Origin of the sequence: Corynebacterium sp. (assembly GCF_030532325.1) — a bacterium.
Classification (GTDB): domain Bacteria; phylum Actinomycetota; class Actinomycetes; order Mycobacteriales; family Mycobacteriaceae; genus Corynebacterium.
In genome coordinates this window covers 14,710-67,882 of record NZ_JAUNLS010000014.1, presented here as the reverse complement: position 1 = coordinate 67,882, position 53,173 = coordinate 14,710, and the positions used below count along the sequence as shown (strand labels likewise).

The following is a 53,173-nucleotide window of genomic DNA, read 5'->3' as shown; positions in this document are numbered from 1 at the left end:
CTAATGCTGCTGCCCCGTTTGGTGGTGTCAAGCAGTCTGGTATGGGCCGCGAGGGTGGCGCCGAGGGTATTGAGGAATACACGTCCTTGCAGTACTTCGGTATCCGAGACCCTTACGCCAACGCATAAATCACCAACGCCTCAACCGCGTTTTAAACCCCGAGGGCCCCGCCACCACCGGCGGGCCCTCCCCTTTTCTTTCACACCACTGCCCTGCACGCCACTGCCCTGCCCTAGTGTTTCTGCTTGGTGCGCGCCGCAGCAGGCTGCGGCAGGCGCGGAGAGAGATGCCTTCAGGGCCTGAATCGAACGTTTCCGTTTTCAGCCCACCACCATTAAGGGCGTCTTCCACCGCCGGGCGGGCTGCCGCAGCAAAGCCCGCAGGACGAGCATGTCGGCAACGGTAAACAGTGCCCCGAAAACCCAAAGAACAGGCCCACTATTTACCGCTGGCGACATCGCAGCCCGGCCAACGGCAAGCCGGAGCGCGCCCACGCCCTGGCACGAAGAACTAACTAAAGTGCGGACCATCCACCGCATGGGTTGGTCGCTGAGAACCGGGACATCTGGGTCTTCCTCGCAGTAGCGACCTATTCTCCGAGATGAGCCTGAAATACAGGGGCTTCTCGCCTGTCGCTGTAACCCCACAACCCGAACTCCACTGTGAGGTCCTCATGCCACCCATGAGTCGAGGGGCGGCACCACAAAATTGATCGGTAGTCCCACTCCGTGATCTCATAGTGCTCTTCGCCGAAGTCAAGGATAAGGGCCGCGATTGTCTCATTGTTGACCTGGCTGAAATCCCGCAAGCCTGCCTGGGTGAGCACCGGCTCAGGAACGTCAAGATCACGTGCGGTCATGGAGGGAACGCCGTAGTCGCATTGGACCGCAAAGCGTTTCAACTCGGGTCCGTAGATATCGCGGAGGTCAATGTCTTGTTTCTCCGCGCCCTTATCTTCGTAGTTTTCGGCGAGTGTGCGAAATAAGTCGCGTTCCATGGCTTTGCCGGCGGACGCCTGTGAATGCCCTGACTCGAGGCCTAGGGAGGCGCAGCTTGTGCACGCGAGAACTGAAGCGATGAAAAGAGTGCAGGTGGCGAGTTTCATTGGCGCAATGTGCGAATTAATCAAGTGTCTTTAGAACTCCCCTTCCTGCCCAATCGTGACAGACGGCTGAAGCTAATGGTTCACGAAGGTCCTTTAAGGGATTAAGTTTGAGTGAACTTCCAATTTTGCGTCCTTGGGCGTTGTTGAAGAGATCCATTTCCATCTCTTCCTCGTATTTTTCTTTCAGTGAGTCTTCGTACCTTTCGGCGCTGTACTTCTCATGATTATCTCCAATGATCTTGGCAGCTTTTTCATCAATCCGAAGAGTCATGAGTGCACTCCAGTAGCAGTGCCGGAAAGCGTCGGGTTCATCTCTACCGCCATTCTTGCCGTAAATGGCTATTGTTTGAAGTACAGCGTCATCTGCAGCTATTTTCCCATCTTGGCACTTATCAACATTCAGCAAGATCACGCATGCCGCCTTCTCGCGTAAAAAGTGAAGATTGTCCGATTGGTCATAGAAAAAGCGGTCCTGAGTACGTAACTCTAAGTTTTTTGCAATTGACAATTGCTCTTCAATGGGTAGCGAATCAAATTCTTCAAATGTCAATTCCCCATTGATGAGCGCATCAGTTTCATCATTTTGGGAGATCGCCTCTGAAGTGGTCACGTCAGAGAGGTGGAGCGGGTCAAAGCTTGGACGAGCTGGTGAATAGTCAATATCAGCCTCTGGAACCGGGGCTATCTGGGGAAGGGGCTGAGATGCCGAAGCTGGAAGGGGGGCTAAAGCAATCAAACCGCTGGCTAAGAGCGGGAGAGCGAGTAGGGAACGCATACTTGATTTGTAACACGAAAGGAAACTAATGGCAACAAGAAGTTTCTAAATGTAGCGACTGCGTCTTTTGGGCTTTTAGGCAGCCTCCGGAGAAACCCCTGTGTCTAGTTAGTCAAAGTCCGGTATTTCTAATTCCAAGCCTGACCAGACGAAAGGTAACCATGCTGGCCCGTTGGAGAAAACCGCCAACTGTGAATGACTCCTCTTTACATGGCGATGCTCAACCGTGTCCAGAAGGTTTAAAGCTATCGAAAGATCTTGCACTTAAGTCAATTGAGATATTTACGAACTCGTCGAAGAGCTCTGTATCGGGTGCAACTAGACGGACTGTGCCGAGCGGGAGAGTATTCCCGTAGGGGATTGATACCTCCGTCGAGTGAATGGCCAAGTTCTCCGGCTTGGGCACGCTTGTAAGCACCTTTACGTGAGTCGTAGGGGGCGATAAGTCGTTTGCTAAAGATTGTCCGTGGTCAACCCCCATAACCTTCGCGTTTACGGCCTGCAAGGCTTGCGTATTGCCGACGCCTCCATCATGCCCCTCGTTCCCACCGGTAACACGAATGCGCCGTCGGTCATGATCGGCGAGAAGGCTGCGGCGTTCATCCTGGAGCAAGATGACTCAAAGTGAGATCTAGCGCACTCCCAGTCAAAGCGTGAGCACAAACAAACAAGACTTACAGTGTGCGGTGCGCCACAATAACTCCTCACGCACCGGCGCAGGCTGAATCTCTTTCTCGTCCCGATTCCTGTATTTCTTACATTCCTTATATTCCATACATTCTCTGTCTGTGCCGGGCCGACATACACAGCAAGGAGGAGTGGTCATGGTGTCCCAACTTTCATCGCGCACCGAACCCTCAACGGCACAGAACGTACAGCCTGGGCACCAGGCTTCCACCAACCACGAGGCTGGCCTGGGCGCCGGGCGCCTCGGCACCGCATCGCTGGTCTTCATGATCATCGCGGCCTCCGCCCCGCTGACCGTGCTGGCCGGCGGCGTGCCCACCAACTTCGCGGTCTCTGGGCTGCTCGGCGTGCCGTGGGGCTACCTGGTCCTCGGCCTCATCCTGGTGTTCTTCGCCGTGGGCTATGGCATCATGAGCTCCCAGATCCAGAACTCCGGCGCCTTCTACGCCTACGTCTCGGAGGGGCTGGGCAACCGCCAGGGCATCGCGGCAGCGATCCTCGCGCTGGTCTCCTACAACATGATGCAGGTAGGCCTCTACGGCATCTTCGGCTTCTCCCTGGCCAACCTCATCAACGGCTGGTGTGGCACGCACATCGCCTGGTGGGTGGCCGCGCTGGGCGGCTGGCTGCTCGTGGCCGTCATGGGCGTGCGCAACGTGGACTTCTCCGCCAAGGTGCTCGGCATCCTCGTGGCCTTGGAGTTCATCGTCGTGGCGGCGGTCTCCGTGCTCTCCCTGGGTGTTGCCCCGGAGGGGATTACCGCGGAGACCCTCAAGCCGGATCAGTTCTTCACCGGCGGCATCGGCGTGGTCCTGGCCTTCGGCATCGCGGCCTTCATGGGCTTCGAGTCTGGAGCCATCTACTCCGAGGAGGCCCGTGATCCGGAGCGTACCGTGCCCAAGGCCACCTACATCTCCGTGGGTGTCATCGCGCTCTTCTACGCCTTCTCTGCGTGGGCCTTCGCGCAGGGCGTGGGGCCCTCGACCATCCTTGCCCAATCACAGGAACTGGGCCCTGACCTGGTCTTCGTGTGGCTGGGCGGGTACTCCTCGGTGGCGGCGAACATTGCCAACTGCCTGTTCATCACCTCGCTGCTGGCCGCGCTCGTGGCCTTCCACAACGCCGCGGCCCGCTACTTCTTCTCCCTGGGGCGCTCGCGGGTGCTGCCGCGGGTGTTCGCGGGGGCGTCGTCAAGCGGGGCTCCGGTGGCCGGCTCGGTAGCGCAGACGGTGATCGCGCTCGTCGTGGTGGTGGGCTTTGCCGTGGCCGGCCGCGGCAGTGAGATGGGCGAGCTCTTCCCCGTGCTCACGCTGTTTACCTGGCTGACCAACGCCGCCGCATTCGGGCTGGTCTTCCTGCTCGCGGTGGTGAGCATCGCCATCATGGTGTGGCTCAACCGCACCGCACGGCAGCGCGGCATCTTCGTGCGCTTCATTGCCCCGATTGTGGCCGCCATCGGCCTGGCCGCCGTCTTTGTGCTGGTCATGGTGAATTTCCCGCTCATGATTGGGGATACCGGCCCCGATGCCCTCGTGTGGGTCATGCCCGGCATCATCATCGCCTCCGGCGTGCTGGGCCTGGCCTGGGCCGAGTGGCTCAAGCGCCGCCGCCCGGAGATCTACACCAGCCTTCATTCCAACCTCGACCAAATCTAGAAACGTAAAGGACATCACAATGAGCAACAAGCACGTCATCATCGTTGGCGCTGGTTTCGCGGGCCTGACCGCCGCGCGCGAGCTGCAGACCGTGGGTATCGACTACCACATCGTCGAGGCCCGTGACCGTATCGGCGGCCGCGCCTGGACCGATGACCGCTTGGGCCGCCCGCTGGAGCTGGGCGCCACCTGGGTGCACTGGCATCAGCCGCACATCTGGGCCGAAATCACCCGCTACCGTCAGGACATCGTGGCCTCCCCCATTGTTGATACCGCCTACTGGTACGCCGGGGACGAGCTTAAGTCCGGCACCGAGGCGGAGATGGACGCCAAGCTGGCCCGCCCCATGGCCAAGATTTTTGAGAACTCCCGCGAGTTCTTCCCGGAGCCGCACAAGCCACTGCTGCTTCTCGACGAATCCTACGGCGCACCGGAGGAGCTCAAGGAGGCCTTCCTGGCTGCCGACGAAGCCGGCGTGCTCGACATCCTGGAGGAGGGCGACTTCACCCAGGAGGAAAAGGACCTGTGCAACGCCTACTGGTCCGCCGGCTACATCGGCTACCCGGAGAACGGTTCTTCCCTCATGGTCAAGCAGTGGGCGGCGCTGTGTGATCACCGCCTGAGCTTGGTGGATGAGCAGACCCTGCGCTTCAAGCTGGTCAACGGCATGCGCGGCATCTACAACAACATTGCCAGGGACCTGACCGGGGAGATCCGCCTCAACACCGTGGTGACCAAGATCGAACACCACGATGACTCCGCCACCATCACCTACTCCGACGGTTCCACGGAGACTGCCGACGCCGTCATCGTCACCGTCCCCGTCGGCGCCCTGGCCAACATCGAGTTCTCCCCCGCCCTGCCGGTGGGCTCCCAGTCCACCATTGAGAAGAAGTGGAATTCCACCGGCTTCAAGGCCTGGATCAAGATCAAGGGCCACCACAACATCTTTGGCTACGCCCCGCAGCCGGCCACCGTCTCGGTGCTGCGCTCGGAGTACTTCGAGGACGATGACACCACCATCTGCGTGGCCTTCGGCTCTGATCATGACAAGTTCGATCTCACCTCCATCGAGGACGCCCAGAAGGTCATTGATCAGTGGCGCCCCGATCTTGAGGTGGTCGGCGTGACCGGGCACGACTGGGTGGCTGATGACTACTCCGGCCAGGCCTGGGCCACGCTGCGCCGCGGGCAGTTCACGCAGGGCTGGCACTTCTTCCGCGAGTCCAATTCCTCCCTGCACTTTGCCGGCGCGGACTGGGCCAACGGCTGGCGCGGCGTGGTGGTGGACGGCGCCATCGAGACGGGAATTTCCACGGCCCGGGAGGTCATCGAGAAGCTGCGTGCTTAAGCTCACCCCGCTGAGGGTGTAAGTTTGTCACAGAGCGTTCCATGATGTGACACACCACACCCGCGGAGTTTTTTGCAGAACCTTTCTTATACAGCCAGATTTTCCCTTGTCTTCGCCGCCGCGCTGGTCTCCGGGCTGGGCGATGGCCTCATCCCCATCGCCTTCGCCCTGCAGGCCCACCGGGTGGATCCCTCGGGACGAGGCCTGACCACCGTGCTCATCGCGCTGTGGGCGGGCCGCTTTTTCAGCTCCCTGGTGGTGCGCAGGATGCCCCCGCCGAATCGCCCGGTGACGTGGATGCTGGCCAGCGACGTGGTGCGCGTGGCGGCGCAGTGGGGCCTAGTGGCCTGGGTGGTGGCCCGCGGTGATTCCATTGCCGCCTTTGCGGTTTCTAGCTGCGTGTATGGCTGTGCTTCCGCGTTCTTCACGCCGGCGCGCTTTGGCTTGCTCGCCGCTCTGTTTAGTGACGCACAGCGCACCCGCGTCAACGGCACGCTGTCCATGCTTGGCGATGTCCTCTTCATCGCCGGGCCCCTCATCGGCACCGCGGCCGTGCTCACCCTGGGCTTTCGCAGTGTCCTGCTCATTGACGGCGCCACCTTCCTCGTGGCCATGCTGTGCGTTGTGCCCTTTGTGTCCGTGCGTGCCACACCGCCGGTAGTGGAGGTGGAATCCGAGGGCGTCCCAGATAAGCCCGCGCAGCCCACAGGTGCCCTGCCGCGTTGGGTGAATGTGGGTTTGGGGACCTGGCTAGTAGCCGCGGTGGTCAACGGCTTCTTGGGTAGCGCTGGGCCAACGTGGATCATGAATTCCTTTGATGAGAAGACGTGGGGATTTATGGCCACCGCCTTGGCGGCAGGCTCGCTGGTGGGTTCTGCCGCTACGGTGCTCAAGGCCCTCGACAGGGTGCGCTTCAGCACGCTACAAGCGCTCATGCTGGTGCTGCTCGCAGGCCAGCTGCTGGCCTTGGCCTTCTCCCCTATCTTCGCCCTTATTGCGCTGTGCGGTGCGGCAGCGTCCCTGTTCATGACGGCCTCAGGCATTGCGTGGGACTCTTTGGGCCAGTCCCTGGGCAGCGCGGACCTTGTGCACCAGTTCGCGACGAAGGACCAGTTGGTCTTTACTGCCGGCACCCCGCTGGGCATGATCCTCTTTGCGCTGCTATCTGAGCATCCTGCGCTGGCCGCCACGGTGGTGGCGCTGGCGTTGGGTGCCGCGGCGGTGGCCTCGGGGCTTCCGGTGGCGCGTTCCCCGCGAGCAGCCGATATCGCACACCGTTAATGCATAACGTTTATGGCATATTAACGACGATCGTGACGATGAGCGCCTAGGGTTCCTGGACGTGAGCGCGGAACGCACTGGGGGTTTGCCCGTACTCGGCCTTAAACACGCGGGAGAAGTGAGAGGGATCGTGCAGCCCATAGCGCGTGGCGATGTGACTGACGGATTCCTTGGCGTGGCGCGGATCAGCCAGCTCGCTGCGGATGCGGTCCAGGCGCCGAGTGCGGATGTAGGTGCCCACGGATAGCCCCTGCTCCGCAAAACGGGAGTGCAGGTGGCGCACGGAGACAAAGAGTGCCTGGGCAATCATCTTTGGTGAGAGCTCCGGATCCCCCAGGTTCTTCTCAATGAAGGCCGTGGCCTGGTTGAACAGCAGGTTCGCGGAGGTGGCGTCTGTTTCCATCTCCGAGGAGAGCACGGAGACCAGCATGTTGAGCGCGGAGCGCACCAGGGCTCTGGCGTGCGGGCCCTCCAGCACGTCGAGGTTGTTGGCCAGCTGCTCAAAGAGCGGAACAGCCACCCTGCCCAGGCCGTGTGAGCTGGACACGGGGCTGGCCGTGAGCTGCTTAATCTGCGCGGGGCTCAAGTTCACAAAATTCTGGGGGAAATGCACGATGAGCGTGTGCTGCTCCACCGGGTAGTACAGGGTGTAGGGCCGCTGCGTCACGTAGAGCGCCAGATCGCCGGGGTGCAGCTCGCAGGTGCGCCCGTCCTGGCTCATGGTTGAGGTGCCGGAGAGCTGGAGGCTGAGTTTACAAAAGGGGGCGTCGTCAGGCGAAATGTCGCGCCGGCGCACCGTGTGCGGGCAGGTGTGCATATCGAAGAGCGAGACCTCCCCTACCTGCGTGGATTCCAAGCTGGCGTGAAAGTTGCCCGGATCCTCGGTATCGACCTCGAGCTTGCCAAAGGCGTCTGAGGAGGCAGCGCGCCAGGCGGCGATATCGAAATGGGTGAGGGGAGACTTGGGCATGCAAGCATCATAGCCTGAGAGCAAGCGCACATTTTGACAATTTCCGTGCGCTGATAGTCAAGACTAAAAATGTGTCGCGAGTAACAATGGTGCGCAATGAATGTTGAAGCTCACGCGCTCAATGCGCGCAGTGGGCACGCCACCAAGGAGAACACATGACTCAGTTTGCTTCCTACGCCGACCTTCTGGCCGCCATCACCGCTGAGCAGGGTCAGGAAGTGCGTAACCCGGCCACCGAGGAGGTCCTCGGCACCGCGCCGCAGAACACCGTCGAGGATCTCAACGCCGCCGTGGAGAGCGCCCGTGCGGCCCAGAAGAAGTTCGCTGCGCTGAGCGACGCCGAACGCTGCGAGCTCCTCAACAAGGCCGCCGACGCCGTCGAGGCCCACGCCGAGGCCCTCGTGGAGCTGCTCTCCCGCGAGCAGGGCAAGCCGCTCAACGGCCCCAACGCCCGCTTCGAGGTGGAGGCCTGCTCCGGCTGGCTGCGCGCCACCGCCTCCTTCGAGCACCCCAACTACACTGCCGTCGACGCCGATATCACCGCTACCGTCAACTACCGCCCGCTTGGCGTGGTTGGTGCGATTGGCCCGTGGAACTGGCCGATGATGATCACCATCTGGCAGATCGCCCCGGCCCTGCGCATGGGCAACGCCATCGTGGTCAAGCCCTCCGAGTACACCCCGCTGTCCGTCCTGGGCCTGGTCAAGGTGCTCAACACGGTGCTCCCGGAGGGCCTGCTGCAGATCGTCACCGGTGACGGCTCCCTGGGTGCGGCCATCACGGCTCACGAGGACATCGACAAGATCATGTTCACCGGCTCCACCCCCACCGGCAAAAAGATCGCCGAGGCCTCCGCTGAGACCCTCAAGCGCGTCACCCTCGAGCTCGGCGGCAACGATGCGGGCATCGTGCTTGACGACGCCTCCCCTGCCGACATCGCCGGCGACCTCTTCTGGGGTGCCTTCATCAACACCGGCCAGACCTGCGCCGCGATGAAGCGCCTCTACGTCCCCGAGTCCCTCTACGAGGATGTCTGCAACGCGCTGGTCGAGGTGGCCAAGGCCTCCCCGATGGGCGTGGGCCTGGATGAAAACAACGTGCTTGGCCCTCTGCAGAACAAGCAGCAGTTCGACATCGTTGACCGCCTGGTCAAGGCAGCCAAGGACTCCGGCGCTCGCGTGCTGCTGGGCGGCGAGCCTGACTACGACGCCCCGGGCTACTTCTTCCCGGCCACCCTGGTGGCCGACATCGACCCGGATAACCCGCTGGTGGTGGAGGAGCAGTTCGGTCCGGCCCTGCCGATTATCAAGTACACCGACCTTGACTGGGCCATCGAGGAGGCCAACAAGCTCAACGTGGGCCTGGGCTCCTCCGTGTGGTCTTCCAACCGCGAGCGCGCACTCGAGGTGGCTGCCCGCCTGGAGGCCGGCACCACCTGGATTAACCAGCACGGCGCCGTGGACCCGCGCGTGCCCTTCGGCGGCATCAAGTCCTCCGGCTACGGCGTGGAGTTCGGCGTGGAGGGTCTCAAGGGCCTGGCGTACCCGCACATCATCAACGGCTAAGCCCCTCGCCACCCAGCGTCCGCGGTTCGCTTTGAGTGTCCGCGGTACGTTTTTGCGGGCAAGCCTGGAAAACCGCCCAGTTTTCGGGCCTTTCCCGTCAAAACGTACCGCGAGGTGTCGTGCGTTTGGCGCGGGCGGGCGTTATTCGGCCGGGAAGAGCTCCTTGGGCTCCGTGCCGGTGGCAATGGCCGCGGCCAGCAGCATGCGGGACTGCCCCGCGCGCAGGTTCCCGGAGCTGATGATGCCCTTCTCCCCCAGCGTGGCGCCGCCGCCGGCCCCGCCGTAGACCCCGGAGACGGGACCGGCGTCCACGCGGGTGCTCAGCACGACGGGCACGGTGCGGGCGGCGGAGATGGCGGCATCGGCAAGCGAGGTGCCGATGTTGCCCGCGCCCATGCCTTCAATGACGATGCCCTGCGCGCCGGAGTCGAGGCTGCTCTCGATGAGATCGCCGGGCGCGCCGGGGTAGGCTGCGATGATGTCCACGCGCACCTTCTCAAGGGGCGAGTAGTCCAGGGCCGCCGGGCGGGTGAACTCCGCGGGATTGTTGGTGGCAAAGCCATCAGCCTGCTCCGTGTGGGCCTTGTAGGCGCCGCGGGCGCGCAGCACCGAGCCACTGAAGGCAATGAACGCGCCTTTGCCGGCGTTGGCTGGGTCGGCCACCGTGTCGATGGCCAGAGCGAGGTTCTCGGGGCCGTCGGGGTCTTCGTCGTCGAAGGGGCGCATCGCGCCGGTGAGTACCACGGGCTTCGTACCGTCGATGAAGGTGTCGATGGCGATGGCGGACTCCTCCATCGAGTCCGTGCCGTGGGTGACAATAACCCCGGTGACCTCGGGGCGTGCGAGTGCCTCGGTGACGTTGCGCAGGATGGTGTCGGTGTCTTTCAGCGTCATTGCGGAGGAATCCAGCTGCGCGATGTCCTTGACCTCAAGGGTGAGCTTGTCCTTGTCAAAGTGCTCGTAGACGGGCTGGACCAGCTCATCGCCACGCACGGTGGGCACCACGGCCCCGGAGGAATCGTGGGTGCTGGCAATCGTGCCGCCCGTGGAGAGAACAACAATGTGCCCCTTAACGGCGGAGCGGTCCGTGCCGCGGGCGGCGGTGGTGGAGGCGGCTGCCTGGGAAGTGGCCGGTGAGTCCGCCTGGTTCTGCGGCGCGCAGGCCGCCAACGTGGCCGCGCCCGCGGTGAGCACGGCGCCGCCCAAGAAGCCGCGGCGGTTGAAGGAGGAGCCCAGGGTGGAGCTCAAAGACGAGAAAGCCATAGTGAGCCTTTCTGCGAGATACGGTGACTGGCGCATGCACGCGCCCTTAGTCACCATCAAACAGATAAGGCAAAGGCTATGGGTGAAAGAAGAAAAAGCTCACACCGCAATTGGGGGTGGCAGGCCGGCTAGCGCGTGCGCGCCACGCGGGCGGCCAGCTTATCGTGATGCACGGGGGCCAGGCAGCCCACCTCCACCACGTGGCGGGCCAGCTCCATGTCCCCCATCTTGGCGCGGAAGGCCATGCCCATGGTGACATCGTGCTCCGGGCGGCCCACCAGCTCAATCGTGTCACCGGGGCTGATCCTTCCCGGGGTGATGATGCGCAGGTAGGCGCCACAATCCCCGCGCTGCGTGAAGGTCTTGACCCAGCCCTTCTCCCCCAGCCACGCCGCGAAGGTGGCGCAGGGCTCGCGCGGGATGGAGACCTCCAACACGGCCTCGCCCACGTGCAGCCGCTGGTTGATGAGCAGCTTTGTGAGATCCACTCCCTGCGTGGTGAGGTTCTCCCCGAAGGCGCCGTTGCGCAGCTCGCGGCCGAGCTCGCCCTGCCAGTAGTCCAGCTCCTCGCGCGGGTAGGCGTAGACGGCCTTCTCCGCGCCGCCGTGGTGCTTGTGATCACCGATGGCATCGCCCACCACGCCCGAGCCGTCCCCGTAGTGGGGCCCGGGCACGGCCAGCTCGATGAACTCGCGCGGCTGCTTGTCGATGCCCGTGTACTCATAGCGCTGGCTCGGGTCCGGGCGGGATACGGCGACGTTGGTGGAGATGACCTTCATGCTCATCGATTCTTACACGATTAGCGCTCCCGGAACAGGGTTTCCGCGGTGACGAGATCGTAGAAGAAGAGGCGCGGGGCGAGCGGCATGACGTCGGCAAGCATGGGCATATCCTCCTTGAGCAGGGGCGTTTCCATGATGAGATCGTTGGCCGCCGCGCGCGAGGCCAGCGCGAAGGCGTAGGAAATATAGGGCAGCCAGGCAGCCACGTGAAGCTCGTCGGCGGTGTTGCCGCTGGCAAAAGCACCCAGCGCGATGAGCGTGTGGTTGACGGACATGTCCACCCCGGCGTTTTGCACCAGGGAGGCCAGCGCGGTGGCGTCCTTGCGTAGCTTCTCCACGGTGCCCAGGGCGTCGAGTGGCCCGTTGTTGGCAAAGCACTCGCGCAGGGCCACGATGCGGGCGTTCTCGCTCATGAGATCCTCCACCGCCGGAGTGGGGCTTTGCATGGTGGCAGCCGCCAGCAGCATGGGCCGGGTGAGGTGATCCGCGCCGGTGGAGGCCGTGGTGGCCAGCTCCTGGTTGGGGCTGGCTGTGGGGTTGAGCAGCAGCTGCGGGTAGGACTCGGCGCTGGCGGCGATGCCCTCGGCCTCTCCGCCGCCGAGCGGGGTGTGGAAGAGGCGGGTGCGCGCCAGCGAGCGGGCCTGCTGGTTCACGCTGACGCCGGAGGAACCCAGGGCGTCGAGGGCGGTCTCCGGGTGGCGGCGCAGCTGATCGATGACGCTGTCAAACATCGCCTGCAGCTTTGGGTTCGGGCTGCGTTGGGAGAGGACGTGCAGGGCGCGGAAGGCCTTCCACAGCTCCAGGGCGCTCCACTCCGGGGAGGCCAGGGCGGGCTGGGCATCGGCGGGGCTGACTACGATGGACGCACTCGAGGGGCGCGCCGGGGCGGCGAGGTTGGAGGAGGCCTGGTGCTCGCGGGCGTCGACAAGCAGTGGACCCTCCTCGCGCAGCTCCTCAGGGAAAGCAAAGCCGCCCTCGATGGGCTCAAGGGGGGTCGCCTCCATGGTGGGGTGATCCAAGGGCCAGGCCCATCCCAGCAGGTCAACCGGTTCCTCGAGGTTCTGTTCGATATCGATGGACTTACCCAGGATCTGGCCGCGGCCGGCCAGCGGGGACTTGCGCACGGTGGCCAGCGCCGCGTAGATGAGGCTGGTGGAGGCGGAGGCCTCGTACTCCATGACGCGGCGCTCGAGGTTGCGGGACTCGTGCGCGGAGCGCTCCTCGGGGCTAAGGCCTGCGAGGTAGTCCTCGTAGGTCATCGTGGACCACATGAGGAAGAGCTCGGAAGTGGGCTGCTTGCGCACCGCGCCGACTAAGGCCGCGTTGGGCACCGAGAGTGTGCGCAGGGCCTGAGTGGTACGTGAGGTGCGGGCGAGCTCCTTGATCTTCTGGCGGCCGTCGATGGTAACGAACTTGGCCAGCGGCAGCGGGCGCGGGGAGTGCACGCTGAACATGCCGTCCTGGTCCAGCTGGCCGGCCAGGATGGTGGGCTTGTCGGAGTGCAGCGTGGGCTCCAGCCCGATGAGCTTGACGCGGCTGTAGAGGGCCTCGGGCATGACGTCGAACTCCAGCTCGTAGCCGGCGTCGCTGGCCACAACCTCGCGGCGGGAGGTTTCGGATTCCCCGAAGGTGCGCATGCCCTTCTCCAGGGCGATGGGCTTCTTCGGCGGCGAGGCCAGGGTGTAGCTGAAGGGCGAGTGCTTGCCCAGGGCGTCGATGAAGCGGAAGTCGGTGCCGCGCGGACCCTCGTTGTTGAAGCGCATGTGGAGGCCTTCGGCGAGGGAGATGAAGCGGACGTCGACAAGCTCGCCCTCGTGCAGCAGCGAGACCTTGTAGCGGCCCACCCAGGGATCCTCGTAGAGATCGCTGGGGAAGGGCTCGGCGATGCCCTGGCCAAAGGTCTGCTCAGAAATCTCCTCCTGCTCGCCGCCGAGCGGTGCGTAGGTGAGATCGAGGCGCCACTCCCCTTCCGCCATGAGCGTGACCTGCGGCGAGTGCGTGAAAATCGGCTCGCCGTCGAGGCCGCGGGCGTTGGGGAGGGTTCCCACCTCGAAGTTCCACTCGAAATCGCTGTGCTTTACGACGTCCACCGGCTCCGTCTGCGGCACCTACACGCGCTCGGGCAGCGGGCCAAGCTCCCAGCCGGCCCAGATGCCTAAGGTCTCGGCGCTCTCGAGAGTGCCCTGCGGGGCGATGAGCGTGGTGCGGTCATAGACGATGAACGGGGTGTTCTCGGTGATGCCGGTGAAGGTGACGGGGCCGATGAGCTCGGTGTCGCCATCGCGGAGTGTGACCTCAATACGCGTGAAGGGGCCGGGGATGCCCACGTGCAGCGGCTCGGCGGGATCGAATTCCCGGATGCTGTGGGGACGGTCGATGAAGTGGGACTTGACCAGCCAGCGGGGCTCCTCGAGCTCCTCGTAGGACTCGGGGTAGACGGCAGGCAGGTATAGCGACAGGATGTTGGTCTCGCGGCTCAAGGCCAGGCGTGGGCCTTGCTCGCAGTATTCAGTGACTATCAACGGGGTGGTAGGTAATGAATAAATCTCCGCACTCATTTGCCTCATCTTAGAACACCGGGCAAGTCGGGTGCCATGTCGCGGGTTTGCGCTGGTGGCCGTGCGGTGTGGTGTTCTGGTGGGCTGCTGGTCTTGCGTGCCGGTTGGTGTCGGGGTGCGACTGCGTGAGGCGCTGTGACTGCGTGGGGATGCGGGTTGCGTCCACAGGGTAGTTCATAAGGAAAAGCGAATTGCAACCATCCTACGAAAGTTGTGGTTAAAAACAACGATGCCGCCTAGCCCATTGTGGACTAAGCGGCACCGTTGGGTGACACATATTCTCTTCCCTCAGGTCAGGGGGCTCCCCAACTGCTTAGTTAGCAGCGGCGTCGGCTGCAGCCTCGGCAGCGTCGGTGGCGTCGGTGCCGTGGACGGCGTCACCAATTGCACCGATGATGCCCGGCAGGGACTCGACGACGGTACCGATGAAATCGAAGATATCAGTCAGCATTTGAGTTTCTCCTTGAGTAGGTGTGGGTTTCTTTCTTCGCCCCGTTTCGGCGAACAACTACAGATTAAGTGGATAAAGCGGGTGTGAAAAGGGGTACCCCCGGCCTAAAGAAACTGTCATTTACTCGTTTCTGCAGGAAGTGACCGCCGTAAACCGCGATAAAGAATTTTGCCGTGTACTTTCGTGCACACCCACTCCCCTGGGCATTTAGCGGCGCCTGGGAACGTGAAAAGCCCCGCCATACATGGCGGGGCGGGTTCACAAGCGGGAGGAAAGTCTTTGGTTATGCCTGCTGGGTTCGCTGCTTAGGCAGCGGCGTCGGCGGCAGCCTCAGCGCCCTCCTTGGCGCTGGAGCCGGCATCGCCGCTGGCGGAGGACAGCTCGCCGATGGAGTCGATGAGGCCCGGCAGGTTGTGGATGAGGGCGGACAGAAGGTCGAGGACGCTGGACATTGTTTTCTCCTTTGGGGTTGGGGTACCTTGTCTTTCGCTTTCTTGAAGCGAACAAACATAGGTTAAAGCGTGCAAAGCGTCTAAATAAAGACCTCCCCCCGCCTATTAAATGGCGGCAATTATGCGTTGTCGCCGGAAGTGGGCCTGAAATTCACGGCCAAAGAATTTATCCGTGTACTTTCGTGCACACCCGGCTGGCCTGGAAAATGGCCCTAAGAGTTGCTCGCAGAGGACCCGAACAATAGCCTCAACGACAATGTTGCGTGGGAATCCCCCTAACATCCAACGCAGTCATAGCCGTGGCAAAGCAGATTTGGAAGTATCGCCAAAAAATTGCTGCCGCTCTTTCCGTCATTGGCATTAGTGCGGCGCATTTGGCTCCCTTCCTGAATGCACCGGAGCCTAAGTAGAAAGCGATGGATAGATTGCTCAAACCAGACAAGGCCTATGTCATGAGCGCTGTAGTAGGACTGGTCGTCTCCCTTGTTCTTGGGGGCGAAGTTGCGCTTAATGCGGAGGCGGCAGAGTTGCACTTTGCTTCATACTGGGGGCTCGTGCCCATCGGATTGTTGACCTCCTTAGTACACGTGTGGGTGACCAAGAGGAAGGCTGTGCGCTCTGAATCCCGATCGTGTTCGCGGGATGAACCGGTGCACAGCCTCGAAGAGAGCGGCGTGGCAAGTGTCGTGACAGCGGTCGCGGTTGTGGCTGCCGTGTTGGTGGTTCCGGCGCTGGTGTTCGGATCGTTGTCGCAGACAGCGAGCCTGGTCGGCTGTGTTGTCTTGGCAGCGATGCCGCTGGCCAGTGCCACGCTGGTGCGGGCGTGATGTGCCCATTGAACAGTGCTGATTCGCCTGGGCGTTCCACGAGGTGAGAGGGCGGGGCGTGGGGCGTCGCCAAGCGTGGCACCTACTACACTGTCTAAGCATGACTAACCCGAGCGACACCACCGCACACCGCTACACGCCGGAGCTTGCCGCGCAGATTGAGAAGCACTGGCAGCAGTACTGGAAGGAGCACGGCACCTTCCACGCCCCGAACCCGGTCGGCCCGCTAGCCAAGGCCGACGGCGGCGAGCTTCCCGCGGAGAAGCTCAACGTCCAGGACATGTTCCCCTACCCCTCCGGCACGGGCCTGCACGTGGGCCACCCGCTCGGCTACATCGCCACTGATACTTATGCCCGCTACAACCGCATGCTGGGCAAGAACGTCCTGCACACCCTGGGCTATGACGCCTTCGGCCTGCCCGCCGAGCAGTACGCCATCCAGACCGGCACCCACCCGCGCACCACGACGATGAATAACATCGCCAACATGCGCCGCCAGCTCAGCCTGCTGGGCCTGGGCCACGATGACCGCCGCTCCGTGGAGACTACTGACCCGAACTTCTTCAAGTGGACCCAGTGGATCTTCCTGAAGATCTACAACTCCTGGTTCGACGAGGAGCAGCAGAAGGCCCGCCCCATCGAGGAGCTCATCGCCGAGCTGGAGGCCGGCACCCGCCGCACCAAGGACGGCGCGACCTACGCCGAGCTGAGCGAGGAAGACAAGGCCAAGGCCATCGACGAATTCCGCCTGGTCTATCTGTCTAACTCCACCGTCAACTGGTGCCCCGGCCTGGGCACCGTGCTGGCCAACGAGGAAGTCACCGCCGAGGGCAAGTCCGAGCGCGGCAACTACCCGGTCTTCCGCAAGAACCTCTCCCAGTGGATGATGCGCATCACCGCCTACTCCGACCGCCTGCTCGATGACCTCGAGCTGCTGGACTGGCCGGAGAAGGTCAAGTCGATGCAGCGCAATTGGATTGGCCGCTCCCGCGGTGCGGAGGTCACCTTCCGCGCCGAGGGCCACGACATCCGCGTGTTCACCACCCGCCCGGACACCCTCTTCGGCGCCGAGTACGTGGTGCTCGCCCCCGAGCACGAGCTTGTCGATGCCCTCCTCTCCCCCGTCCCCTACGACAGCGACGTGGACGAGCGCTGGACCTTCGGCCACGATGACCCGAAGGAGGCCGTGGAGGCCTACCGCGCCTCGATTGCCGCCAAGAGCGACCTGGAGCGCCAGGAGAACAAAGAGAAGACCGGCGTCTTCCTGGGCACCTACGCCACCAACCCGGTCAACGGCAAGCAGGTGCCGATCTTCATCGCCGACTACGTCCTTACCGGCTACGGCACCGGCGCCATCATGGCCGTGCCGGCTCACGACGGCCGCGACTACGAGTTTGCCCAGGTCTTTGGCCTGCCCATCACGGAGGTTGTTTCCGGCGGCAACGTGGAGGAGGAAGCCTGGACCGAGGACGGCGCCCTGGTGAACTCCGCCAATGACAAGGGCCTGGACCTCAACGGCCTGAACAAGGCCGAGGCCATCGCCCGCGCCATCGAGTGGCTGGTGGACAACGGTGCCGGCGAGGAAAAGATCCAGTACAAGCTGCGCGATTGGCTCTTTGCCCGCCAGCGCTACTGGGGCGAGCCCTTCCCCATCGTCTACGACGAGTCCGGCCAGGCCCACGCCCTGCCGGAGTCCATGCTGCCCATCGAGCTGCCGGAGGTGGAGGACTACAAGCCGGTCTCCTTTGACCCGAATGATTCCGAGTCCTCCCCGCAGCCGCCGCTGGCCAAGGCCCGCGAGTGGGTTGAGGTGGAGCTGGATCTGGGTGACGGCCCCAAGACCTACTACCGCGACACCAACGTCATGCCGCAGTGGGCGGGTTCTTCCTGGTACCAGCTGCGCTACATCGATCCCACCAACGATGAAATCTTCTGCGACCTGGAGAACGAGCGCTACTGGACGGGCCCGCGCCCTGAGGAGCACGGCCCCAACGATCCGGGCGGCGTGGATCTCTACGTCGGCGGCGTGGAGCACGCCGTGCTGCACCTGCTCTACGCTCGCTTCTGGCACAAGGTGCTCTTTGACCTGGGCTTTGTTAGCTCCAAGGAGCCCTACCGCCGCCTCTACAACCAGGGTTACATCCAGGCCTATGCCTACACCGATTCCCGCGGCGTCTACGTCCCGGCTGCCGAGGTGGAGGAAAAGGACGGCACGTTCTTCTACAACGGCGAGGAAGTCCACCAGGAGTACGGCAAGATGGGCAAGTCCCTGAAGAATGCCGTGGCCCCGGATGAGATGTGTGCGACCTACGGCGCGGACACCCTGCGCGTGTATGAGATGGCCATGGGTCCGCTGGACACCTCCCGCCCGTGGGCAACCAAGGACGTCGTGGGCTCCCAGCGCTTCCTGCAGCGCCTGTGGCGCCTGGCGGTGGATGAGATCACCGGCGAGCTGGCCACCTCCGACGCCGCACTGAGCGAGGATGACCTCAAGCAGCTGCACCGCACCATCGCCGGCGTGCGCGATGACTACGAGCACCTGCGCCTCAATACCGTGGTGGCCAAGCTCATCGAGTACGTCAACTACCTCACCCGCACCTACGGCAACTCCGCTGAGGGCGCACCGCGCGCTGCGGTGGAGCCGGTGGCCCAGCTCATCTCCCCCGTTGCCCCGCACATCGCGGAGGAGCTGTGGAAGCGCTTCGGCCATGAGGAGACCATCACCTACGAGCCCTTCCCCACCTTTGAGGAGAAATACCTCGTCGACGATGAGATCGAGGTGCCCGTGCAGATCAACGGCAAGGTCAAGGGCCGCATCAACGTCCCGGCCGACGCCGATCAGGACACCGTGGTGGCGGCTGCGCTTGCCGACGATCGCATTGCCGAGCTGACTGCGGGCAAGAACATGGTCAAGCAGATCTACGTGCCAGGCCGAATGGTCAACCTCGTGGTGAAATAGTCAGCCTCACCCATCTTTTTGGGTATCGAAATGATAAAAAGTGGCCTTTGCGGTCGAAGGATGCCGTGTTTCACGGTATTCATAGGTCATGAACAATGACGAGCTCTTTGCCGACGCACTGCGCAGGCTAAACATTGCTGAGCGTGCGTTGCATGACGCTCGCGTTCGCTTTGAGGCCTATGCGCGACACGCCTCCGCCCCTTCGATGGCCACGGTTCCGCCGATCAGCCAGCCGGCCGAGCAGGCCCGGCAGGCCGAACAAGTGCAGCCGGCCGAGCAAGCCCGGCCGACTCAGCAAGCGCAGCCAGCCCAGCCGGTGCGCACGCACGCCCCGCAGCCGCCGCTTCCTCCGCTGCGGCCCACCCCGCCGCCGGCCGCGCCGAAGAAGCAGCCGCGTGACGCGGAGAAGACACTCATCGGCTTCGTGGCCGTGGGCGGAAGCATCATCACACTGGTGGGTGTGGCCTTCCTCGTGGGCCTGGCCATTCAGGCCGGGCTGCTGGGCCCGGTGGGCCGCGTGGTGCTGGCCTACCTGGCCGGCGCTGCCTTCTTCGGTGGCGTCCTAGCCTTCCGCGGCAAGGCCCACCCAGCGGGCGCCACTGCGCTCCTGGTCACCTCGCTGTTGACCATGATGACCACGACGCACATCGTGGTGGTCACGCTGGGCTGGTGGCCGCCGCTGCTCGGCGCGCTGCTCCTCACGGCGTTCTACGCCGCCTTTGTCTTCTTCGTGGACAAGCAACCGCGCGGACTCCATAGCACCACTCAGCTGTGGCTGGCCTCGGGCATGCTCTTCTTTGGCCTGTTTTATCCGCTCTTTGCCGAGTCCGGAAGCGCCCCCATCCTGCTCATGCCGCTGGTGGCGGTGGCCTATGACACGTGGCGCAGCAACGAGAACCTCCGCGCGGTCGGCGCGGGCGGGGTCTTCCTCACCGTTCTTGCCTTCCTTGTGTCCGAGGAGCCCATTCTGCCCTCGCTCTTCCAGGTCCTCGTGGCTAGCCTGCTGGCCGTATGCCTGGCAGCCCTGGTGGTGTTCATGCCGGCGGTGCGGGAGCCCCAGCAGGACGGCAACATCGAGGACGTCGCCAAGGATCAGCAGCGCGCCGGGGAGGGCGAGGAGCTCGTCGGCGATATGATGACCGGCTTCGTGGTGCCCATTGTCTTGCTCGTTGCGGCAGCGATGGGCGCCGGCAGCATCCTCGAGTACTGGCTCATCGTGGCGGCCATCGTCATGATTGCCGGGGTGGCCTGGGATGACATCGTGGGCCGCACCGCACTGGCGGCGGCGCCCATCGCCTTTAGCCTCTGCGCCCTGGATGCCTATTGGGGCTGGACGGAGGAGGCACCGAAGGAACCCTTCCGCCTGGCCTCCTGGGTGGGTCTTAACCTACTCTTCTTCATCGCGGCCGTGGCCTTGCTGCCCTACCTGCGCCGCTTCTGGGTGCAGGCGGCCTGGGGCTTCGCGGTTATTATGCTGACTTCCTCGTTGGCCCTGGCCACGCTGCTGGAGCCGATGGGGACGGGGGAGAGCGTTGCCCTAGCGCAGGCGCCCATCCTGGGCTGCGCGCTGGTGGCGGCCTGGCTCCTGCGCTCGCGCATTTACGGCAACGGCGACGGCCGCTGGGTGGGCGTGGCGGTGATCTTTGCGCTCTACCTGAGCATGCTGGCCGTCGTCGGCCTCGTGGCCGGGCTCTTCGGGCGCTACAGCAGCGAGGCCATGCTCATGAGCGCCTACTTCGCCGCCCACGCGCTAGTCTCCGTGGCGTGGATGGTGCTCGCCGCGCGCCTGCTGCTGAGCAGCTACTCGCACGGTACGAAGATCGGCGTGCTGCTGGCCGTGGTGGCCGTGTCCAAGCTGACCTTCTTTGACCTCGCGGCCACCAGCGGCATCTTCCGCGCCCTGGCCTTCCTGGTCAGCGGCATCGTGCTGCTCACCATCGCGGTGCGCCGCACCAGCGGCGCCTCCGGTGGTGAGGCGAGGGACTAGTTCTCCTCGGTCTCCTCGTTGAGTTCCGTGCGCAGACCCCGGATGAGCTCGGCGATGACCCCCTCGTAGCCGGGGGTGATTCCCTCGCGGCCGAACTCGTCCTTGACCACGCCGAGGGCGTAGAGAAGCTGCTGGGTAAAGCGGACGTCGGGAGCCGTGGGGTAGTGGTGAGTGGCTTCGCCGCGCAGCATATCCACCAGGTAGAAGCCCACGGCGGGCACCCCCCAGTCATCGGCGTAGGCGAAGGGGATGGAAATGAGGAGATCATCAACTACGCGCTGCGGGTCCTCGATGGCCAGGACGCCGCGCGAGGTGAGCCAGATCTGGGATCTGGAGAAGTCCACCCAGGAGATGTCCCTGAGGCATTCGCGCAGGGCGAGCAGGGGCTCGATGTAGCTCTCACTCTTGGTGGTCTTGTACCGGTCCAGCGGGAAGGACTCAACAATCGCGCGCACCGCGGCGGGCTTGATGTAGCCCACCTGCGTCAGGGTGGGGTGGTCACCGATGGTCATGAGATAGGTGCGCAGCCGCTCATAGATGCTGTGCACCGAGCTCTCCTCCAGTGGGGGTAGCTCGGTATCCGCGTGCAGCTCCGGGTAGGCCTCCCAAATCTCCGCGCGCATCTCATCAATGTCGGGTACCGCCGGTATCCGCGAGCTTCTCCACGGGCGGGGGCCGTCGAAGAAACCGCCCGCAGGCCCGGAGGGAAAACCGTCCAGGTCGGCGAAGGGATCGAAGAATTCCTCGGGCAGATCTGTCAGGTCCTCGGAGAGATCGGTCAGATCCGTGTCCGCGGGGGAGGGGGAGTCGGAATCCTCCTGCTCCGAAAAACCCGGCATGCTTGGAGGCTTGGTGCCCATCTCCGCCAGGCGCGCGGCGATCGCCGGCGGGTAATGGGTGGTCAGGCGCACGCGCACCTGCTCGAGGGTGTAGTTGGGAAAGGTCTGCATGAGCCGCTTCATGTCCGCTTCCGGTACGGGCAGGCCGGAGAGGAGATTACGCACCTGCTCCAGCGCGGAGCGCATCTCGGAGGCGGAGCCGAGGGCGGGGAGGAGGTCGGGCCCGGTGGCGTCGATAAGCGCGGGCAAACCCATCGGGACGGAGGTCTCCGAGAGCACGCACACCGAGATGAGCCAGCGGGTCTGCGAGGGCTGGTAGGTGAACTCGTTGAAGAAGAGATCGCTGGCGCGCTCATCGATGAGCTCGAGCACGGAGTAGGTCTGATTAGCCACGGTGATTCTGCCCGGGCTGGCCGGCTCCAAACCCAAACTCGCGTGAATGACAATCATCAGCTCGCCCACCGTGGTGTCCGCGGCCACCGCCACGCGGCGCTGGACGTCCAGGTAGGGCTCGGCGAGCATGATGCTGACGATATGCGCGCTATTCATGGTTAGAGGCTATCCCAGAAGCCGGTGGCACACACTGCGACGGTGCGCACATGCACCCGCCCGCTGAGCTCCTCCGGGGCGATGACCGGCCAGCCGGCCACGGTGTTCACCCAGTACTCGCTGACGGTGCCCTCGCGCCGCTGGGCGCTGGTGACCTCGCCGGTGATCTCCACGTGCGGGGTGAGCTCGCTGGGGCGGTAGTTGCGGTAGAAGCGCTCGGTGGTGGGGGCGACGAGACTGCTCTCGGTGCCGGCAGCGTGAGAGGCCCCGGCATCTTCCGCGCTGAGCAGCACGAACGCGGGGGAGACCGTGGCGCGCACCCGCTCGCCGCCGGCGGGGTTCGCGCCGGGGAGGGCAAAGGGGGCGTCGGCAAGCGCGGCGAAGCGCCAGGACTCGCCCTCGAGCACAGCCATGTAGGGCGTGGCGCGGTAGAGGGTGCACTCGACGGAGAGCTCGTGGAAGGAGGGGATGGCGCTCCACCGGCCCTCGGCGCTCAGCGCGGTCACCGCGGCCTGGCCCTCGCGCAGGTAGCGGGCCTCGTCGAAGCCCGGCGTGGGGACCTCGGCCGGCTCGGTGTGTTCAAGGAGATCGGGCAGGTCCAGAAAATCAAAGGCAGAAAGAAGCGCGTCCATGGTCTACCAGTGTAGGGAGGAAGCGGGCCCTAGCGCTGCGCGGCGAGTGCCTCGCCCACCCGCTTGCCGGAGTGGATGCATCCGCCCAGGAAGGTTCCCTCCAGCGCGTTCTTGCCATGCATGCCACCGCCGCCGAATCCGGCGGCCTCGCCGCAGGCGTAGAGCCCGGGCAGCACTGTGCCGTCGGGGTTCAGGCACTGACCGGCGAGGTTGGTCTGGATACCGCCGAGGGTTTTGCGGGTGAGCACCTTCAGGCGCACCGCGATGAGCGGGCCCTTGGAGGGATCGAGCAGCTTGTGCGGGGCGGCGCAGCGCACGAGTTTATCGCCGAGGAAGCCGCGGGCGATGCGGATGTAGTTGACCTGCGCGTCCTTGGAGAAGGGATTGTCCAGCTGGGAATCGCGGTCCTCGATGAGGGCGCGCAGCTGGGCGGCGTCGATGGCGGGCGCGCCCTGCGGGCTGATGCGGTTCATGCTCGCGACCAAGGAGTCCAGGGAGTCCTCCACCACCCAGTCGATGCCGTTGTCCATGAAGGCCTTGACCGCCACGTGGGTGCCGGGGCCCACCTTGCCCAGCAGCTTTGTGAACTCCTTATCGGTGAGATCCGGGTTCTGCTCCGAGCCGGAGAAGATGAATTCCTTATCGGCGATGGCCTGGTTGAGCACGAACCACGAGTAGCCGTGGCCGGTGCGCCCGATGTGGGCGAGCGCGGCCAGGTTGTCGGAACCGGGGAAGAGGTTGGTGGGAAGCCGCTTGCCCTCGGCATCGAGCCACAGGGAGGAGGGCCCGGGGATGATGCGGATGCCGTGCTGCGGCCAGATGCTGTTCCAGTTGCTCATTCCCTCCGGGTAGTGCCACATGCGGTCAGTATTGACCAGGGTGGCGCCGGCGGCGTGGGCGATGTCGATGCCGCGGCCGTCGACATGCGCGGGCACTCCCTGCACCAGTTCCTCGGGGCACTCACCCCAGCGCTCCTGCGGCCACATCTCACGGACCTTCTCCAGGTTGCCGCCGATGCCGCCGGTGGCGATGATCACCGCCGCCCCGCGCAGCTCAAAATGCTTGACGACGTCCCGGTTGCTGGCCACGCCACGCTCAGCGTCGGTGGGGGCGAGCACGCTGCCGCGCACGCCGACGACGCGCTGGCCTTCGGTGATGAGCGAGTCCACGCGGTGGCGGAAGTGGAACTCCACCTCGCCGTGCTGCTCGGCTTTAAGAAGCGGCTCGCGGAAGACGCGCACCACCTCCGGGCCAGTGCCCCAGGTCAGGTGGAAGCGGGGAACGGAGTTGCCGTGCCCGGAGGCGTCTCCGGAGCCGCGCTCGGCCCAGCCGATGGTGGGCAGCACGTTGAGCCCGAGTGACTTCAAGTACGTGCGCTTTTCCTGGGCGGCAAAGCGCACGTACTCGCGGCCCCATCGCTGCGGCCAGTAGTCGTGGGAGGAGGGATCGGTGGGATCGTCGTAGTCGGCGGAGTTGGCCCAGTCCCGCCAGGCCAGCTCCTCGGAGTCCTTGACCCGCATCATCTTCTGCTCGGGCGAGTCCACGTAAAACAACCCGCCGAGGGACCAGAAGGCCTGGCCGCCCAGGTTGGCGCGGTTTTCCTGCTCGAGGAAGATGACGTGCTTGCCGCCCTTGTGCGCCTCGTAGCCCGCAACGAGGCCGGCCAGGCCGGTGCCGACGATGATGATGGGGTCAGTTTTGCTCATGAAAGAAAGAATACGGAAAATCACACCGGCACGCTGCCGCGCTGGGCCTAGAGCGTCCGCCCGTCATGGTGTTGTGCTCGTGCAGCTCGTCATCAACGACGATGTCGAGTACGCCGTCGGGGCGCAGCGGCATGCCGCGGATGCTGTCTCGCGTGCGCTGAAGCGTTAGTTCGATGACGGTGGCGTGGGTGAGGACACGAGCCGAACACCACTGGGCTGGGTTTCCACCGTGGCTAATTGTGGGTCATCGCATTGGCGGCGGGCCCACTCGGGCAGGCGGTGAAAGAGCCAGCCATCATCTAATTGCTCGACGTCAATGGCGCCCGGAAGAGCGAGGCTGGGTTTGTCACTTTAATTAGATTCTTGCCATGTGTGTGCATGCCAGAGAAGCTACCAGCACTGAGCTACCGGGGTATTCCAGAGGTTAGGCGTAGGTGGTGTTGACCTTCTCTGTGTGGATGGGGCCGGCGAGCTGACCGAGGGGAAGAACTTAATCGAGCAGGCTAGCTGATTGGCATTGTCATTGGTATTTCCCCAGGGAGTTGATTTCTGTTGTGGCTGCGACGAAAAACAACTCTGAAACAACTCCGCAACAATTATGTAGCGAGAAAAGAGAAGAGATGCGTGCTCGATGGTGGTATCGGCGCAGCTCACGATAGTTGATCGGAGTTGTTTCAGAGTTGTTTACAGTTGTTTTGAGTTGTGATGGGTCGTGTCGGCTAATGGTCCACTCGGCAGTGTGCACTAAGGCGCAATCCACCGTGTGCGAGGACCGCGCTGCGGGCCATCAGGATCAATAATTGCGCGACCCAAGGTACGGAGGTGGCGGAGGACATTAGTAACTTCGCGACGCTCAAGACCAGTTTCTTCTGCTAGATCAGTGGTTACCAGTTTTTCGCCGGCTCTCAGGCGTTCCTCAATCCACTCCTGGACGCTGATGGTAGCCAGCTCTCCGGCGGCGTCTTTGCCCATGGCCTTTCGGCTGAAATCGCTGAGGACCCATTCGTTTGCATCCCGAACGCGTGTGATGATGTCGAGCTCTTCCAGTTCGTTCATCAGTTCCTCGGATTCAATGTCGGAGGAATGGGTCTTTTCCTTCACTTGGCCAAAAGTGATAAGCGGGGCGTGCCATAGGTGCCACAGCACAATGAGAGTAGTCAGGTTTGAGATTGCATCGTGCCCTTTTGCCTCCTCTAGGTGCTGGAGTGACCGCACAAAATCTGCATCTGGTGTGCCAGCGGACATGACGACTTCCACGTAGGTTTCCTCTGCGGTGACCTGGGGCACCTCACGGCCAGTACGTAGCATGGCTGCCCACATACGGTCGAAGCCTCGGGAGGACTCCTCGGCCAGCCCCAGCATGCGCATACATGCCATTAAGCGCCCGTTGCGCGGTATCGATGGGGTAGTAAGAAGCTTGCTTGCTTTGACCCCATATGGAAGGGATCCGGGTGAAAAGATTTTTAGAGTTCGTGGAGATTGCTCGATGACGATGGGGCGTGTGAGCTGCCAATCACGGTGAATGACAGCGTTAGTAATCGCTTCATCAACAGCTTGACCAGGGAATCGCGGGACGGCGGATTCCTGGCCGTTGTCGAGCTGAATACGCTCGATTTCTTGGCCGCCGCGCTCGGAAACGAGTCGCAGTATCTGGGGGAGAGCTTCAATCAGAGGTGCGGAAATCTCAGTGACCTTTGGGGCCGCACCGATCATCGAACGCCATAAGTGGCGGATACTGACGTGTGGCTGCTCATTCGGCAGTAGCAAGATTTCGCCCGCGCGTTTGAGCCTGCCGCTTTCGTCGAGAAGTCCTAGTTCGCGCAATAGTCCCAATGTGGTTTCAGGTACGTGAGCGTTTTCACCGGACGTATTGCGCTTTACTTGCAAAAGGCGGCGTGCTTCGGCGAGCGAAAGAAGGTCGATGTCTTCTACGCTGCGGGTGGAAAGTGTGTTGGAATAGTCAGGGTTTGCCCTGGCCAAGGCAATCGCCCGTCGGGTCTCTTCGGATACGGGCTCGCACGACGTGCCTACTCTGCGCGAGGCTTGGCCTCTGGTTCGTTGGTAGAAAGTCAATGCCTCCGGGACACGAATTACAATGAGACGAGTGCCATGAAACTCAATCTCAGTGGCCTCGACTCGCAGGTTCGGTTTGGTTCCGTTGAAAATCTTCTTTTCGATAGATTGCGGATCCATCGAAGTCCCGCTAAATCCCTCGGGGCCGCCCACCTTGTCGCTGACGCCGAGGATGATATGCCCCGAACTACTGTCTCCGTTTGCAAGGCACACTGACTCATCGATGAGCTTCTCGATAATGGCCGCTTCGGGATTACCGCCCCGACGCTTTTCATCGGGCAACGCGGCAGGATCCTCTTTGAACTCCAAAACCTCAGATTCGACAGCATCGGCATTTTCGCCCTTCCAAATAGCGTCGAGGGCGTCACATACGTGGGTGGGTAAGAGATCCATTCCTGAGGGCATGGGGACATTGTACATTTTCCCAGGAAGTTGTTTTTCTGTTGTGGATGCGACGAAAAAACAACTCTGAAACAACTCCGCAACAACTACGTAGCGAGAAAAGAGAAGAGATGCGTGCTCGATGGTGGTATCGGCGCAGCTCACGATAGTTGATCGGAGTTGTTTCAGAGTTGTTTACAGTTGTTTTGAGCTGCCGTGGCCTACGAACAACAACTCATGGCAAACACAACTAGGTCGCATCGCCCAACAGCCTGGTGTGTGTTGGGCCTTAATGCGATTAGGAATCAAGTAGAGCTCGGACGATGCCGCCGAGCTCTTGAGAAACGTGGCCGGAAGCCCGGGGATGCAGCGGTGTGCTTGAGTTAGGCGTAGGTGGTGTTGACCTTCTCCACGAGGGTGAGCACGTCATAGGTCGCCACAATCTCATCGTTCTGGTTGTAGAGCACGGCATCCCAGCAGACCTCGCCGTAATCATCCGTCACGCGCGGGGTGATGCGCTTGGCGGTGAGCTCCACGCGGATGGAGTCATCGTAGGTCACCGGGGTGATAAAGCGCAGGTTCTCCAGGCCGTAGTTGGCCAGCACCGGGCCCGGGGCGGGTTCCACGAACAGGCCCGCGGCCCAGGAGACCAGCAGGTAGCCGTGGGCCACGCGGCGGGGGAAGAAGGGGTTGGCCGTGGCGGCCTCCTCATCGGTGTGCGCGTAGAAGGTATCCCCGGTGGTGTTGGCAAAGGCGGTGATGTCCTCCAGCGAGACCTTGCGTAGCTCGGAGGCGAATTGATCACCAATGCGCAGGGTTGCTAGGTCCTTGCGGAAGGGGTGGGTGCCGCGGCCGGCTTCAACATCGGCGCGGGTGACGCGCTGTACGGCGGCGCCGCGGTGCCACTGGCCGATGATGGCGGTGAGGTGATCCGGGGTGCCTTGCACGGCGGTGCGCTGCATGTAGTGCTTGATGCCACGCACGCCGCCGAGCTCCTCACCACCGCCGGCGCGGCCCGGGCCGCCGTGCACCAGGTGGGGCAGGGGAGAGCCGTGGCCGGTGGAGGTCTTGGCGTCGTCGCGGTCCAGGAAGTGGAGGCGGCCGTGGTGGGCGGCGATGCCCAGGGCGTAGTCGCGGGCGAGGTCGCCGTCGTGGGTGATGACGGAGGCCACGAGGGAGCCAGCGCCCAGGGCGGCGAGCTCAACGGCCTCAGCGGGGGAGTCGTAGCCCAGGAAGGAGACCACGGGGCCGAAGGCCTCGGTGGAGTGGACGGCCTCCGCGCGGTTATCGGCAAAGCGCAGGATGGTGGGGGAGAAGAAGGCACCCTCGAGCTCCTCGCCGCCGTAGACCACCTCGCCGCCGGCGGCCTTGAGCTTCTCAACTGCCTCCGCGACGTCCTTGCGCTGGTCCACCGAGACCAGCGGGCCCATGGTGGCGTTCTCATCGCGTGGATCGCCCACGACCACCTTGTCCTTCAGACGCGCGGAGAGGGCGGCGATGGCGGGCTCCACGAGCTGGTTGGGAACGATTGCGCGGCGGATGGCGGTGCACTTCTGGCCGGCCTTGGAGGTCATCTCGTTGAAGACGGCCTTGACAAAGGCCTCGAACTCGGGGGAGTCCTCGGTGACGTCCGTGCCCAGGATGGCGGCGTTGAGGGAGTCTGCCTCGGAGCTGAACTGCACACCACCCTCGATGACGTTGCGGTGGTTGCGCAGCGCGTGGGCGGTGGCCGCCGAGCCGGTGAAGGTTACGTGATCGCGGTAGTCCAGGTAATCCAGCAGGTCGCGGGCGGAGCCGGAGATGAGCTGGAGGCTGCCCTCGGGCAGGATGCCGGAGTCAATCATGAGGCGCACGCAGGCCTCGGTGACGTAGCCGGTGGGGGTGGCGGGCTTGACGATGGACGGCACGCCGGCGATGAAGGCCGGGGCGAACTTCTCCAGCATGCCCCACACCGGGAAGTTGAAGGCGTTGATCTGCACGGCCACGCCGGGGATGGAGGTGTAGATGTGGCGGCCGAGGAAGGAGCCGTCCTTGGCAAAGACCTCCGGTTCGCCGTCGGGCATGACGGTGGCATTGGGCATCTCGCGGCGGCCCTTGGAGGAGAAGGTGAACATGGTGGAGATGCCGCCGTCGACGTCGACGAAGTTATCGCGCTTGTTGGCGCCGGCCTTATGCGCCAGCTGGTTGAGTTCATCGCGGTGATCCTGCAGGTAGAGGGCCAGCTGCTTGAGCTTGAGGGCGCGCTCGTGGAAGGTGAGCTCTTGTAGCCCTGCGCGCCCGGTGGTGCGGGCGTAGTCGATGGCGCCGGCGATGTCGAGGCCCTCAGCGCTGACTAGGGCTACGAGCTCGCCGGTGGAGGAATCGTGGACCTCGGTTACGCGGGTAGGGTTCTCGGGAGTGACCCACTGGCCGGAGAGGTAGCTGGGGACGAGGGCGTCGGTCATAGGGTGTTACCTTTCGCACGTTGCTGAACGGTTGGTCAGTAAATACAGGCTAGTATAGTCTGCGTCACATTTCTAGAGGAAAGAAGCGGAGGCGACAATGGAAGAGGCAACGCAACCCGAGGTGTGGAGCATCCAGCTGGGGGAGTTGGATAAGAAGATGGGCGTGCAGGTCATCGAGGAATCCGCCGAGCGCGTGGTGGCCACCATGCCCGTGGAGGGCAACACCCAGTCCTTCGGCCTGCTGCACGGCGGGGCCATGGCCTGCCTGGCCGAGGCCGTGGGCAGCTGGGCGGCCGTCATCCACGCCTCCACGCTGGGAAAAGTGGCCGTCGGGGTGGACATCAACGCCACCCACCACGCCTCCGGGCGCGCGGGCCTGGTTACTGCCACCGCCACGGCCATCAAGCTGGGCAAAACCCTGTGCAGCCACGAGATCGTGATCACCGACGAGGCCGGCACGAGGCTGTGCACGGCCCGCATCACCAACGCCCTCGTGGAGCGTTAGTACAGCGCTCATGGAGCCGCGCGCCGTCGCGGATCCGCCAGAAACAGGGTGGTGTAAAGAAGGCGTAAAGATTCCGTGCGCGGGTGTAAAGATGCCGCAAAGAACGAGTAGCCCAGGCACTTCGCAGACCTAACTTTTAACACGGCAGGTGTTGCTCACACCGGCGCCCGGTGCGCGAGCACCGTGGCACAGCTTCCGTTTTATTCACGTTAAAAGGGGGTCTCACCCACATGTTGGACGTAGTTGTCATTGTGGTCGTGCTTCTCACTCTCGGCATTCCCTCCGCCGTCAATGAAGTCATGGGTGGTGACGCGTAACCATGTCCACCACCACAGCAGTCATCGGCCTCGTCATCGTGGCGGCGCTGGTGATCTACCTTGTCATCTCTCTCATTGACCCGGAGCGCTTCGCATGATGGCGGCCATCGTGGCGGCGGCGCCACAGTATCTTGCTCTCGTCGCCCTGCTGGCCATTGCCTTCGTCCCCCTCGGCAACTGGATGGCCCGCAGCTACACTTCAGATAAAGACTGGGCCGTAGAAAAGGCCGTCTACACCGTGCTGCGCGTGGACCCGAACCGCGGGCACAACTCCAAGAATTACACCCGCGCGCTGCTCGGCTTCAGCGTGGCCTCCGTGCTGGTGCTCTATGCCATCCAGCGCCTGCAGACGGTGCTGCCCAGCTTCGGCAACGCCCGCGAGGAGGCCGTCGAGCCGTGGATGGCCTTCAACACCGCGGCCTCCTTTACCTCCAACACCAACTGGCAGTCCTACTCCGGTGAGGAAGCGCTGACCAACGCCACCCAGATGCTGGGCCTGACGGTGCAGAACTTCGCCTCCGCCGCCGTGGGCATGTCCGTGGCCGTAGCCCTCATCCGCGGCATCGGCCACCTGGGCTACGGCCGCGACAAGCTGGCCACCGAGTCCGGCCAGAGCCTCATCGGTAACTTCTGGGTGGATCTCACCCGCAGCCTGGTGCGCATCCTACTGCCCCTGTCCGTGGTCATCTCCCTCGTGCTCGTCTTCGGCGGCACCATGCAGACCTTCGGCTCCAACCTGGTCAGCGCCCACGGCGTGGATATTTCCCGCGCGCCCGTGGCCAGCCAGGAGGCCATCAAGCTGCTGGGCACCAACGGCGGCGGCATCTTCGGTGCCAACTCCGCGCACCCCTTTGAGAACCCCACCGGCTTCACCAACCTCGTGGAGATCTTCTCCCTGCTGGTCATCTCCTTCTGCTTCATCCGCACCTACGGCGTGATGCTCAACAACCACAAGCAGGCCTGGACGCTGCTCGGCGTGGCCGGCGGCATCTGGACCATCATGGTCATCCTCGTCACTTGGGCACAGAACACCCTGGTGGGCGGGGCGGCCACCGCGGCCGGCGCCAACATGGAGGGCATCGAGCAGCGCTTTGGCATCAACGCCTCCGCCCTCTTCGCCGTCTCCACCACGGGTACCTCCACGGGCGCGGTGGACTCGATGCACGATAGCTACTCCCCGCTGGGCGGTGGCCTGCTCATCCTCAACATGCTGCTCGGTGAGATCGCCCCGGGCGGCGTGGGCACCGGCCTCTACGGCCTGCTCATCGTGGCCATCCTCTCGGTGTTCATTGGCGGACTGCTCGTGGGGCGTACCCCGGAGTTCATGGGCAACAAGATCGGCCGCAAGGAGATCTCCGCGGTCAGCCTCTACATCCTCATCATGCCGGTGCTCGTGCTGGTGGGCGTGGGCGCCTCGGTGGCGCAGAACAAGCTGGTGGAGGCCTCAGCAACCAACTTCGGCGCGCCGGGCACGGCGGATAACGCCCACGCCCTCTCCGAAGTGCTCTACGCCTTTACCTCCGCGGCCAACAACAACGGCTCCGCCTTCGCCGGCCTGACCGTCACCGAGCCTTGGTGGCAGATCTCCCTGGGCATCGCCATGCTGCTGGGCCGCTTCCTGCCCATCGTCTTTGCCCTTTACCTGGCCGGTAGCCTGGCGGGCCAGCGCCGGCAGGCCACCACCGCGGGCAGCTTGCCGACGTCCGGCGTGACCTTCGCGCTGCTTACCATCGGCGTCATCCTGCTTGTCGCCGCACTGACCTTCTTCCCCGTCCTGACCTTGGGTCCGATCTCGGAGGCACTATCATGACATCCCCCACCACCACCCAGCCTTCCCAGCCTGACAAGGCCACCCGCGCACACAGCGGTGGTTCCGGTAGTACCAACTCCGGCCTGGCCGCCGCGGCTTTAAGACAGCTGCCGCGCAAGATGTCGCCGGTGGCCCAGGCGCGCAACCCCGTGATGTTCGTCGTGTGGGTCGGCGCGGCCCTGACCACCCTCTGGTCCCTGGTCAACCCCAGCGTCTACTCCTGGGTGATCACGCTGTGGCTGTGGTTCACCATCGCCTTTGCTGCCTTCGCCGAGGCCTTCGCGGAAGGCCGCGGCAAGGCCCAGGCCGATAGCCTGCGCGCGGTGCGTGATGACGCCACCGCCAACCTCGTGGGCACAGACGGCAGCATCACCGTCATCCCGGCCTCCGAGCTGACCCGCGGTGCACTCGTGCGCGTCGAGGCGGGGGAGACCATTCCCGGCGACGGCGACGTCATCGAGGGCGCGGCCACCGTGGACGAGTCCGCCATCACCGGCGAGTCCGCCCCCGTGGTCCGCGAGGCCGGCGGCGACCGCTGCGCGGTGACCGGCGGTACGGTGGTGCTCTCCGATTCCATCCTGGTGCAGATCACCTCCGAGCCTGGCTCCACCTTCGTCGACACGATGATCGCCCTGGTGGAGGGTGCGGAGCGCCGCAAGACCCCCAACGAGATTGCGCTGAGCATCCTGTTGTCCACCCTGACCATCCTCTTTCTCATCGCGGTGACCGCCCTGGCCCCGATGGGTATCTTCACCGGCGCGGAGCTGGATCCGCTTTCGCTCATCGCGCTGCTGGTCTGCCTCATCCCCACCACCATCGCCGCCCTGCTTTCCGCAGTGGGTATCGCGGGCATGAACCGCCTGGTGCACCACAATGTGCTGGCCACCTCCGGCCGCGCGGTGGAGGCTGCGGGTGACGTCGCCACCCTGCTGCTGGATAAGACCGGCACCATTACCTACGGCAACCGCCAGGCCACCGGGCTCATCGTGGCCCAGGGCGAGGATGAGCAGGAGGCAGCCCGCATCGCGCGCGTCGCTTCGGTGGCGGACGAGACCCCGGAGGGCCGCTCCATCGTTGCCTGGCTCACGGAGACATACGGGCTGGACACTACGGTCAGCGAGGAGGAAAAGACCGCCGAGGTCATCCCGTTTAGCGCCTCCACCCGTATGTCCGGCCTGGACATCGGCGGGCGCAAGCTGCGCAAGGGTGCCGGTGATGCCGTGCGCCGCTGGGTCACCGAGACCGGCGGCCAGTGGCCGCAGGAGATCGAGGAGTCCATCACCCAGATTGCCCAGGAGGGCGGCACCCCGCTGCCCGTCGCGGTGGAGGATTCCGCGGGAAACCGCAAGGTTATCGCGGTGGTGCGCCTAAGTGACGTCGTCAAGCCGGGCATGGCCGAGCGCTTCGCTGAGCTGCGCCAGATGGGCATCAAGACGGTGATGGTCACCGGCGATAACCCGCTGACCGCCGCAGCGATTGCCCAGGAGGCCGGCGTGGATGACTACATCGCCGAGGCCACCCCGGAGGACAAGCTGGCCCGCATCAGGGAGGAGCAGTCCCAGGGCCGCATGGTGGCCATGACCGGCGATGGCACCAACGACGCCCCGGCGCTGGCACAGGCGGATGTCGGCGTGGCCATGAACACCGGCACCTCCGCGGCCAAGGAGGCCGCCAACATGGTGGATCTGGATTCGGATCCCACCAAGCTGATCGACGTCGTGCGCATCGGCAAACAGCTGCTCATCACCCGCGGCGCGCTGACCACCTTCTCCCTGGCCAATGACCTGGCCAAGTACTTCGCCATCCTGCCGGCGCTGTTTTCCACCCAGCTGCCGCACCTGGAAGCGCTCAACGTGATGAACCTGCACTCCCCGCAGTCCGCGATTGTCTCCGCGGTGGTCTTCAACGCGCTCATCATCATCGCCCTCATCCCGCTGGCGCTTAAGGGTGTCAGCTACAAGCCGGCGGGGGCCTCCTCCCTGCTGCGCCGCAACCTGGGCATCTGGGGCCTGGGCGGCGTGATCACCCCGTTCATCGGCATCTGGCTCATCGATCAGGTCGTCTCGCTGCTGCCGGGGCTCTAGGCAGACCCAGACAGAAGAAAACCAGCAGAAGACACCAACAGAAGAGACCAACAGAAGACAGTCAAGGACTCAAAGGAAAGAACAATGCGCGTCTACATGCGAAACCTCGCCGCCGGCTTCGTCGCCGTGCTGCTGTGCACCCTGGCGCTGGGCCTGCTCTACCCGGTGGCCATCTGGGGGGTATCCCGCGCCACGGCGGATTCCGCCGACGGCAACCTCATCCACAACGGCGAGTGCCTCGTGGGCTCCACCCAGATCCAGGACGGGCTCACCGAGGGCCCCTACTTCTTCGCCCGCGCCGAGGGCATGAGCAACTACGGCGCCTCCAGCTCCGAGCTGGAAAAGGCCATCCACCAGCGCCGGGGAGAGATTGCCCAGCGCGAGGGGGTTAGCCCCGAGGCCGTGCCTGCCGACGCCCTCACCGGCTCCGGCTCCGGCGTGGACTCCGGCATCAGCCCCGCCTACGCCGAGCTGCAGGCCCCGCGCGTGGCCCGCGAGCAGGGCATCAGCGTCGAGGAGGTGCGCCAGCTCATTGCGGAGAACACCGAGCACGCCAGCCTGGGCTTCCTGGGCCAGGACGCGGTGAACGTCACCACGCTCAATATGTCCCTGCCCACGCCAACGCCCTGCGCCTAAAATGAGTAACCCATGAGTGAGAAGACCCCGCCCACCCCACGCTCCAAGCGCGGCAGCCTGAAGATCTACCTGGGTGCTGCGCCGGGCGCGGGCAAGACCTGCGCCATGCTGGGGGAGGCGCACAACCTGGCGCGCGCCGGCAAGGACGTGGTGGTGGGCATCGTGGAGGATCACGGCCGCGAGTACACCCGCACCCTGTGTGAGGGTCTGGAGGTCATCCCTCGACGCCCCGTGCCCGGCATGGCGGCAGGGGAGCTCGACACCGCCGCGGTGATCGCGCGCCGCCCGCAGATTGTGCTGGTGGATGAGTTCGCCCACTCCAACCCGCGCGATGAAGAACATGCCAAGCGCTGGGAGGACGTAGAGGAGATCCTGGATGCCGGCATCGACGTCATCTCCACCCTCAACATCCAGCACCTGGAGAGCCTCAACGACGTGATCAAGCAGATCACCGGCATAGCACCACAGGAGACGGTGCCCGATGAGGTGGTCCGCGCCGCCGAGGAGATCGAGCTGGTGGACGTCTCCCCGCAGCTGCTGCGCACCCGGCTGTCCGACGGGCAGGTTTACCGCGAGGAGCGCATCGGTCCGGCGCTGGGCAACTACTTCCGGGTGGGCAACCTCACCGCCCTGCGCGAGCTGGCCCTGCTGTGGCTGGCGGATCAGGTGGATGAGGCGCTCATCACCTACCGCGTGGAGCAGGAAATCACCGATACCTGGGAGGCTCGCGAGCGCGTGGTGGTGGCCATCCAGAACGTGGCCCACGCCGAGCTGCTCATCCGCCGCGGCCGGCGCATCGCCACCAAGTCCTCCGCCGAGCTGCACGTGGTGCACGTGGTTTTTGGTGATTCCTTTGCCTCCGGCTCCTCCTCGGTGGCCGGCTCTGCCCAGCAGCTGGCCAAACTGCAGGCCCTGGCCCAGGACGTGGGCGCGCGCCTGCACCAGGTCACCGGTGATTCCGTGCCGGAGGCCCTACTCAACTTCGCGCGCAGCGTCAACGCCACCCAGCTGGTGCTCGGTGTCTCCCCGCGCCGCCGCTGTGGGCTGCACTGGCACGGCACGGTGGCTGAGGTCGTGCTGCGTGACTCCGGCAAGATCGACTGCCACATTGTCAACCTCCCGCCGGATAAGCCCCTGCCCTTCTCCCAGCTGCTGCACCCCTTCCGGCCGCTGCCGCAGCGCGCTCTGGCCTGGGGCGGCTCCGCCCTGGGCTTTGTGGGCGTGACTGCCTTCCTCATGGAGATGGACGGCCCGCACCTGGGCACCGGAACCACCTCCGCCTTCTACTTCGCGCTCATCCTCCTGGTCAGCCTCTTCGGCGGCCTGTGGCCCGCGGTGGCGGTGGCGGTGGCCTCCGGGCTGGCGGTGAACTGGTTCTTTACTGAGCCACTGCACACCTTCGACATCGCTGAGCCGGCCAACGCCATTGTGCTGGTGGTCATGGTGGCCATCGCCCTGGCGGTGGGCATTCTGGTGCGCCGGGCCAAGATCGAGCGCCGCAACGCCTCTATCGCCGCCCGCGACGCCGAGCTGCTCACCGTGTTTTCCCGCGCCGCGCTTAACCGCCGCGCCGATTCCTCGCCCACCGATACTGTCATGCGCAAGGTGGGGGAGGCCTTCAGCTGCTACAAGGCTGAGCTTTACGACGCCGACGGGATCCTCCTGGCCTCCTGGGGCACCGGCGCGAGCCAGCACGGCGCCGAGGGCAACGCAACAGAAAACAAAGCACCAGTGAACGCCACCAGAAAGAAGGTGGTGGAGACCGTCGTGGCCAGCGAAGATGCCACCGTGCAGCTGGTCCTCGAGGGCCCAGCCCTCTCCGCGCGGGATCGCGGCCTGGTGGCGGTGGTCGCCGGCTACCTGGCGGGCATTGTGCGCCGCGAGCGCCTGGCCGCTGAGGCCGCCCGCGCCGGGGCCATCGCCGCCGCCGACGAGCTGCGCCGCGCGCTGCTCTCCAGTGTGAGCCACGATCTGCGCACCCCGCTGGCCACCGCGAAGCTGGCGGTCTCCTCCCTGCGCAACAAGGAGATCGAGTTCAGCCCGGAGGATCAGGAGATGCTCCTGGCGGAGACCGCCGCCAGCATTGAGGAGCTCACCGGACTGGTGACCAACCTGCTGGACTACTCGCGCCTGAGCGCCGGGGCCATCACCGCGCGCCGGGAGACCGTGGACATCTCGGAGGTGGCCAACCGGGCCATTGCCTCCTGCGCCTTCGGACACAGCCCGGAGGAAATCGGCCGCATCCGGCTGGATCCCAGCCTGCGTGGGATAAGCTGCTGCGCTGACAACACGCTCATGGAGCGCGTGCTGGCCAACCTCTTTGATAACGCCCTGCGCTACGCGCCGGAGGGGGAGGTCACGCTCAGCGCGGCGCTCAGCGGCGAGCGCGTGGAGCTAGCCGTCTCCGACGAGGGGCCGGGCATCCCGGCCGATAAGCGCGAGGAGCTCTTCCAGGCCTTCCAGCGCCTGGGGGATACGAGCAATGACAACGGCGTGGGCCTGGGCCTATCCGTTGTGCACGGCTTCGTGGAGGCCATGGGCGGTAGCATCACGGTGGAGGCCACCCCGGGCGCCACCTTTATCTTGAGCCTCCCGGCATCGGATGCAGCGACAGCGCACGCGCCGCAGCGCGGAGATGACCACCGGGCGAGAACCAACCGGGAGAGGAAGAACGAAGACAATGACTAGCACAAAGATCAGCATCGCCATCATCGACGATGATCCCCGCCTGCTTAATGCCTTGAGCATCAACTTCAAGGCGCGCGGCTACGAGGTGCACCCGGCGGCCACCGGCACCGACGGCCTCACGGTGGTCTCCCAGCAGCAGCCCGACGTGGTGATCCTGGACATGGGCCTGCCGGACATGGACGGCACCGTGGTGCTGGAGGGCATCCGCGGGTGGTCCTCGGTGCCGGTCATCATCCTCACGGCGCGTTCCGATCCGCTCTTTAGCGCCTCGGCCCTGGACCGCGGCGCTGACGATTACGTGACCAAGCCCTTCTCCATGGAGGAGCTGCTCGCGCGCGTGCGCGTGGCCCTGCGCCACGGCGGCCCGCAGCGCGCGGCCCTGCGCCCGGAGAACACCGTGGTGCGCGCGGGTGACGTGGTCATCGACGTTCCCCGCCACACCATCACCAAGGCAGGCGAGCCTTTGCACCTGACGCCGACGGAGTGGGGCGTGCTCACCACGCTGTTGCGCGCCCAGGGCGGGCTGGTGCGCAAGGAGGATCTGCTCTCTGAGATCTGGGGCCCCGGCTTCGAGGGCCAGGGCCACTACCTGCGCATCTACACCTCACAGCTGCGCCGCAAGCTGGAGGATGACCCCGCCAACCCCGTCATGCTGCTCACGGAGTCCGGGCTGGGCTATCGCTTTGTCATCCCGGAGCCGGCGGAGGACGAAGTTACGAGGACTAAGTTACTCAGAGCGCTAGTTACGGTAACTAGTTACTCGGAGTAGTCGTAGAAGCCCTTGCCGGACTTGCGGCCCAGCTCGCCGCGGGCAACCATATCGCGCATGAGCTGCGGCGGGGCAAAGCGCTCGCCCAGCTGGGATTCCAGGTACTCCGCGATGCCCAAGCGCACATCGAGGCCCACGATGTCGGTGAGCTCCAGCGGGCCGATGGGGAACTTGTAGCCCAGCACCATGGCGTTGTCGATGTCGCGCGGGGAGGCCACGCCTTCTTCCACCATGCGGATGGCCTCCAGGGCGATGGCCACACCCAGGCGGGAGGAGGCAAAGCCCGGGGCGTCCTTGACCACCACGGCGGTCTTGCCCAGGCCCTCGACCCAGCCCTTGGCGGTATCCACCAGCGCATCCGGGGTGGACTCCGCCACCACGACCTCCACCAGCTTGGAGGCCGGAACCGGGTTGAAAAAGTGCAGGCCGATGACGTCGTTGGGAATGGACTCCGCCAGCTGGGAGACAGACAGCGAGGAGGTATTGGTGGCCACGATGGCCTCCGGAGCGGCCTCGGCGATGGAGCGGAAGGCGTTGACCTTGAGATCCATGGACTCCGGAACGGCCTCGACCACCAGCTCGGCACCGGCGAAGGCGGAGGCGTTCGTGGCAAAGCTCAGGCGCTCGTCCCAGGACTCGAAGGTGCCCTCCGCACCGCGATCCAACGAGCCGCGGATGGCCTTGTGCACGCGCTCGCGGGCGGCAGCCACGGCGTCGTCGTTGATGTCCACTACGGTCACGGTGGCGCCGGAGGCGAGGAAGGCGTGTGCGATGCCCGCGCCCATGCGGCCGCCGCCGAGGACGCCGACCTTGGCAGGTACCTGCAGTGCTGAGGTCATGTGGGTGTTCTCCTTGTGATGCTGTCAGTGCTTGGTGCTGTGAGTGTGGTTCTATTTCTTGCGGTCCAGGAAGGCCTGCATGCGGTCGAACTTGGCCGGGGACTCAAAGAGCACGGCCTGCGCGATGTTATCCACCGCCGGGTGGGCGGCGGCAGGCATATCGATGAGCTGCTTGGTCAGGCGCACTGCCAGCGGATCCTGCTGGGCAATGCGCTCGGCCAGGGCCACCGCGCCCTCCAGGAGGGCGTCGGGCTCGTGCAGCTCGCTCACCAGGTGATGAGCCAGTGCTTCCTCACCGTTAAGGATGCGCCCGGCCAGCAGGATCTCCTTGGCCAGCGGGGTGCCCACGCACTCCTTGAGGCGCCAGGTGGCCCCGGCGGCAGCGGCGATGCCCAGCCCTGCCTCCGGCTGGCCGAACTTGGCGTACTGGGTGGCCACGCGGAAGTCTGCGGCCAGGGCCAGCTCCAGCCCGCCGCCTAGGGCGTAGCCGTCGATGGCGGCGATCACCGGCGAGGGCAGCTGAGCAATGCGGTGGAAGATGCCGGAGTTGATGCCGCGTAGGGCGACGTCACGCCGGCGCTCACGCAGCTGGGCAATGTCCGCGCCGGAGGCGAAGATGCCGCGCGGGCCCTTGGAGGTCTCCACCGTGGTACCGGTAATGACAAGAATTCGCGGCTCGCGCTCCAGCCGAGCGCAGAGATCGTGCAGCTCGGAGACCATCTGCTCGTCAATGGCGTTGCGCACCGCCGGGCGGTTGAGCTTGGCAATGAGCACCTCGCCGCGCTCGATGAGCTCGATGGCTTGAGCCTGGGATTCGTTCTGTGCTGTCATTTAGACCCTCTCAATCGCAATCGCGGTGCCTTGGCCCACGCCCACGCACATGGTGGCGATGCCGCGGCTGAGGTTATCCGTCTCCAGGCGGTTGAGCAGCGTGAGCGTGATGCGCGAGCCGGAGGAGCCCAGCGGGTGGCCCAGGGCGATGGCGCCGCCCCAGGTGTTGACCTTCTCCTCGTCCAGGCCGAGCTCGCGGATGCAGGCGATGGACTGGGTGGCAAAGGCCTCGTTGAGCTCGATGGCGTCCACGCTGTCCAGCTCCCAGCCGGCGCGCTCGAGCACCTGGCGAGTGGCCGGGATGGGGCCGGTGCCCATGATCTCCGGCTTAACGCCGCGTGCGGAGTTGGCCACTACGCGGGCACGCGCCGTGAGGCCGTGCTTCTCCAGGGCCTCCTCGGAGGCAACGATGATGCAGGAAGCGCCGTCGTTGAGCGAGGAAGCATTGCCCGCCGTGGTCACCTCGCCCAGGGAGGTCACCGGGCGCAGCTTGGCCAGGACCTCCATGGTGGTGCCGGGGCGCGGGCCCTCGTCCGTATCCACCACGGTGACGTTGCCCTTGCGGTCGGTGACCTCCACGGGGACGATCTCGCGGGCGAACTTGCCGGCCTCGATGGCGGCCAGCGCGCGCTTTTGGGAACGCACCGCGAAGGAATCGGCCTCCTCGCGGGTAATGCCAAAAACGTTGGCCACTTCCTCGGCGGTTTCCGGCATGGAGTAGGTCATCTTCTCCTGCTCGGTGAACTTGGGGTTGGCAAAGCGCCAGCCGATGGAGGTGTCAAAAACCGCGCCGGGCTTGGCAAAGGGCTTGGCGGGCTTTTCCATGACCCAGGGCGCGCGGGACATGGACTCCACGCCGCCGGCGACCACGATATCGGCCTGGCCGGATTCCACCAGGGCGGTGGCCAGGGCAATGGAGGACATGCCGGAGGCACACAGGCGGTTGACGGTAATACCCGGAACGGTGTCCGGGAAGCCGGCCAGCAGCCAGGCCATGCGGGCGACGTTGCGGTTTTCCTCGCCGGCGCCGTTGGCGTTGCCGATGATGACCTCATCCACCGCGGCCGGATCCAGCCCGGCCTCCCCGACGGTCTTCTTGATGGCGGTGGCGATGAGATCATCGGGGCGCACCGAGGACAGCGCGCCGCCGTAGCGGCCCACGGGGGTGCGGAATCCGGATACCAGGTATGCAGTCATGGGTTTCCTTCTGCTTTCTGTGCTTCGTTCTGTGCTGTGCTCTTGGCGCTGTGGCGGTGGTTGTGGGAACCGGCGTTTACTTGCCGCGGAAGACTGGTGGGCGCTTCTCGTTGAAGGCGGCAAAGCCCTCGTAGTAGTCCTCGGTATCGCAGAGCGTGCCCTGGGCAATGTTCTCCTGCTCCACGCTGTCCCACAGGCCGGTGCCGTTATCGCGGATATCGTGGACCAGCGCGCGGCTGGCCAGGAAGGCCTGGGTGGCGCCCTGCGCTGCACGCCGGGCCTTGTCCCGGGTGAACTCCAGCAGCTCCTCGGCCGGCAGCGCGCGGGAGAAGAGCCCCGAAGCCACCGCCTCAGCCCCAGAGATGAACTCGCCGGTGATGATGAGATCCATCGCCCGGTGGGTGCCCAGGCGCTCAACAAAGAGCGAGTGCCCGCCGGAATCCAGGGTGGCGCCCAGGTTGGCAAAGGGGGAGCCGAACTTGGCGTTCTCTGCCACGTAGACCACGTCGCAGGCCAGCGCCAGGCCCAGGCCCACGCCCAGGCACGCGCCGTGCACGGAGGCGAAGGTCGGCGCCGGGAAGTTATCAATCTTCTTGAGCACCGGGGTGACCACGCCAGCCAGGTAGGCGGTGGCGTCATCCTCCCGGGGGTTGAGGCCCTTGATGTTGCGCCCGGCGCTAAAGCCCTTGCCCTCACCGCGCAGGATGAGCGCGCGGGGTTCGGCCGCGGCGGCGGAGTCGAGGGCGCTGGAAAGCTCGGCGAGGTCCTCCTCCGCCAGGGAGTTGAGCGTTGCGGGATTGTTGAGGACCAGTTCTGCCACGCCGGTCTCGGCGTTGATGTGCAGATCGATCATGTCGGTGGTGCTCCTTTGCCTAGGCGTCGGGGTGCTGGGTACTTAAACGTCGAAATCGAGGATGATCTTCGGGGTTTTCGGGTGGGACTGGCAGGTCAGGATGTAGCCGGCCTCGACTTCCTCGGCTTCCAGGGCGTAGTTCTCATCCATCTCTACTTCGCCCTCCACCAGCTTGGCGCGGCAGGTGCCGCACACGCCGCCGGCGCAGGCAAAGGGGACGTCGGAGCGCACGCGCAGGGCCGCGTTGAGCAGGGACTCGTTGGCGGAGACGGGGGACTCCACCGAGCCGGAGAGGCCGTCGAGCTGGAAGTTGATGGAGACGTTGTCACCCTCCGGATCTGCCTCCACGTGGCGGCCGGCCTGGGCCTGGTTACCGGTGGGCTTGCCGGTGGTGAAGAGCTCGTAGCGAACCTTGTCCTCGCCCACCTCGCGCTCGCGCAACTCGTCACGGATGAGCTGAACCAGCTCGAAGGGGCCACACAGGAACCACTCGTCCACATCCTCGCTGCGCACCACGTTATCCAGTAGGGTCTGCAGCTTCTCGGCGTCGATGCGGCCGGAGAAGAGCGGGTTGACGCGCTGCTCGCGGGAGAGCACGTGGTGGACCGCAAAGCGGGTGGGGTACTTGTCCTTGAGGTCGCCGATTTCCTCGGCGAACATGACGTCCCCGCCGCCCTTGTTGGCAAAGATGAGCTCGAAGGTGGTGTCCGGGGACTCGCTGAGGATGGTCTGGGCAATCGCCATAATCGGCGTGATGCCGGAGCCGGCGGCGATGGCCACCAGGTGTGGGTTCTCCAGCTTCTCAATCTCCTCGCGCACGGCCTCCGGGTTGTTGAGGCCGGTGACGTGGGTCTTGGACACGAAGGCACCCTGCGGGTTCATCACGTCGATGGTCTGGCCCGGCTCGAGGGTGTCGTTGGCCCAAGTGGAGAAGATGCCGCCGCGGTCGCGCTTGATGGCCACGCGGATCACGCCGTCGCGCGGCACGTCGCAGATGGAATAGGAGCGCCGCAGCTCCTGGCCGTCAATGGTGGCGCGCAGGGCCACGTACTGGCCGGGGACGTAGTCATAATCGGCCTGCAGCTCGGCGGGCACGGCGAAGGAGACCTCGACGGCGTCGTCAGTCAGCTTGCGCACCGCGGAGACCGTCAGGGTGTTGAACGTGGCCTTCTTCTTAGCGGGAGCGGTGGTGGACTCTGCGGTGTTGGAATCTGTGGTAGTGGTTTGTGGGGCGGTCATTAGTGCACCTTGAAGTAGTCGAAGGGTTCCAGGCAGTCCTCGCAGTTGTACAAAGCCTTGCAGGAGGTGGAACCAAATTGGGCAAGCTTACGGGTGCGGCGGGAGCCGCAGTGGGGGCATTCGATGGCCGGCGGCGGGGCCAGAGTCAGCGGGATGGGGCCCTCGGGCGTGGCGCGCGTGGTGCCGGTGGGCGGGGCGATGCCGTAGTCCTTGAGCTTCTGGCGGCCCAGCTCCGTCATCCAGTCCGTGGTCCACGCCGGGGAGAGCACCAGGTCCACCCGCACCTCCTCGTAACCGGCGGCCTCCAGGGCGCGGGTGACGTCGGTGGTGATGTGCTCCATGGCCGGGCAGCCGGAGTAGGTGGGAGTAATCGTCACCACGGCGGTGGAGCCGTCCAGGCGGGCACCCCGCAAAATGCCCAGATCAGCGATGGAGATGACGGGGATCTCAGGATCCGGGACCTCCGCGGCGATGTCCCACACGTGGGCGTCGGCAGCCTCGGCGGGCCGCAACGGGTGGGACTTATCGGTGATGGACACGGGTGCTCTCCTTAACTCTGTGGCGCTGTGGCGCTGTGACTCTGTGGCGCTGTGACTCGTGAGCCCGGCCTACCAGGTCGCGCCGGGGTGCTGGCGGGCCAGCGATTGCATTTCGGCGAGGATGAAGCCGCGGTACTCGGAGAAGCGGCCGGTGCGCTGGCCGGAGCGGGCCTGCTTGACCTCGGGCACGGCCAGGCCGGCTTTGTCCAGCACATAGGCGATGCGCTCGTCGAAGGCCGCGCGCAGGCTCGACGGCGCCACGGCGATGCCCTCGGCGGCGAGCTTCTCGTGGATGGGTAGATCCTCAAAGAGCTCATCCAGGTAGGGCCACATGTAGTACAGGCCGGCCTCGATGCGGCGCTTGGACTCCTCGGTGCCCAGGCCCAGGCGCAGGACCCACTGGTTGGCGTGGTCGACGTGGTACTCGACCTCCTTGATGGCCTTGGCGGCGATCGCAGCCAGGGTCTCGTCCGTGGACTCCAACAGGGCGGTGTAGAGGCCGTACTGGTAGTAGGAGAAGAGCAGCTGGCGGGCGATGGTTTGGCCAAAGTCGCCGTTTTCCTGTTCCACGAGGCGGCAGGAGCGGAACTCCTCCTCGTCGCGGAAGTAGGCCAGGTCATCCTCGGTCTTGCCCCAGGCGGTTCCCGCGTAGGTGAGCAGGAAGCGGGCGTGGCCGATGAGATCGAGGGCGATGTTGGCCAGGGCGATGTCTTCTTCCATCTCCGGGGCGCGGGAGATCCACCAGCCCAGGCGCTGGGCCAGGATGAGGGCGTCGTCGCCCAGCATCATGGCGTAAGTAGCAACGTCCTCGCTGGCCTTGGCGCCGGAGGCGGCGATGTCCTCTGCGGTAATGCCGTTTCCCTGCGACTGCTTGGTCGCGGAGTCGGCAGAAGCGAATCCACTCACAGGTGCGGCACTCCTTCAGACTTGTCGTAGTAGGTGGCGTGGCGGTAGCTCTTGCCCTGCGGGGACTCGAAGAATCCGCCCTTGGAGTCGGGGTCGGAGGCGGAGATAGCCTCGCTGGGCACAACCCACACGGAGGTTCCCTCGTTGCGGCGGGTGTAGAGATCGCGCGCGTTGCGCAGCGCCATGGTGGCATCCGGGGCGTGCAGGGATCCGGCGTGAACGTGGGAGAGGCCGCGGGAGGAGCGGACAAAGACCTCCCACATGGGCCAGTTGTTCTGAGACATGTGCGTGCCTTTCTTGAAAGCGGGGTTTAGGCGGTCAGCTTGGAGTCGATGGAGTGATGCTTCTCGGCGTAGGCAGCAGCGGCCTCGCGCACCCAGGCGCCGTCCGCATCTGCTTGGCGACGCCTCTGCATGCGCTGCACGTTGCACGGTCCCTCGCCCTTGATAACGGACTTGAACTCAGCCCAGTCCAGCTCACCAAAGTCGTAGTGGCCGCGCTCCTCGTTCCACTTGAGGTCCGGGTCCTCGAAGTGCAGGCCGAGTGCCTCGGCCTGGGGGACGATCATGTCGACGAAGCGCTGGCGCAGTTCGTCGTTGGAGAAGCGCTTGATCTTCCACTCCATGGACTGCTTGGAGTGCGGGGAGTCGGCGTCCGGCGGGCCGAACATCTGCAGGGCCGGGCCGTAGAAGCGGTTGATGGCTTCCTGGGCCATCTGCTTCTGCTCGGCGGTGCCGTGGGAGAGCTCGTAGAGGATCTCCCAGCCCTGGCGCTGGTGGAAGGACTCCTCCTTGCAGATGCGCACCATGGCGCGGCCATAGGGCGCGTAGGAGGCACGGCAGAGGGGGACCTGGTTGCAGATCGCGGCGCCGTCGACAAGCCAGCCGATGGCTCCGATGTCCGCCCAGGTGCGCGCCGGGTAGTTGAAGATGGAGGAGTACTTCGCGGTGCCGTCGAGCAGCTGCTGGACCAGCTCGTCGCGCGGGGTGCCCAGGGTCTCGGCGGCGGAGTAGAGGTAGAGTCCGTGGCCGGCCTCGTCCTGCACCTTGGCCATGAGGATGGCCTTGCGCTTGAGGGAGGGGGCGCGGGTGATCCAGTTGGCCTCCGGCTGCATGCCGATGATTTCGGAGTGGGCGTGCTGGGAGATCTGGCGGGTCAGGGTCTTGCGGTAGGCGGCGGGCATCCAATCGGTGGGCTCGATGCGGGAGTCTTCCGCGATGAGCTCATCGAAGTGCTGCTGAGCCTGCGCCTCATCTTCTGGCGGGACGGCGGCCAGGGTGGCGTCGGATGAAGTCATGGGGGTGAAGGCCCTCTCTGCTGGGGATTGGGAAACAGTACTTACTGAATGGTTGGTCAGTATATGGGCGAGTGTGACCTATGTCAATAGTATGTGTGACCTGCAACCTATTTCTGGGTGCTCTGTGTGGCGCTGCGTTCTTGGTGCTGCGCTTTTGGAGCTGTGTCCTTGGCGCTACTTGGAGGCCGGCTTGGCGGGGATGACGCGGAAGGTGCCCCGGAACTCGGCAATCGGCTTGCCCTTCACGCTCAGTGCGACGTCCACCACGCCGTTGCGCCCCCAGGTCTGGCGGGTGATGCCCACGGCGTCGACCACGTCGCCGGCAAAGGCCGGGGCGATGTAGTGGATGGAGTTGTAGGCGGCCACGGCCACTTCGCCCGCGGCGTTGCAGGCGCCGGCGAAGATGGAATCGGCGAACATGTAGAGGTAGCCGCCCTGGGCGGTACCGTGGCCGTTGCACATGTAGGACTCCACGGTGAAGTGGCCCTCGCAGTGGCCCACCTCCAGCTTGGTAACGGTGGCGCCGATGGCCGCGGTGGCGTTATCGCCGGCGAACATCTCGCGCACGTGGGCAAACTCGGGGCCCTCGGCCACGCCGGGTGCGAGGATCTGGTGGGCGGGGTTCTGGTTCTCGGTGCTCATGGGGGAGTGCTCCTTGCAGGGGAATTGTTAAGACATCGTCGAGATGTCCGAAGGTGCAATTCCGCGGGGCGCCCGAGGGAACAAGGGTGTGGTGAGCACACAGTCTAACGGTCCGCGGCGGGCTCTGCTTGAATGGTTTGCGTGAGTGAACAGAAAAGTGCCGTGAATTCAGTGAGCCGGGGCCGCCCGGGATATTCCCGCGAGGATGTCATTCGCGTGGCCGTGAAAGCCTTCACCGCCCGGGGCTACGACGCCACCAGCATGGGGCATGTGGCCAGCGAGCTGGGGATTTCCAAGTCTGCGCTCTACCACCACATCTCCTCCAAGGAGGAGATTCTGGAGCTGACGGTGGTCCAGGCGCTGGGCAAACTGGAGGCCGTGGTGGAGGAGATGCAGGCCGCGGAGATCGCGCCGGCGGAAAAGATCCGCGGGCTGCTGCGGGGCTCCATCGAGGTGCTGTGCGCGGACCCGAAGTCGGTGGCGCTGCTGCTGCGCCTGCGCGGGAACTCGGATGTGGAGCTGCGCGCGCTGGAGCGTCGCCGCGAGCTCACCCGCGCGGTCTCGGCCTTCATTCGCGCTGCTCAGGAGGATGGTTCCATCCGTGCGGATCTGGATGCCTCGCTGCTGACACGCATGATCTTCGGCACGATCAACTCGATCTCCGACTGGTACGAGCCGGGCGGGCGCCTGGGCCCGCAGGAGGTGGCCTCCGGGGTGGAGAGCGTCATCTTCTCCGGTATTGACTCGGCGCGTTAGGTGCCTGAAGGGGGTGTTGGACGGGCGCTCGGGGGAGCTCTGCCGGTGGGGGTAATGGGGGTGGGTGACCTATGGCGTTGCGGGTGGAAAGTGTGCTTTGCTTCAAAAAAGTTCCGAAGATGTGTTGTCCATCACTAGGGTGGTCTGTATTGTACGTCACAAGGCTTACCTGAACGACTGGTAAGTCAGTAACGCGAGGCGGCCCAGACCGGCTCGCGTTGACACTAGCTAACAGTTCCGTACAGCACTTTCGAGGGACACAAGGGTGTGGACCTTCAACAGTCCCCCGAACCGAAAGGCAAGTAGACGTGACCGCAACGTTTGACATTTTCTCCGACCACCTCGGCCCCCAGATGGGAATCGAATACGCTTCCCGCGACGAGATCATCGCCCTGCAGACGCAGCGCGCCAAGAACGAGCTGCGCCACGCGTACTACAACGTTCCCCACTACCGCCGCGCATTCGACGCCAAGGGTGTCCACCCGGATGACTTCAAGGAACTGGCAGACTTTGCCAACTTCCCCTTCACCGACAAGGAGACCCTGCGCTCCGAGTACCCCTTTGGCATGTTCGCCGTGGGTCAGAACCAGATCTCGCGCATCCACGCCTCCTCCGGCACCACCGGCCGCCCCACCGTGGTGGGCTACACCCAGAATGACGTGAAGATCTGGGCCGAGCTCGTCGCCCGCTCCCTGCGCGCCGGCGGCCTGCGCCCCAGCGACAAGGTCCAGATCACCTTCGGCTATGGCCTCTTCACCGGCGGCCTCGGCGCCCACTACGGCGTGGAGGCCCTGGGTGCTACCGCCATCCCCACCTCCGGCGGCCAGACCGAGCGCCAGATCCAGATCATGCAGGACTTCCAGCCGGACGCCATCCTGGGCACCCCGTCCTACGTGCTCAACCTGCTCGACCGCATGCGCAAGGAGGGCCTCGACCCGCGCGAGACCTCCCTGCGCGCCGGCGTCTTCGGCGCCGAGCCCTGGAGCGAGGGCATGCGCCGCGAGCTCGAAGAGGGCTTCGGCATCACCGCCACCGACATCTACGGCCTCTCCGAGGTCATGGGCCCCGGCGTGGCCCAGGAGTGCGTGGAGACCAAGGACGGCCTCACTGTCTGGGAGGATCACTTCTACCCGGAGATCATCGACCCCGATACCCTGCAGCCCGTCCCGGACGGCGAGTACGGCGAGCTGGTCATCTCCTCCCTGACCAAGGAGGCCTTCCCGATCATCCGCTACCGCACCCACGACATCACCCGCCTGCTGCCGGGCACTGCCCGCTCGATGCGCCGCATCGACCGCATCTCCGCCCGCAATGATGACATGATCATCCTGCGCGGCGTGAACTGCTTCCCCAGCCAGTTCGAGGAGATCATCACCGAGGATCACAACCTGCGCCCCCGCTACCAGTGCGTGCTCTCCAAGCGCGGCCGCATGGACCACCTCACCCTGCTGGTGGAGCACAAGCCGGACGCCACCACCGAGGAAATCGACACCTCCGCCGCTTGGCTGAAGAAGCAGATCAAGGAGCGCATCGGCGTCACCGTCGCCGTCGACATCCGCGATCACGTCGAGTCCGGTGAGGGCAAGGCCAAGCGCATCGTGGACAACCGCGATAAGTAAGCCGCCCGCACCACCCCTATTCCTCTCATCCCCCTTCATGTCCCCCTAACCTCATCTGATCCCCTATTCCTTACTGTGCTTCTGCACCCATAGAGAAAGATTCGCCCTATGTCTGCACCAGTCACCGATCGATCCCAACCCTCCCCTGGAATCACTGCTGAGCACAAGCGCGTGCTGGCCGGCTCCATGGTCGGTACCACCATCGAATGGTTCGATTTCTTCATCTACGCCCAGGCCGCAGGCCTCATCTTTGCCACGCAGTACTTCGATCCGGTGTCGAATGAGAGCGAATCCCTCGCGCAGATCATCTCGTGGGCATCCCTGGGCATCTCCTTCCTCTTCCGCCCGCTCGGCGCCATCCTGGCCGGCCACCTGGGTGACCGCCTGGGCCGCAAGCCGGTGCTGGTCATGACGCTCATTGGCATGGGCTTGGCGACGATGCTCATGGGCCTGCTCCCCAACTACGCCGCGATCGGCATGGCCGCTCCTATCCTCCTGGTTGCCCTGCGCATCCTGCAGGGGCTCTCGGCCGGCGGCGAGTGGGGCGGGGCGGCGATGCTCGCCGTCGAGCACGCCCCGCACGGCCGCCGCGGACTCTTCGGCGCCTTCCCGCAGGTGGGCGTGCCGCTGGGTATGTTCCTGGCCACCATCTTCATGCTCGTGCTCTCCGCGGTGCTCACCCCTGAGCAGTTCGTGGCCTGGGGCTGGCGCATCCCCTTCCTCTCCTCCGTGATTCTCATCGCGCTGGGCTACCTCATCCGCCGTGCGGTGGAGGAGTCCCCCGCCTTCGCGGAGATGGAGCAGCTCAAGGAGAAGTCCTCCGCGCCGCTGGCCGTGCTCTTCAAGGAGCACGCTGGCACCGTGTTTAAGTGCGCGCTCATCTTCGCCGGCAACAACGCGGTGGGCTACTTTGTCATCGCCTACTTCACCTCTTACGGCACCAAGGTGGTGGGTTACACCCGCCCGCAGGCGCTGGCCGTGGCGCTGGTGGCCTCGGTGGGCTGGTTCCTGGGCACGCTCTACTTTGGCCACTTCTCCGATAAGTTCGGCCGCAAGCGCACCTTCGCCCTGGGGTATGTGGTGCTCGCCGCCTACTCTGTCCCGGTCTTCCTGGCCGTGGACTCCGGCAACGTCAACATCTTCGGCGCGGCCGTGTGCCTGCTGGGCATCATCCTGGGTGCCACCTACGGCCCGCAGTCCGCGCTCTACGCCGAGATGTTCCCCATCCGCGTGCGCCTGTCCGGTGTGTCCATCGGCTACGCCTTCGGCTCTATCATCGGCGGCGCCTTTGCCCCCATGATTGCAGAGATGCTCTTTGGCAGGTTCCAGACTTCCATGGCTGTGGCCGCCTATGCCATTGTCATCTCCCTGGTTTCCCTTATCGGCGTGCTCATGGTGCCGAAGGGAATCCAGGACCGTGACCTCCACGTCTAGCAGGATTCTGATTATTTATCGTTGTCGCGGAGTGAAAACACGAGGCCTATGACGATCAGGCCAAAGATAGCAGTTGTCCATGTAGGCCATCCCCAAACGTTTGCCAGGAGCATTGCGACGGCGGCGATGGTGGCGAGGATCTTCTTGAGCATTGGGGCTCCTTCGGTTTCAGTACTTTATGTGGCGGTGAGCCTCTACCTGCCTCCAAATGATCGCTAGCCATTGGCTATCTTCTCATGCGGACAGGTAGGGGCCTTTGGTCGCTATTGGAAGCGGACTGACCGTGGAATCGCCGTGCCAGAAAAGTGGTGACCGATGAGTGACACGGCATCAAAGTCCATGGCAATTCCCCCTGGACACTGACCGTATGCAACGCCCAAAGTGGCGACAGCTTCTCGGAGGACCGGTATCGGAATCCAGATGCCGGCAACTGTTGCGGTGCTGCCAACACCATTGATTAGAGTTTTCGACATCAGCACGGTGACATAGGTGCCATGAAACTCGATTCCGGTGCGACCTTCATGGAATTCGGTCGAATAGGGAGTAAAGGATTCTCCTCCTTCGTAGAAGGTAATTACGTCGTCAGAAACCTCCATCTCAAAGGTTCCATTCTGCTCTGCGCTTTCGATCAAATGATTTGTTGCGGCTAGTGCGGACTCCACTCGTTGTGTTTCACCTTTCGAGAGCTTGCCCTTAGCCTCTGGCTCCAGTTTGAATCGCTCATTGTCGATTGAAATGTATTTTTCGGCCTTGGCTGTCAGGCTTGGCGACACAGAGACGGGCTGGATGGGTGTGGGCGCCTCGGATGCGGCGTTAGCTGTGGGCGAGAACAGAGCGGCGGCGGTAAAAACCGAAGCAGATGCTACCGCTGCTCTTCTGAGGGGGGCAAAATGATAGCGCATGAATCTCCTTATTAAAAGTAGGTAACTGCTGACCCTGTGTAGATTAATTCTCTTTGATGGGAATTTCTTCGCGAAATGAGGAACTGTGTACTTTCGTCTACATTTTGCGGCATTTCCGGGCAAAATAGTGAGTTTTTTGCTATGGCCGGATTTTTAGCACCGGGTTTCATTGGGCGATCTGTGTGGCTGCTGGGAAAGAAAAGCATTCAAACCACTACCTATAGGTCAGTAGATAGTCTAAAGTTAGGTCTCAAGCAACGCCTCTGGCGTGGCGTTTCCCGCGAAGAGAGATGCTCTATCTCATATATCGGAACGGGTTTTCTCACTGGGTTTGGCCGCCTGAGCGCGGCCTTCTACCGATTCAAAGGTGCTTCTCATGACCGAACACAGGACTATTCGCTCCACCCGCGATACCTTCAACACGCGCTTCGTGTTCCTCATGGCCGCCATCGGCTCCGCCGTCGGCCTGGGCAACATTTGGCGCTTCCCCTACGTCGCCTACGACAACGGCGGCGGCGCCTTCCTCGTTCCCTACATCGTGGCCCTGCTCACCGCGGGCATCCCGATCCTGTGGTTCGACCTCGCCATCGGCCACCGTTTCCGCGGCTCCGCCCCGCTGGCCTTCCGCCGCATCGATAGGCGCTGGGAGGGCATCGGCTGGTTCAAGGCCGGCGTGAACTTCTTCATCGCCATCTACTACGCGGCCATCATCGCGTGGTCGGCGCTCTACACCATCAAGTCCGTCAACCTGGCCTGGGGCGATGATCCCGGCACCTACTTCGGCGAGACCTTCCTCCAGTCTGATTCCTCGGCCACCTACTCCGCCCACTTTGTCTGGCCCATCCTCATCACCATGATCGCGGTGTGGATCGTGTGCATCCTCACGCTGGCCACGGACATCAATAAGGGTATCGGCAAGCTGACCTCCATCTTCCTGCCCGTGCTGGCCGTGATGTTCATCATCCTCGTCGTCCGTGCGCTCTTCCTGGACGGCTCCGTCGACGGCCTCAACGCCTTCTTTACCCCGGACTGGTCGGTGCTCAAGAGCCCGAGCGTGTGGATCGCCGCCTACGGCCAGATATTCTTCTCCCTCTCCGTGGGCTTCGGCATCATGATCACCTACGCCTCCTACCTCAAGCCGCGCACCAACCTCACCAACACCGGCCTGGTCACCGCCTTTGCTAACTCCTCCTTCGAGGTCCTCGCCGGCATCGGCGTCTTCGCCACCCTGGGCTACATGGCCGCCCAGCAGGGCGTGGCCGTGGACGAGGTCGTCTCCTCAGGCATCGGCCTGGCGTTTATCGCCTTCCCCACCATCATCAACCTCATGCCGCTGGGCGGGCTCTTCGGCATCCTCTTCTTCGGCTCCCTCTTCCTGGCGGGTGTGACCTCGCTGATTTCCATCATGGAGGTCGTGGTCTCCGCCGTGGCCGATAAGTTCGGTATCTCCCGCAAGGCCTCCGCGCTGGGCACCGGCGGCATCATGGCCGTGGTCTCTTGCCTGCTCTTTGCCACCTCCTCCGGCCTGGTCACCCTGGACATCATGGACAAGTTCACCAACAACATCGGCATCGTCTTTGGCGCCATCTGCGCGCTCGTCGTGGTGGGCTGGGTCACCGGCCGCCGCCGCGAGATCGAGCAGCACCTCAACGCGATTTCTTCCCTGCGCGTGGGCCCCGTCTGGCAGATCCTCACCTTCGTGGCCACCCCGGCGCTGCTGGTCTACTTCCTGGTCAATGAGATTGTCACCATCGTCCGCGAGGGCTACGAGGGCTACTCCGCAACGCAGATCGGCCTCTTCGGCTGGAGCGTGATGGGCCTTATCCTGCTGGCCAGCTTCATCATGCCGATGGTGCCCTTCGGCGGCAAGCACTACCTTGACGGCCTGGAGACCTCCGATTACGGCGTGCCCCGCGGCGGCCGCCCCGCTGGCACCCCGAACCCGCTGGCGGCGGGCGCCGCTGCCGCGTCTGGCGCGGCTCACACTGCCGCAGGCACAGCGCACACTGCCGCAGGCA

Annotated in this window: 45 protein-coding genes and 1 pseudogene; 20 read left to right on the top strand and 26 right to left on the bottom strand. The window is 64.3% G+C overall.

Annotation, left to right across the window (positions count from 1 at the left end; all coding sequences use genetic code 11):
- Positions 1 to 128 (top strand): aldehyde dehydrogenase family protein (locus Q4E25_RS08540; protein WP_303156360.1); only part of this gene is annotated, 128 nt, incomplete at its 5' end.
- Positions 129 to 589: 461 nt separating this feature from the next.
- On the opposite strand, the gene Q4E25_RS08535 is transcribed toward Q4E25_RS08540, so the two are convergent.
- Both Q4E25_RS08535 and Q4E25_RS08530 read right to left on the bottom strand, forming a co-directional pair.
- Positions 590 to 1,105: a hypothetical protein gene (locus Q4E25_RS08535; protein WP_303156356.1), complete on the bottom strand. Its 516-nt coding sequence runs from the start codon at positions 1,103 to 1,105 to the stop codon at positions 590 to 592.
- Between the two features lie 16 nt (positions 1,106 to 1,121).
- Entirely contained in the window at positions 1,122 to 1,880 is a 759-nt protein-coding gene (locus Q4E25_RS08530) for a hypothetical protein (protein WP_303156355.1), read from the bottom strand.
- 463 nt (positions 1,881 to 2,343) lie between these two features.
- On the opposite strand from Q4E25_RS08530, the pseudogene Q4E25_RS08525 reads away from it, so the two are divergent.
- The 4 genes and pseudogenes from Q4E25_RS08525 to Q4E25_RS08510 form a co-directional block, all read left to right on the top strand.
- Positions 2,344 to 2,508, top strand: a pseudogene (locus Q4E25_RS08525) (GMC oxidoreductase); the annotation flags it as partial.
- Positions 2,509 to 2,704: 196 nt separating this feature from the next.
- Positions 2,705 to 4,222: an APC family permease gene (locus Q4E25_RS08520; protein WP_303156354.1), complete on the top strand. Its 1,518-nt coding sequence runs from the start codon at positions 2,705 to 2,707 to the stop codon at positions 4,220 to 4,222.
- Positions 4,223 to 4,241: 19 nt separating this feature from the next.
- Entirely contained in the window at positions 4,242 to 5,573 is a 1,332-nt protein-coding gene (locus Q4E25_RS08515; protein ID WP_303156353.1) for an NAD(P)/FAD-dependent oxidoreductase, read from the top strand.
- A gap of 72 nt (positions 5,574 to 5,645) precedes the next feature.
- Positions 5,646 to 6,854, top strand: a complete 1,209-nt coding sequence (locus Q4E25_RS08510; RefSeq protein WP_303156352.1) for an MFS transporter — start codon at positions 5,646 to 5,648, stop codon at positions 6,852 to 6,854.
- 46 nt (positions 6,855 to 6,900) lie between these two features.
- Here Q4E25_RS08510 and Q4E25_RS08505 read toward each other — a convergent pair whose 3' ends face one another.
- Entirely contained in the window at positions 6,901 to 7,824 is a 924-nt protein-coding gene (locus Q4E25_RS08505) for a helix-turn-helix domain-containing protein (protein WP_303156351.1), read from the bottom strand.
- Between the two features lie 155 nt (positions 7,825 to 7,979).
- Between Q4E25_RS08505 and Q4E25_RS08500 the strand changes: the two genes are divergently transcribed.
- Complete coding sequence (locus tag Q4E25_RS08500) at positions 7,980 to 9,389, top strand: aldehyde dehydrogenase family protein (protein ID WP_303156350.1); 1,410 nt, start codon at positions 7,980 to 7,982, stop codon at positions 9,387 to 9,389.
- Between the two features lie 141 nt (positions 9,390 to 9,530).
- On the opposite strand, the gene Q4E25_RS08495 is transcribed toward Q4E25_RS08500, so the two are convergent.
- The 6 genes from Q4E25_RS08495 to Q4E25_RS08470 form a co-directional block, all read right to left on the bottom strand.
- The gene (locus tag Q4E25_RS08495) at positions 9,531 to 10,652 is read right to left on the bottom strand and encodes an asparaginase (RefSeq protein WP_303156349.1); all 1,122 of its coding nucleotides are present in this window, start codon (positions 10,650 to 10,652) and stop codon (positions 9,531 to 9,533) included.
- Positions 10,653 to 10,780: 128 nt separating this feature from the next.
- Positions 10,781 to 11,431 (bottom strand): MOSC domain-containing protein, encoded by a 651-nt coding sequence (locus Q4E25_RS08490; protein WP_303156348.1) that lies wholly within the window; start codon positions 11,429 to 11,431, stop codon positions 10,781 to 10,783.
- Between the two features lie 20 nt (positions 11,432 to 11,451).
- Positions 11,452 to 13,524, bottom strand: a complete 2,073-nt coding sequence (locus Q4E25_RS08485; RefSeq protein ID WP_303156347.1) for a hypothetical protein — start codon at positions 13,522 to 13,524, stop codon at positions 11,452 to 11,454.
- 18 nt (positions 13,525 to 13,542) lie between these two features.
- On the bottom strand, positions 13,543 to 13,992 hold the full coding sequence (locus Q4E25_RS08480) for a hypothetical protein (protein ID WP_303156346.1): 450 nt from the start codon (positions 13,990 to 13,992) through the stop codon (positions 13,543 to 13,545).
- 313 nt (positions 13,993 to 14,305) lie between these two features.
- On the bottom strand, positions 14,306 to 14,443 hold the full coding sequence (locus tag Q4E25_RS08475) for a hypothetical protein (RefSeq protein ID WP_303156345.1): 138 nt from the start codon (positions 14,441 to 14,443) through the stop codon (positions 14,306 to 14,308).
- Between the two features lie 305 nt (positions 14,444 to 14,748).
- The gene (locus tag Q4E25_RS08470; protein ID WP_303156344.1) at positions 14,749 to 14,895 is read right to left on the bottom strand and encodes a hypothetical protein; all 147 of its coding nucleotides are present in this window, start codon (positions 14,893 to 14,895) and stop codon (positions 14,749 to 14,751) included.
- Positions 14,896 to 15,311: 416 nt separating this feature from the next.
- Between Q4E25_RS08470 and Q4E25_RS08465 the strand changes: the two genes are divergently transcribed.
- From Q4E25_RS08465 to Q4E25_RS08455, 3 genes are all read left to right on the top strand, one after another.
- Positions 15,312 to 15,722 (top strand): hypothetical protein, encoded by a 411-nt coding sequence (locus Q4E25_RS08465; RefSeq protein WP_303156343.1) that lies wholly within the window; start codon positions 15,312 to 15,314, stop codon positions 15,720 to 15,722.
- 100 nt (positions 15,723 to 15,822) lie between these two features.
- A complete protein-coding gene (gene leuS, locus Q4E25_RS08460; protein WP_303156341.1) occupies positions 15,823 to 18,681 on the top strand; it encodes a leucine--tRNA ligase in 2,859 nt (952 codons plus the stop codon).
- Positions 18,682 to 18,769: 88 nt separating this feature from the next.
- Positions 18,770 to 20,668, top strand: a complete 1,899-nt coding sequence (locus tag Q4E25_RS08455; RefSeq protein ID WP_303156339.1) for a hypothetical protein — start codon at positions 18,770 to 18,772, stop codon at positions 20,666 to 20,668.
- Here Q4E25_RS08455 and Q4E25_RS08450 read toward each other — a convergent pair.
- The 5 genes from Q4E25_RS08450 to paaZ form a co-directional block, all read right to left on the bottom strand.
- Positions 20,665 to 22,056: a hypothetical protein gene (locus Q4E25_RS08450; protein ID WP_303156337.1), complete on the bottom strand. Its 1,392-nt coding sequence runs from the start codon at positions 22,054 to 22,056 to the stop codon at positions 20,665 to 20,667. The genes Q4E25_RS08455 and Q4E25_RS08450 overlap by 4 nt on opposite strands.
- Positions 22,057 to 22,058: 2 nt before the next feature.
- Positions 22,059 to 22,688: a hypothetical protein gene (locus Q4E25_RS08445; protein ID WP_303156335.1), complete on the bottom strand. Its 630-nt coding sequence runs from the start codon at positions 22,686 to 22,688 to the stop codon at positions 22,059 to 22,061.
- A 29-nt stretch (positions 22,689 to 22,717) separates the two neighbouring features.
- The gene (locus tag Q4E25_RS08440) at positions 22,718 to 24,394 is read right to left on the bottom strand and encodes an FAD-binding dehydrogenase (protein ID WP_303156333.1); all 1,677 of its coding nucleotides are present in this window, start codon (positions 24,392 to 24,394) and stop codon (positions 22,718 to 22,720) included.
- A 744-nt stretch (positions 24,395 to 25,138) separates the two neighbouring features.
- Positions 25,139 to 27,013 (bottom strand): RNA-binding domain-containing protein, encoded by a 1,875-nt coding sequence (locus Q4E25_RS08435; RefSeq protein ID WP_303156331.1) that lies wholly within the window; start codon positions 27,011 to 27,013, stop codon positions 25,139 to 25,141.
- 218 nt (positions 27,014 to 27,231) lie between these two features.
- Positions 27,232 to 29,292 (bottom strand): phenylacetic acid degradation bifunctional protein PaaZ, encoded by a 2,061-nt coding sequence (gene paaZ / locus Q4E25_RS08430; RefSeq protein WP_303156330.1) that lies wholly within the window; start codon positions 29,290 to 29,292, stop codon positions 27,232 to 27,234.
- Between the two features lie 97 nt (positions 29,293 to 29,389).
- Here paaZ and Q4E25_RS08425 point away from each other — a divergent pair, with 97 nt between their 5' ends.
- From Q4E25_RS08425 to Q4E25_RS08395, 7 genes are all read left to right on the top strand, one after another.
- Positions 29,390 to 29,797, top strand: coding sequence for a PaaI family thioesterase (locus Q4E25_RS08425; RefSeq protein WP_303156329.1), 408 nt, complete (start codon positions 29,390 to 29,392; stop codon positions 29,795 to 29,797).
- A gap of 319 nt (positions 29,798 to 30,116) precedes the next feature.
- Positions 30,117 to 30,212 (top strand): K(+)-transporting ATPase subunit F, encoded by a 96-nt coding sequence (gene kdpF, locus Q4E25_RS08420; RefSeq protein WP_303156327.1) that lies wholly within the window; start codon positions 30,117 to 30,119, stop codon positions 30,210 to 30,212.
- Positions 30,212 to 31,924 (top strand): potassium-transporting ATPase subunit KdpA, encoded by a 1,713-nt coding sequence (gene kdpA / locus Q4E25_RS08415; protein ID WP_303156359.1) that lies wholly within the window; start codon positions 30,212 to 30,214, stop codon positions 31,922 to 31,924. The genes kdpF and kdpA overlap by 1 nt, the downstream gene beginning before the upstream one ends.
- Positions 31,921 to 34,008, top strand: coding sequence for a potassium-transporting ATPase subunit KdpB (kdpB, locus tag Q4E25_RS08410; protein ID WP_303156324.1), 2,088 nt, complete (start codon positions 31,921 to 31,923; stop codon positions 34,006 to 34,008). Before kdpA ends, kdpB begins: the two co-directional genes overlap by 4 nt.
- Before the next feature lie 84 nt (positions 34,009 to 34,092).
- Entirely contained in the window at positions 34,093 to 34,644 is a 552-nt protein-coding gene (locus tag Q4E25_RS08405) for a potassium-transporting ATPase subunit C (RefSeq protein ID WP_303156322.1), read from the top strand.
- A gap of 12 nt (positions 34,645 to 34,656) precedes the next feature.
- A complete protein-coding gene (locus tag Q4E25_RS08400) occupies positions 34,657 to 37,332 on the top strand; it encodes an ATP-binding protein (protein WP_303156320.1) in 2,676 nt (891 codons plus the stop codon).
- Complete coding sequence (locus Q4E25_RS08395; protein WP_303156318.1) at positions 37,325 to 38,101, top strand: response regulator; 777 nt, start codon at positions 37,325 to 37,327, stop codon at positions 38,099 to 38,101. The genes Q4E25_RS08400 and Q4E25_RS08395 overlap by 8 nt, the downstream gene beginning before the upstream one ends.
- Here the strand turns inward: Q4E25_RS08395 and Q4E25_RS08390 are convergent.
- The 10 genes from Q4E25_RS08390 to Q4E25_RS08345 form a co-directional block, all read right to left on the bottom strand.
- Positions 38,089 to 38,940: a 3-hydroxyacyl-CoA dehydrogenase family protein gene (locus Q4E25_RS08390; RefSeq protein WP_303156316.1), complete on the bottom strand. Its 852-nt coding sequence runs from the start codon at positions 38,938 to 38,940 to the stop codon at positions 38,089 to 38,091. The two genes, Q4E25_RS08395 and Q4E25_RS08390, sit on opposite strands and share 13 nt — an antisense overlap.
- Before the next feature lie 51 nt (positions 38,941 to 38,991).
- On the bottom strand, positions 38,992 to 39,771 hold the full coding sequence (locus tag Q4E25_RS08385) for an enoyl-CoA hydratase/isomerase family protein (protein WP_303156314.1): 780 nt from the start codon (positions 39,769 to 39,771) through the stop codon (positions 38,992 to 38,994).
- Complete coding sequence (locus tag Q4E25_RS08380) at positions 39,772 to 40,968, bottom strand: acetyl-CoA C-acyltransferase (RefSeq protein ID WP_303156313.1); 1,197 nt, start codon at positions 40,966 to 40,968, stop codon at positions 39,772 to 39,774. It abuts the gene before it with no gap.
- 76 nt (positions 40,969 to 41,044) lie between these two features.
- A complete protein-coding gene (locus Q4E25_RS08375) occupies positions 41,045 to 41,821 on the bottom strand; it encodes an enoyl-CoA hydratase/isomerase family protein (RefSeq protein WP_303156312.1) in 777 nt (258 codons plus the stop codon).
- A gap of 42 nt (positions 41,822 to 41,863) precedes the next feature.
- Positions 41,864 to 43,060 (bottom strand): 1,2-phenylacetyl-CoA epoxidase subunit PaaE, encoded by a 1,197-nt coding sequence (paaE, locus tag Q4E25_RS08370; protein ID WP_303156311.1) that lies wholly within the window; start codon positions 43,058 to 43,060, stop codon positions 41,864 to 41,866.
- Positions 43,060 to 43,599, bottom strand: coding sequence for a 1,2-phenylacetyl-CoA epoxidase subunit PaaD (paaD, locus tag Q4E25_RS08365; protein ID WP_303156310.1), 540 nt, complete (start codon positions 43,597 to 43,599; stop codon positions 43,060 to 43,062). The genes paaE and paaD overlap by 1 nt, the downstream gene beginning before the upstream one ends.
- A 69-nt stretch (positions 43,600 to 43,668) precedes the next feature.
- On the bottom strand, positions 43,669 to 44,505 hold the full coding sequence (paaC, locus tag Q4E25_RS08360) for a 1,2-phenylacetyl-CoA epoxidase subunit PaaC (protein WP_303156308.1): 837 nt from the start codon (positions 44,503 to 44,505) through the stop codon (positions 43,669 to 43,671).
- Positions 44,502 to 44,789: a 1,2-phenylacetyl-CoA epoxidase subunit PaaB gene (paaB, locus tag Q4E25_RS08355; RefSeq protein WP_303156306.1), complete on the bottom strand. Its 288-nt coding sequence runs from the start codon at positions 44,787 to 44,789 to the stop codon at positions 44,502 to 44,504. Before paaB ends, paaC begins: the two co-directional genes overlap by 4 nt.
- A gap of 26 nt (positions 44,790 to 44,815) precedes the next feature.
- Positions 44,816 to 45,802 (bottom strand): 1,2-phenylacetyl-CoA epoxidase subunit PaaA, encoded by a 987-nt coding sequence (gene paaA / locus Q4E25_RS08350; RefSeq protein ID WP_303156304.1) that lies wholly within the window; start codon positions 45,800 to 45,802, stop codon positions 44,816 to 44,818.
- Positions 45,803 to 45,976: 174 nt separating this feature from the next.
- Positions 45,977 to 46,444, bottom strand: a complete 468-nt coding sequence (locus tag Q4E25_RS08345) for a hotdog domain-containing protein (RefSeq protein WP_303156302.1) — start codon at positions 46,442 to 46,444, stop codon at positions 45,977 to 45,979.
- Positions 46,445 to 46,576: 132 nt separating this feature from the next.
- Between Q4E25_RS08345 and Q4E25_RS08340 the strand changes: the two genes are divergently transcribed.
- The 3 genes from Q4E25_RS08340 to Q4E25_RS08330 all read left to right on the top strand — a co-directional run bounded on the left by Q4E25_RS08340 (position 46,577) and on the right by Q4E25_RS08330 (position 50,253).
- Positions 46,577 to 47,200: a TetR/AcrR family transcriptional regulator gene (locus tag Q4E25_RS08340; RefSeq protein ID WP_303156300.1), complete on the top strand. Its 624-nt coding sequence runs from the start codon at positions 46,577 to 46,579 to the stop codon at positions 47,198 to 47,200.
- A 308-nt stretch (positions 47,201 to 47,508) separates the two neighbouring features.
- On the top strand, positions 47,509 to 48,819 hold the full coding sequence (locus Q4E25_RS08335; RefSeq protein WP_303156299.1) for an AMP-binding protein: 1,311 nt from the start codon (positions 47,509 to 47,511) through the stop codon (positions 48,817 to 48,819).
- A 108-nt stretch (positions 48,820 to 48,927) separates the two neighbouring features.
- Entirely contained in the window at positions 48,928 to 50,253 is a 1,326-nt protein-coding gene (locus Q4E25_RS08330) for an MFS transporter (protein ID WP_303156298.1), read from the top strand.
- Between the two features lie 11 nt (positions 50,254 to 50,264).
- Here Q4E25_RS08330 and Q4E25_RS08325 read toward each other — a convergent pair whose 3' ends face one another.
- Together Q4E25_RS08325 and Q4E25_RS08320 are read right to left on the bottom strand one after the other, a co-directional pair.
- Positions 50,265 to 50,405, bottom strand: coding sequence for a hypothetical protein (locus Q4E25_RS08325; protein WP_303156297.1), 141 nt, complete (start codon positions 50,403 to 50,405; stop codon positions 50,265 to 50,267).
- Between the two features lie 111 nt (positions 50,406 to 50,516).
- Positions 50,517 to 51,155, bottom strand: coding sequence for a hypothetical protein (locus Q4E25_RS08320; protein WP_303156296.1), 639 nt, complete (start codon positions 51,153 to 51,155; stop codon positions 50,517 to 50,519).
- Positions 51,156 to 51,531: 376 nt separating this feature from the next.
- Between Q4E25_RS08320 and Q4E25_RS08315 the strand changes: the two genes are divergently transcribed.
- On the top strand, positions 51,532 to 53,173 hold a 1,642-nt coding region (locus tag Q4E25_RS08315; RefSeq protein WP_303156294.1), incomplete at its 3' end, for a sodium-dependent transporter.

What these genes read in the sequence shown, in the direction of transcription:
- Q4E25_RS08535 (WP_303156356.1), bottom strand. Translation starts at nt 1,105, where the DNA reads ATGAAACTCGCCACCTGCACTCTTTTCATCGCTTCAGTTCTCGCGTGC.
- Q4E25_RS08530 (WP_303156355.1), bottom strand. Translation starts at nt 1,880, where the DNA reads ATGCGTTCCCTACTCGCTCTCCCGCTCTTAGCCAGCGGTTTGATTGCT.
- Q4E25_RS08520 (WP_303156354.1), top strand. Translation starts at nt 2,705, where the DNA reads ATGGTGTCCCAACTTTCATCGCGCACCGAACCCTCAACGGCACAGAAC.
- Q4E25_RS08515 (WP_303156353.1), top strand. Translation starts at nt 4,242, where the DNA reads ATGAGCAACAAGCACGTCATCATCGTTGGCGCTGGTTTCGCGGGCCTG.
- Q4E25_RS08505 (WP_303156351.1), bottom strand. Translation starts at nt 7,824, where the DNA reads ATGCCCAAGTCTCCCCTCACCCATTTCGATATCGCCGCCTGGCGCGCT.
- Q4E25_RS08500 (WP_303156350.1), top strand. Translation starts at nt 7,980, where the DNA reads ATGACTCAGTTTGCTTCCTACGCCGACCTTCTGGCCGCCATCACCGCT.
- Q4E25_RS08495 (WP_303156349.1), bottom strand. Translation starts at nt 10,652, where the DNA reads ATGGCTTTCTCGTCTTTGAGCTCCACCCTGGGCTCCTCCTTCAACCGC.
- Q4E25_RS08490 (WP_303156348.1), bottom strand. Translation starts at nt 11,431, where the DNA reads ATGAAGGTCATCTCCACCAACGTCGCCGTATCCCGCCCGGACCCGAGC.
- Q4E25_RS08480 (WP_303156346.1), bottom strand. Translation starts at nt 13,992, where the DNA reads ATGAGTGCGGAGATTTATTCATTACCTACCACCCCGTTGATAGTCACT.
- Q4E25_RS08475 (WP_303156345.1), bottom strand. Translation starts at nt 14,443, where the DNA reads ATGCTGACTGATATCTTCGATTTCATCGGTACCGTCGTCGAGTCCCTG.
- Q4E25_RS08470 (WP_303156344.1), bottom strand. Translation starts at nt 14,895, where the DNA reads ATGTCCAGCGTCCTCGACCTTCTGTCCGCCCTCATCCACAACCTGCCG.
- Q4E25_RS08465 (WP_303156343.1), top strand. Translation starts at nt 15,312, where the DNA reads ATGGATAGATTGCTCAAACCAGACAAGGCCTATGTCATGAGCGCTGTA.
- leuS (WP_303156341.1), top strand. Translation starts at nt 15,823, where the DNA reads ATGACTAACCCGAGCGACACCACCGCACACCGCTACACGCCGGAGCTT.
- Q4E25_RS08455 (WP_303156339.1), top strand. Translation starts at nt 18,770, where the DNA reads ATGAACAATGACGAGCTCTTTGCCGACGCACTGCGCAGGCTAAACATT.
- Q4E25_RS08450 (WP_303156337.1), bottom strand. Translation starts at nt 22,056, where the DNA reads ATGAATAGCGCGCATATCGTCAGCATCATGCTCGCCGAGCCCTACCTG.
- Q4E25_RS08445 (WP_303156335.1), bottom strand. Translation starts at nt 22,688, where the DNA reads ATGGACGCGCTTCTTTCTGCCTTTGATTTTCTGGACCTGCCCGATCTC.
- Q4E25_RS08440 (WP_303156333.1), bottom strand. Translation starts at nt 24,394, where the DNA reads ATGAGCAAAACTGACCCCATCATCATCGTCGGCACCGGCCTGGCCGGC.
- paaZ (WP_303156330.1), bottom strand. Translation starts at nt 29,292, where the DNA reads ATGACCGACGCCCTCGTCCCCAGCTACCTCTCCGGCCAGTGGGTCACT.
- Q4E25_RS08425 (WP_303156329.1), top strand. Translation starts at nt 29,390, where the DNA reads ATGGAAGAGGCAACGCAACCCGAGGTGTGGAGCATCCAGCTGGGGGAG.
- kdpF (WP_303156327.1), top strand. Translation starts at nt 30,117, where the DNA reads ATGTCCACCACCACAGCAGTCATCGGCCTCGTCATCGTGGCGGCGCTG.
- kdpA (WP_303156359.1), top strand. Translation starts at nt 30,212, where the DNA reads ATGGCGGCCATCGTGGCGGCGGCGCCACAGTATCTTGCTCTCGTCGCC.
- kdpB (WP_303156324.1), top strand. Translation starts at nt 31,921, where the DNA reads ATGACATCCCCCACCACCACCCAGCCTTCCCAGCCTGACAAGGCCACC.
- Q4E25_RS08405 (WP_303156322.1), top strand. Translation starts at nt 34,093, where the DNA reads ATGCGCGTCTACATGCGAAACCTCGCCGCCGGCTTCGTCGCCGTGCTG.
- Q4E25_RS08400 (WP_303156320.1), top strand. Translation starts at nt 34,657, where the DNA reads ATGAGTGAGAAGACCCCGCCCACCCCACGCTCCAAGCGCGGCAGCCTG.
- Q4E25_RS08395 (WP_303156318.1), top strand. Translation starts at nt 37,325, where the DNA reads ATGACTAGCACAAAGATCAGCATCGCCATCATCGACGATGATCCCCGC.
- Q4E25_RS08390 (WP_303156316.1), bottom strand. Translation starts at nt 38,940, where the DNA reads ATGACCTCAGCACTGCAGGTACCTGCCAAGGTCGGCGTCCTCGGCGGC.
- Q4E25_RS08385 (WP_303156314.1), bottom strand. Translation starts at nt 39,771, where the DNA reads ATGACAGCACAGAACGAATCCCAGGCTCAAGCCATCGAGCTCATCGAG.
- Q4E25_RS08380 (WP_303156313.1), bottom strand. Translation starts at nt 40,968, where the DNA reads ATGACTGCATACCTGGTATCCGGATTCCGCACCCCCGTGGGCCGCTAC.
- Q4E25_RS08375 (WP_303156312.1), bottom strand. Translation starts at nt 41,821, where the DNA reads ATGATCGATCTGCACATCAACGCCGAGACCGGCGTGGCAGAACTGGTC.
- paaE (WP_303156311.1), bottom strand. Translation starts at nt 43,060, where the DNA reads ATGACCGCCCCACAAACCACTACCACAGATTCCAACACCGCAGAGTCC.
- paaB (WP_303156306.1), bottom strand. Translation starts at nt 44,789, where the DNA reads ATGTCTCAGAACAACTGGCCCATGTGGGAGGTCTTTGTCCGCTCCTCC.
- paaA (WP_303156304.1), bottom strand. Translation starts at nt 45,802, where the DNA reads ATGACTTCATCCGACGCCACCCTGGCCGCCGTCCCGCCAGAAGATGAG.
- Q4E25_RS08345 (WP_303156302.1), bottom strand. Translation starts at nt 46,444, where the DNA reads ATGAGCACCGAGAACCAGAACCCCGCCCACCAGATCCTCGCACCCGGC.
- Q4E25_RS08340 (WP_303156300.1), top strand. Translation starts at nt 46,577, where the DNA reads ATGGTTTGCGTGAGTGAACAGAAAAGTGCCGTGAATTCAGTGAGCCGG.
- Q4E25_RS08330 (WP_303156298.1), top strand. Translation starts at nt 48,928, where the DNA reads ATGTCTGCACCAGTCACCGATCGATCCCAACCCTCCCCTGGAATCACT.
- Q4E25_RS08325 (WP_303156297.1), bottom strand. Translation starts at nt 50,405, where the DNA reads ATGCTCAAGAAGATCCTCGCCACCATCGCCGCCGTCGCAATGCTCCTG.
- Q4E25_RS08320 (WP_303156296.1), bottom strand. Translation starts at nt 51,155, where the DNA reads ATGCGCTATCATTTTGCCCCCCTCAGAAGAGCAGCGGTAGCATCTGCT.